This window comes from Streptomyces antimicrobicus (assembly GCF_020532625.1).
GTDB lineage: Bacteria > Actinomycetota > Actinomycetes > Streptomycetales > Streptomycetaceae > Streptomyces > Streptomyces antimicrobicus.
The window spans coordinates 1-56,590 of record NZ_JAJAUY010000026.1; the positions used below are offsets into that span (position 1 = coordinate 1).

The 56,590-nt window shown below is 73.8% G+C and carries 52 protein-coding genes and 1 tRNA gene; 25 read left to right on the forward strand and 28 right to left on the reverse strand.

The window, feature by feature from the left end:
* Positions 1–1,166 (forward strand): outer membrane protein assembly factor BamB family protein (locus tag LG632_RS09740; protein ID WP_226726503.1); only part of this gene is annotated, 1,166 nt, incomplete at its 5' end.
* Between the two features lie 92 nt (positions 1,167–1,258).
* Positions 1,259–1,759, forward strand: coding sequence for a peptidylprolyl isomerase (locus tag LG632_RS09745; protein ID WP_226726504.1), 501 nt, complete (start codon positions 1,259–1,261; stop codon positions 1,757–1,759).
* Positions 1,760–1,845: 86 nt separating this feature from the next.
* On the opposite strand, the gene LG632_RS09750 is transcribed toward LG632_RS09745, so the two are convergent.
* The 11 genes from LG632_RS09750 to LG632_RS09805 form a co-directional block, all read right to left on the reverse strand.
* Positions 1,846–2,319, reverse strand: a complete 474-nt coding sequence (locus LG632_RS09750) for an SUKH-3 domain-containing protein (RefSeq protein WP_226726505.1) — start codon at positions 2,317–2,319, stop codon at positions 1,846–1,848.
* The gene (locus LG632_RS09755) at positions 2,316–3,242 is read right to left on the reverse strand and encodes an SUKH-3 domain-containing protein (RefSeq protein WP_226726506.1); all 927 of its coding nucleotides are present in this window, start codon (positions 3,240–3,242) and stop codon (positions 2,316–2,318) included. Before LG632_RS09755 ends, LG632_RS09750 begins: the two co-directional genes overlap by 4 nt.
* Positions 3,232–3,624: a YwqJ-related putative deaminase gene (locus LG632_RS09760; protein WP_226726507.1), complete on the reverse strand. Its 393-nt coding sequence runs from the start codon at positions 3,622–3,624 to the stop codon at positions 3,232–3,234. The genes LG632_RS09755 and LG632_RS09760 overlap by 11 nt, the downstream gene beginning before the upstream one ends.
* Complete coding sequence (locus LG632_RS09765; RefSeq protein ID WP_226726508.1) at positions 3,617–4,090, reverse strand: SUKH-3 domain-containing protein; 474 nt, start codon at positions 4,088–4,090, stop codon at positions 3,617–3,619. The genes LG632_RS09760 and LG632_RS09765 overlap by 8 nt, the downstream gene beginning before the upstream one ends.
* 9 nt (positions 4,091–4,099) lie before the next feature.
* On the reverse strand, positions 4,100–5,014 hold the full coding sequence (locus LG632_RS09770) for an SUKH-3 domain-containing protein (RefSeq protein WP_226726509.1): 915 nt from the start codon (positions 5,012–5,014) through the stop codon (positions 4,100–4,102).
* The gene (locus LG632_RS09775) at positions 5,004–5,396 is read right to left on the reverse strand and encodes a YwqJ-related putative deaminase (protein ID WP_226726510.1); all 393 of its coding nucleotides are present in this window, start codon (positions 5,394–5,396) and stop codon (positions 5,004–5,006) included. Before LG632_RS09775 ends, LG632_RS09770 begins: the two co-directional genes overlap by 11 nt.
* Entirely contained in the window at positions 5,389–5,862 is a 474-nt protein-coding gene (locus tag LG632_RS09780) for an SUKH-3 domain-containing protein (RefSeq protein WP_226726511.1), read from the reverse strand. The genes LG632_RS09775 and LG632_RS09780 overlap by 8 nt, the downstream gene beginning before the upstream one ends.
* Positions 5,863–5,884: 22 nt before the next feature.
* Positions 5,885–7,630, reverse strand: a complete 1,746-nt coding sequence (locus LG632_RS30515; RefSeq protein WP_374203444.1) for a YwqJ-related putative deaminase — start codon at positions 7,628–7,630, stop codon at positions 5,885–5,887.
* A gap of 109 nt (positions 7,631–7,739) precedes the next feature.
* Positions 7,740–8,492: an enoyl-CoA hydratase/isomerase family protein gene (locus tag LG632_RS09795; protein WP_226726512.1), complete on the reverse strand. Its 753-nt coding sequence runs from the start codon at positions 8,490–8,492 to the stop codon at positions 7,740–7,742.
* A complete protein-coding gene (locus LG632_RS09800; protein ID WP_374203447.1) occupies positions 8,489–8,914 on the reverse strand; it encodes a Zn-ribbon domain-containing OB-fold protein in 426 nt (141 codons plus the stop codon). Before LG632_RS09800 ends, LG632_RS09795 begins: the two co-directional genes overlap by 4 nt.
* Before the next feature lie 110 nt (positions 8,915–9,024).
* A complete protein-coding gene (locus tag LG632_RS09805) occupies positions 9,025–10,176 on the reverse strand; it encodes a lipid-transfer protein (RefSeq protein WP_226726514.1) in 1,152 nt (383 codons plus the stop codon).
* 179 nt (positions 10,177–10,355) lie between these two features.
* Here LG632_RS09805 and LG632_RS09810 point away from each other — a divergent pair, with 179 nt between their 5' ends.
* A complete protein-coding gene (locus LG632_RS09810; RefSeq protein ID WP_226726552.1) occupies positions 10,356–11,972 on the forward strand; it encodes a FadD3 family acyl-CoA ligase in 1,617 nt (538 codons plus the stop codon).
* 41 nt (positions 11,973–12,013) lie between these two features.
* Positions 12,014–12,787: a maleylpyruvate isomerase N-terminal domain-containing protein gene (locus LG632_RS09815; RefSeq protein WP_226726515.1), complete on the forward strand. Its 774-nt coding sequence runs from the start codon at positions 12,014–12,016 to the stop codon at positions 12,785–12,787.
* Here the strand turns inward: LG632_RS09815 and LG632_RS09820 are convergent.
* Positions 12,727–13,635, reverse strand: a complete 909-nt coding sequence (locus LG632_RS09820; RefSeq protein ID WP_374203445.1) for a DUF2182 domain-containing protein — start codon at positions 13,633–13,635, stop codon at positions 12,727–12,729. The two genes, LG632_RS09815 and LG632_RS09820, sit on opposite strands and share 61 nt — an antisense overlap.
* Positions 13,636–13,760: 125 nt before the next feature.
* Here LG632_RS09820 and LG632_RS09825 point away from each other — a divergent pair, with 125 nt between their 5' ends.
* Positions 13,761–14,432, forward strand: coding sequence for a DUF1326 domain-containing protein (locus LG632_RS09825; RefSeq protein ID WP_226726516.1), 672 nt, complete (start codon positions 13,761–13,763; stop codon positions 14,430–14,432).
* Between the two features lie 3 nt (positions 14,433–14,435).
* Here the strand turns inward: LG632_RS09825 and LG632_RS09830 are convergent, their stop codons facing one another.
* The 3 genes from LG632_RS09830 to afsR all read right to left on the reverse strand — a co-directional run bounded on the left by LG632_RS09830 (position 14,436) and on the right by afsR (position 18,917).
* Positions 14,436–15,212 carry a class I SAM-dependent methyltransferase gene (locus LG632_RS09830; RefSeq protein WP_226726517.1) on the reverse strand — a complete coding sequence of 259 codons (777 nt, stop codon included), beginning with the start codon at positions 15,210–15,212 and terminating at the stop codon, positions 14,436–14,438.
* Positions 15,213–15,521: 309 nt separating this feature from the next.
* Positions 15,522–15,755 carry a hypothetical protein gene (locus LG632_RS09835; RefSeq protein WP_226726518.1) on the reverse strand — a complete coding sequence of 78 codons (234 nt, stop codon included), beginning with the start codon at positions 15,753–15,755 and terminating at the stop codon, positions 15,522–15,524.
* Between the two features lie 168 nt (positions 15,756–15,923).
* A complete protein-coding gene (gene afsR / locus LG632_RS09840) occupies positions 15,924–18,917 on the reverse strand; it encodes an SARP-family global regulator AfsR (protein ID WP_226726519.1) in 2,994 nt (997 codons plus the stop codon).
* A 132-nt stretch (positions 18,918–19,049) separates the two neighbouring features.
* On the opposite strand from afsR, the gene LG632_RS09845 reads away from it, so the two are divergent.
* Positions 19,050–20,273, forward strand: coding sequence for an amidohydrolase family protein (locus LG632_RS09845; protein ID WP_226726520.1), 1,224 nt, complete (start codon positions 19,050–19,052; stop codon positions 20,271–20,273).
* 203 nt (positions 20,274–20,476) lie between these two features.
* Positions 20,477–21,370 carry a trypsin-like serine peptidase gene (locus LG632_RS09850; RefSeq protein ID WP_226726521.1) on the forward strand — a complete coding sequence of 298 codons (894 nt, stop codon included), beginning with the start codon at positions 20,477–20,479 and terminating at the stop codon, positions 21,368–21,370.
* A gap of 27 nt (positions 21,371–21,397) precedes the next feature.
* Here LG632_RS09850 and LG632_RS09855 read toward each other — a convergent pair whose 3' ends face one another.
* Entirely contained in the window at positions 21,398–21,886 is a 489-nt protein-coding gene (locus LG632_RS09855; RefSeq protein ID WP_226726522.1) for an NUDIX hydrolase, read from the reverse strand.
* 152 nt (positions 21,887–22,038) lie between these two features.
* Here LG632_RS09855 and LG632_RS09860 point away from each other — a divergent pair, with 152 nt between their 5' ends.
* From LG632_RS09860 to LG632_RS09900, 9 genes are all read left to right on the forward strand, one after another.
* Positions 22,039–22,860: a hypothetical protein gene (locus LG632_RS09860; RefSeq protein ID WP_226726523.1), complete on the forward strand. Its 822-nt coding sequence runs from the start codon at positions 22,039–22,041 to the stop codon at positions 22,858–22,860.
* Between the two features lie 129 nt (positions 22,861–22,989).
* The gene (locus LG632_RS09865) at positions 22,990–23,943 is read left to right on the forward strand and encodes an LLM class F420-dependent oxidoreductase (protein ID WP_226726524.1); all 954 of its coding nucleotides are present in this window, start codon (positions 22,990–22,992) and stop codon (positions 23,941–23,943) included.
* Positions 23,944–23,961: 18 nt separating this feature from the next.
* Complete coding sequence (locus LG632_RS09870) at positions 23,962–24,744, forward strand: SDR family NAD(P)-dependent oxidoreductase (protein ID WP_226726525.1); 783 nt, start codon at positions 23,962–23,964, stop codon at positions 24,742–24,744.
* A 94-nt stretch (positions 24,745–24,838) separates the two neighbouring features.
* On the forward strand, positions 24,839–25,969 hold the full coding sequence (locus tag LG632_RS09875; RefSeq protein ID WP_226726526.1) for an LLM class flavin-dependent oxidoreductase: 1,131 nt from the start codon (positions 24,839–24,841) through the stop codon (positions 25,967–25,969).
* A gap of 127 nt (positions 25,970–26,096) precedes the next feature.
* Complete coding sequence (locus LG632_RS09880; RefSeq protein WP_226726527.1) at positions 26,097–27,839, forward strand: N-acyl-D-amino-acid deacylase family protein; 1,743 nt, start codon at positions 26,097–26,099, stop codon at positions 27,837–27,839.
* The gene (locus tag LG632_RS09885; protein ID WP_226726528.1) at positions 27,836–29,305 is read left to right on the forward strand and encodes an aldehyde dehydrogenase family protein; all 1,470 of its coding nucleotides are present in this window, start codon (positions 27,836–27,838) and stop codon (positions 29,303–29,305) included. Before LG632_RS09880 ends, LG632_RS09885 begins: the two co-directional genes overlap by 4 nt.
* 302 nt (positions 29,306–29,607) lie before the next feature.
* Positions 29,608–31,179 carry an APC family permease gene (locus tag LG632_RS09890; protein ID WP_226726529.1) on the forward strand — a complete coding sequence of 524 codons (1,572 nt, stop codon included), beginning with the start codon at positions 29,608–29,610 and terminating at the stop codon, positions 31,177–31,179.
* A gap of 54 nt (positions 31,180–31,233) precedes the next feature.
* Positions 31,234–31,533, forward strand: coding sequence for a hypothetical protein (locus tag LG632_RS09895; protein ID WP_226726530.1), 300 nt, complete (start codon positions 31,234–31,236; stop codon positions 31,531–31,533).
* A gap of 92 nt (positions 31,534–31,625) precedes the next feature.
* Positions 31,626–32,414, forward strand: a complete 789-nt coding sequence (locus tag LG632_RS09900; RefSeq protein ID WP_226726531.1) for a bestrophin-like domain — start codon at positions 31,626–31,628, stop codon at positions 32,412–32,414.
* On the opposite strand, the gene LG632_RS09905 is transcribed toward LG632_RS09900, so the two are convergent.
* The gene (locus tag LG632_RS09905) at positions 32,411–33,394 is read right to left on the reverse strand and encodes a winged helix-turn-helix domain-containing protein (RefSeq protein WP_226726532.1); all 984 of its coding nucleotides are present in this window, start codon (positions 33,392–33,394) and stop codon (positions 32,411–32,413) included. The genes LG632_RS09900 and LG632_RS09905 overlap by 4 nt on opposite strands.
* 59 nt (positions 33,395–33,453) lie before the next feature.
* On the opposite strand from LG632_RS09905, the gene LG632_RS09910 reads away from it, so the two are divergent.
* The gene (locus tag LG632_RS09910) at positions 33,454–34,692 is read left to right on the forward strand and encodes an alpha/beta hydrolase (protein ID WP_226726533.1); all 1,239 of its coding nucleotides are present in this window, start codon (positions 33,454–33,456) and stop codon (positions 34,690–34,692) included.
* An 80-nt stretch (positions 34,693–34,772) separates the two neighbouring features.
* Positions 34,773–35,282, forward strand: coding sequence for an ATP-binding protein (locus LG632_RS09915; RefSeq protein ID WP_226726534.1), 510 nt, complete (start codon positions 34,773–34,775; stop codon positions 35,280–35,282).
* Here the strand turns inward: LG632_RS09915 and LG632_RS09920 are convergent.
* From LG632_RS09920 to LG632_RS09940, 5 genes are all read right to left on the reverse strand, one after another.
* Entirely contained in the window at positions 35,183–36,043 is an 861-nt protein-coding gene (locus tag LG632_RS09920; RefSeq protein WP_226726535.1) for a TIGR03619 family F420-dependent LLM class oxidoreductase, read from the reverse strand. The genes LG632_RS09915 and LG632_RS09920 overlap by 100 nt on opposite strands.
* 196 nt (positions 36,044–36,239) lie before the next feature.
* Positions 36,240–37,400 (reverse strand): ADP-ribosylglycohydrolase family protein, encoded by a 1,161-nt coding sequence (locus LG632_RS09925; protein WP_226726536.1) that lies wholly within the window; start codon positions 37,398–37,400, stop codon positions 36,240–36,242.
* 261 nt (positions 37,401–37,661) lie between these two features.
* Complete coding sequence (locus LG632_RS09930; RefSeq protein WP_226726537.1) at positions 37,662–40,301, reverse strand: bifunctional FO biosynthesis protein CofGH; 2,640 nt, start codon at positions 40,299–40,301, stop codon at positions 37,662–37,664.
* Between the two features lie 40 nt (positions 40,302–40,341).
* The gene (locus LG632_RS09935; protein WP_226726538.1) at positions 40,342–41,124 is read right to left on the reverse strand and encodes an SDR family oxidoreductase; all 783 of its coding nucleotides are present in this window, start codon (positions 41,122–41,124) and stop codon (positions 40,342–40,344) included.
* A gap of 76 nt (positions 41,125–41,200) precedes the next feature.
* Positions 41,201–41,578, reverse strand: coding sequence for a hypothetical protein (locus LG632_RS09940; protein ID WP_226726539.1), 378 nt, complete (start codon positions 41,576–41,578; stop codon positions 41,201–41,203).
* A gap of 170 nt (positions 41,579–41,748) precedes the next feature.
* Between LG632_RS09940 and LG632_RS09945 the strand changes: the two genes are divergently transcribed.
* Entirely contained in the window at positions 41,749–42,645 is an 897-nt protein-coding gene (locus LG632_RS09945; protein WP_226726540.1) for a hypothetical protein, read from the forward strand.
* 117 nt (positions 42,646–42,762) lie between these two features.
* Here LG632_RS09945 and LG632_RS09950 read toward each other — a convergent pair whose 3' ends face one another.
* The 3 genes from LG632_RS09950 to LG632_RS09965 all read right to left on the reverse strand — a co-directional run bounded on the left by LG632_RS09950 (position 42,763) and on the right by LG632_RS09965 (position 45,071).
* The gene (locus LG632_RS09950; protein WP_226726541.1) at positions 42,763–42,975 is read right to left on the reverse strand and encodes a DUF397 domain-containing protein; all 213 of its coding nucleotides are present in this window, start codon (positions 42,973–42,975) and stop codon (positions 42,763–42,765) included.
* A gap of 214 nt (positions 42,976–43,189) precedes the next feature.
* A complete protein-coding gene (locus tag LG632_RS09955) occupies positions 43,190–44,074 on the reverse strand; it encodes a helix-turn-helix domain-containing protein (protein WP_226726542.1) in 885 nt (294 codons plus the stop codon).
* Between the two features lie 253 nt (positions 44,075–44,327).
* Positions 44,328–45,071 carry a GOLPH3/VPS74 family protein gene (locus LG632_RS09965; protein WP_226726543.1) on the reverse strand — a complete coding sequence of 248 codons (744 nt, stop codon included), beginning with the start codon at positions 45,069–45,071 and terminating at the stop codon, positions 44,328–44,330.
* A gap of 183 nt (positions 45,072–45,254) precedes the next feature.
* Here LG632_RS09965 and LG632_RS09970 point away from each other — a divergent pair, with 183 nt between their 5' ends.
* The 4 genes from LG632_RS09970 to LG632_RS09985 all read left to right on the forward strand — a co-directional run bounded on the left by LG632_RS09970 (position 45,255) and on the right by LG632_RS09985 (position 52,032).
* On the forward strand, positions 45,255–48,152 hold the full coding sequence (locus tag LG632_RS09970) for a D-alanyl-D-alanine carboxypeptidase (protein WP_226726544.1): 2,898 nt from the start codon (positions 45,255–45,257) through the stop codon (positions 48,150–48,152).
* A gap of 113 nt (positions 48,153–48,265) precedes the next feature.
* On the forward strand, positions 48,266–50,218 hold the full coding sequence (locus LG632_RS09975) for a DUF8823 domain-containing protein (protein ID WP_374203446.1): 1,953 nt from the start codon (positions 48,266–48,268) through the stop codon (positions 50,216–50,218).
* Positions 50,219–50,326: 108 nt separating this feature from the next.
* Positions 50,327–50,527: a hypothetical protein gene (locus LG632_RS09980; protein WP_226726545.1), complete on the forward strand. Its 201-nt coding sequence runs from the start codon at positions 50,327–50,329 to the stop codon at positions 50,525–50,527.
* A 197-nt stretch (positions 50,528–50,724) separates the two neighbouring features.
* Positions 50,725–52,032, forward strand: a complete 1,308-nt coding sequence (locus tag LG632_RS09985) for an ATP-binding protein (RefSeq protein ID WP_226726546.1) — start codon at positions 50,725–50,727, stop codon at positions 52,030–52,032.
* A 5-nt stretch (positions 52,033–52,037) separates the two neighbouring features.
* Here LG632_RS09985 and LG632_RS09990 read toward each other — a convergent pair.
* The 3 genes from LG632_RS09990 to LG632_RS10000 form a co-directional block, all read right to left on the reverse strand.
* Positions 52,038–52,110, reverse strand: a tRNA-Arg gene (locus LG632_RS09990).
* A 67-nt stretch (positions 52,111–52,177) separates the two neighbouring features.
* A complete protein-coding gene (locus tag LG632_RS09995) occupies positions 52,178–52,657 on the reverse strand; it encodes a RidA family protein (protein ID WP_226726547.1) in 480 nt (159 codons plus the stop codon).
* A 29-nt stretch (positions 52,658–52,686) separates the two neighbouring features.
* Positions 52,687–53,964: a M6 family metalloprotease domain-containing protein gene (locus LG632_RS10000; RefSeq protein WP_226726548.1), complete on the reverse strand. Its 1,278-nt coding sequence runs from the start codon at positions 53,962–53,964 to the stop codon at positions 52,687–52,689.
* A 243-nt stretch (positions 53,965–54,207) separates the two neighbouring features.
* On the opposite strand from LG632_RS10000, the gene LG632_RS10005 reads away from it, so the two are divergent.
* Positions 54,208–54,885 carry a TetR/AcrR family transcriptional regulator gene (locus LG632_RS10005; RefSeq protein WP_226726549.1) on the forward strand — a complete coding sequence of 226 codons (678 nt, stop codon included), beginning with the start codon at positions 54,208–54,210 and terminating at the stop codon, positions 54,883–54,885.
* Positions 54,886–55,000: 115 nt separating this feature from the next.
* On the forward strand, positions 55,001–56,551 hold the full coding sequence (locus tag LG632_RS10010; RefSeq protein WP_226726550.1) for an MFS transporter: 1,551 nt from the start codon (positions 55,001–55,003) through the stop codon (positions 56,549–56,551).
* The last annotated feature ends 39 nt before the right edge of the window (positions 56,552–56,590 follow it).

Genomic DNA, 56,590 nt, shown 5'->3' on the forward strand with positions numbered 1-56,590 from the left:
CGCTGACGGTGCCCCGGCCGGGGCCGGCGCCGGACAGCGGGCGGTGGCGGCCGTGGCGGTTCCGGATGTCCAACGAGGTCTGGGGCACCCCGACCGTCGCCGGCGACCTGCTCTACGTCACCTCCTTCGAGGTGCACGCCCTGGACGTCGGCAGTGGCCGGCGCCAGTTCAAGACCCGCGACGTGGCCTGGTCCATGGCGGTCGCGGACGGCCGTATCCACGCCTCCGACGGCCCGTCGCTGTACGCGCTGGACGCCGCGGACGGCACCGAGCGCTGGCGGCTGGCCACCGAGGCCTGGGTGTACGCGCTGCGGGCCGACCGCGGCACGGTCGTCACCGCGACGCGCGGCGGCGGGGTGCAGGGCTGGGAGGCGTCCAGCGGGCAGAAGCTGTGGGAGCTGACCGGGGCGCAGACCGACTTCGAGACGGTCGAGGCCGCGCCCGTGCTGGCCGACGGCTACGTCTACGTGTGGCAGGACGCCCGCCTCAAGGCCCTGGACGCCCGCAGCGGCCGGGAGGCCTGGTCGTACCCGGTCGGCGACGCCGCCTCCTGCGGGAACGTACCGGTGCGGGTCACCCCGGCCGCCGACGGCAACGTGTACGTGGCGGCCGGCACCCGGGTGCTGTCCGTCGACCGGGCCTCGGGCCGGGTGCGCTGGCACTTCGAGGCGCCGGCCGTCTTCATGGCCCCGCCCACGTTCGCCCCCGGGGCGGCCGTCACCGGCGGCGGGGTGTACCTGGCCGACTACCTGGGCACGGTCTACGCCCTGGACGCGGCCGCCGGCACCGACCGCTGGCGGATCGCGACCGAGCCGCGGCCCTCGGCCGAGCCGGTGATCGTCGCGGGCGGCAACGTGCACCTGGGCGCGGGCAGCGCCGTGTACACGCTGGACGCGGTGACGGGCACGCCGAAGTGGCGGTTCGCCGCGGGCGGGGAGATCACCGGCTCGCCGGCGGTGGCCGACGGCCGGGTGCACTTCGGCTCGGCCGACTCCTGCCTGTACACGCTGGACGCGGCGGGCGGGCAGCTGCGCTGGAAGCTGGCCACGGGCGGCGAGATCACCGGCTCCCCGGTGGCCGAGGCGGGCGTGGTCTACGCGTGCAGCAAGGACCGCTGCGTGTACGCCCTGGACGCGGCGAAGGGCACGGGCACGCGGACGGCGTGACCGGGCGCGCGGTCCCGGCGCGAGGGCGCCGGGCGGCACGCGGCGGGGGGCCTGGACCCCCGGCGCGTGCCGTGGGTGACAGGATGGTGCCCATGAGCGACAACAGCAACGTCTACTTCGACGTCACCATCGACGGCCAGCCGGCCGGCCGCATCGTCTTCCGCCTCTTCGACGACGTGGTCCCGAAGACGGCCCAGAACTTCCGCGAGCTGGCCACCGGCCAGCACGGCTACGGCTACGCCGACTCCCCGTTCCACCGGGTCATCCCGCAGTTCATGCTGCAGGGCGGCGACTTCACCAACGGCAACGGCACCGGCGGCAAGAGCATCTGGGGCGGCGAGTTCGACGACGAGAACTTCCAGCTCAAGCACGACCGCCCGTACCTGCTGTCGATGGCGAACGCGGGCCGGAACACCAACGGCTCGCAGTTCTTCATCACCACGGTCGTGACCCCGTGGCTGGACGGCAAGCACGTGGTCTTCGGCGAGGTCGTCGAGGGCACCGAGGTGGTCGACAAGATCGAGTCCCTGGGCACCCCGTCGGGCCGCACCAAGGCCGCCGTCAAGGTCTCCGCGTCGGGCGTCGTCGCGTAACACCCCGACACCCCTTCCTACGGCCCCGGCCGCGGCCCACGCCGCGGCGGGGGCCGGACCATGCCCCTGGCGGGCGGGGCCCCGGGTCACACGTAGAACTCGCCGATGTCGTCCTGGTCGCCCCGCATCAGGCTGGACAGCGCCTGTGCCTCGTCGTGGCCGAGGAAGGACGGCCCGGTGTGGTGCAGGTAGAAGAACCGCCCGAGATCGTCCAGCAGCACGATCCCCGCCTCACCGGTCTCGTACCCGACGGGAAACAGCCGCCGCCCGAGATCCCCGGCGAGCTCGGCGATGTCCTCGGCGTCGCCCTCGTAGCCGAGGGCGGGATGCGCGAGGAAGACGCGCTCGGGTGCCAGCGGCACCGGGAACCGCAGCCCGACGAACCGGGCGACAAAGCCGAGGACGGCCCCCCAGGGCTCCAACGGCACCCCCTGCCGCGCCGCGTCCGCCACCCGCACCGCGACCAACCGCTCGGCCTCCCCCCACTCCCCCCGCCCGGCAAACCACCCTGCACCCCGCAGCCACGCCTCGACCTCGGGCCAGGGGGCCGGGGGCCTCATCGCTGGGCCGCCCAGGCCGCGAAGGCGGCTTCGCAGGCGTCGAAGATCTTTGCGGTGGGGCCTACGGAGGCGCCCATGGGGGCCGACAGGGTCAGGGTCGGGCGGCCGGCCGGGCCGTTCAGGGTGATCGTGCAGTCCAGGGTCGCCAGAGGGCCGGTGGTGCCGGACGGGGCTGGAACCCCGACGGCGATCTCGCAGCCGTGCGGGGACAGGCCGGCGGCAGCGAGTTCGTCCGCCATCGCCCGGGCGAGGGGCTCCGCGCTCGCGTCGAGCCGGCCCGGCCGCAGGGCGTAGGTCTCGTCCAGGGCCAGGACGCCCACGCCGCGCAGGGTGGTGACCCGCAGGCGCAGGGCCCGGGCGCTGAAGACGCCCGTGTGGTGCAGGACGTACACGGCCACGAGCGCCGCGCGCACCCCGGCGGTGAGGTCGGCCGGCATGTCCGACAGCCGCCACAGCCGTTCGCGGGGCCGCAGGCGGACCGGCCGGGTGCCCTCGGCCAGGGCGATCAGTCCCTCGCGGGCGCTCCCGCCGAGCAGCCACGCCCCGCCCACGCCCAGGGTGAACAGCCGGCCTTCCTCATCGACGCCCAGGGGGGCCTCCTGGTCCGTGCGACCGAACGGGAACAGCCGGACGCCGAGGGCGTTGCCTAGCCGTTGCAGGGGCGGGCCGGCGTAGCGGGCCTCCTGGGGGTCCACCACGCAGCCGGTCGCGGCGACGTCGCGGCCCCCGTCGGGGCTGGGCGCTATCCGCAGCCCGTGGAACTCGCGTACGGCCTGCTCGGCGGCGGGGAAGAGGGTCCACTGCCCGAGCGCGGCCGTCTTGAGGATGGCCAGCATCGCGGCGTCACCGGCGTCCCGGCCGGGCCGCCAGCCGGCCCGGGCCAGGACGTCCGTGGGCTTGCGCAGGATGGTTTCAGCTGCCATGGACGACGGTGATGCCGAGCGCCTCGATCAGAGCGGTGCAGGAACGGCAGATCTCGGCCTCCGTGCCGTGCTCGGGGTCACCCTCGGGGCGGATCTTGCGGGCGACGATCGCGGCTCCCGCGAAGTGCGGCGCCGCCTCGTGCAGGGTGGTGGCGCCGCCGTCCCCGCGCTGCTCGTCCAGCGCGTACAGCTGGTCCGAGATCAGCGCGGACTCGGCGCAGTAGCCGAGGAACGGCTCCCGCAGGGCGGGCGGCAGCGCGTCGAAGAACTCCCGCACGGCGGGGTGCAGGTGCGGCTCGCCGTCGCCAGCCAGGTTGGTGTGGCTGATGATCGTGCCCTGGATCAGCAGGGAAGCGGCCGTGCCGGGGACCAGGTCAGACAAAGTAGTCCTCCGCGTCCTCCATGGGGGCGTGGAAGAGGCTGATGACGGCCTCGTACTTGTCGGCCCCCATGTAGTAGGCGCCGGTGTCGTGGATGTAGAAGAAGCGGCCCCGCTCGTCCATCAGGACCAGCGAGCCGTCCGAGGTGTCGACGCCGATGGGGAAGAGCCCGACCCCGAGGTGCCCGCCCAGCTCCGCCACGTCGCGCGGGGCGGCCGCGTACAGCAGGTACGGGCTGAGGTAGAGGTAGTCCTCGCGCTGGGCGTTGATGGCCAGGCGCAGCCCGGCGTGTTCGCCGAGGAACCGCAGGGCGGCGGGCGACGGCTCCGCGGGGAAGCCGGCCTGCGCGTACTGCTCGACGACCTCGCGGACCAGCTCCGGTACCTGGTCACTGACATCACGGCCGGGGAACCAGCCGTGCTCCCGGAACCAGGCGTCGACCTCGGCGGCGTTGCGTACGTACGGCACGGCTGCTCCTCAGTGGGGGGTCGCCCAGGCCGCGAAGGCGGCTTCGCAGGCGGCGAGTACCCGGGACGCCCGGCCGTAGGAGGCGCTCATGCCGGCCGACAGGCTGAGCGTGGGGCCGCCGGCGGGGCCTCCCACCGTCACGGTGCAGTCGAGTTCGGCCAGGGGGCCGGGCGTGCCGGACGGCGCCGGGACCGCCAGGGCCAGCTCGCAGTTCTGCGCCCGCAGTCCCGCGGCCGCGAGTGCCTCCTCCATGGACCGCGTCAGCGGCTCCGCACTGGCCTCCAGGGGCCCCGGCAGCAGCGGGAACGTCCGGTCCAGCGCGAGCACGCCGACGCCGCGCAACGTGGTGACCTGCAGGCGCAGCGCGCGGGCGCTGTACACCCCCGTGTGGTGCAGGACGTACACGGCGACGAGCGCCGCGCGCACCCCGGCGGCCAGGTCCGCCGGCATGCCGGACAGCGGCCAGTACCGCTCGCGTGAGCGCAGCCGTACGGGACGCCGTCCCACGGCGAGCGCGAGCAGGCCGTCGTGCGCGCTGTCGCCCAGCAGCCAGCCGCCTCCCACCCCCAGCGTGAACAGCCGGCCGTCCTCGTCCACGGCCATCGGCGCGTCGGAGTCCGTGCGGCCGAACGGGAACAGCCGGGTCCCCAGGGAGTGGCCGAGCTGGCGCAGCGGCGGTCCGGCGTACCGCGCCTCCTGCGGGTCCACGAGGCAGCCCGTGGCCGCGACGTCCAGGCCGTCCCCGACGGCGGGCACGCGCAGCCCGTGGAACTCGCGCAGGGCGCGTTCGGCAGCGGGGAAGACCTCCCACCGCCCCACGGTCACCGTGCGGAGTATCGCGTGCAGGGCGTCCTGCGCGGCGTCCCGCCCGGGTCGCCAGCCTGCCGCGGTCAGGGCGTCGGCCGTCGGGATCTCACCCGTCATGGACGACGTCGATGCCGAGCCGGTCCAGCAGGGCCGTGCAGGACCGGCAGACCTGGGCCTCCGTGCCGTGCTCGGGGTCGCCGTCGGGCCGGATCTTGCGGGCGACGAGCGCCGCGCCCGCGAAATGGGGCAGGGCCTCCTCCAGCGTGGTGGTCGCCCCGTCCGTACGCTGCTCGTCCAGCGCGTAGAACTGGTCGGAGACCAGCGCGGACTCGGCGCAGTATCCGAGGAACGGCTCACGCAGGGCCGGGGGGAGGGCGTCGAAGAACTCCTGCACCGCCGGGTGCAGCCGGGGCTCTCCGTCACCACTGAGGTTGGTGTGGCTGTAGATGGAGTTCTGCACGAGGAGTGACGCCGCCACCCCCGGAACGAGGTCAGACATAGTACGCGTCCACCTCGTCCTGGTCCCCGCGCATCAGGCTGGACAGTGCCTGGTGCTCGTCCTTGCCGAGGAAGTACGGGCCGGTGTGGTGCAGGTAGAAGAACCTGCCGAGGTCGTCCATCAGGACGATGCCCGCCTCGATGGTCTCGTAGCCGACGGGGAAGAGCTTGCGGCCGATGTCCGAGGCGAGTTCCACGATGTCCTCCGCGTCGTCCTCGTACCCGAGCGTCGGGTCCGGCATGAACCTGCGGTCCGGCGCCTGCGGCATGGGAAAGACGTGGCCGACGTAGCGGCTGACGAAATCGACGACCTCTTCCCAGGGCTCCAGCGGGAATCCCTGGCGGTCCGCGTCCGCGACCCGTTCCGCGATCAGCCGCTCGGCCGCCGCCCGGTCCCGGTGCTCCGGGGTCCAGCCGTGCTGACGAAGCCAGGCGTCGACTTCCTCCGGCGAAGCTGGTTCTCTCACTGTCGGTACTGCCTTTCGGGGATCAGGTGAGGAGTTCGATGCCGAGTGCGGGCATGGCACGGCGGCAGCTGTAGCACGGGCCTATGTATTCCTTGTGCGGAATCTTGTTGTTGTCGTCGTCGAACTGGTCGCCGATGGTCACCGTATGCATGACGCCGCCCTTGAGGGCTTCTCGGGCCTCGTCGAGCGTGGTGATGTTCTTGCCTTGGGCCTGCAATTCGAACAGGCGGTCGGAAACCAAGGATACCTCCGCGCATTTTCCGTGACCGCGGCCCTTGGGGAATTCCCCGGCGTTCGCACGCCTTTCGATGTCGTCGTACACCTGCTGCACCACGGGGTGCGCGGCGGGCTTGTCCGGCCCCTCCTTGAACTTCTGGGAGCTGGAGTGGCTGGTGATGGTGTCGCCGTGCAGGAACGAGCCCGAGCAGCCGGCCTTCATCCGGTCCTTGCCGGGGGGCGTGTGGCCTCGCGCGTCCCGGGCGTTGTCGGCCAGGTCCCGGGCCTCCTGCCGCATCAGTGCCCGCCGCTCGTCGTCGCTCAGGTGGCTGACGTCGAGGGCGTCGCGGCGGTGGTGGCGCATCTGCGCGGCCGTCTGACCGTGCGTCTTGGGCTGGGGGTTCAGCGGCTTGCCCTGGGGTCCGCCGTTGTTCGCGCCGTTGTTGCCTCCCCCGCCGGTCGGCGGCTTGCCGCCGCCGCCTCCGCCGCCGGAGCCGCCTCCGCCGTGGCCGTCCTTGACGTCCTTCGCCTTCGCCTTGGCCAGGCGGGCGGCCAGGTCGTCGTCGTTGTTCTTGTGGTCCGTCGAGATCTGCTTGACGGCCTTGGGGAGGGTCTTGCCGACGTGGTCGCCGACCTGCTTCGTGGCCTTCAGCAGCGCCGCCAGCGCCTTGTCCGCCACCGGGTCGATCGCCGAGGCGATCGAGTCGCGGCCCCGGGTGCGGCCGTGGTGGGACTTGGCCTTGGTCAGCTTCGACGTCGTACGGCCGTGGATGTTCACGCTGACGCCGGAGAGCTTGGTGTGGGCGCGGTCGTGCTCGTCGTGGTCGATGTGCAGGTCGACCAGGCCGGTGCCGCCGCCCGCGCCGGGCCCGTCGGCCGACGCCAGCTTCAAGGACTCCTTGCCGGACTGGACGCCGTCCTTGAAGCCGTCCTTGCCCGCCTGCCGGGTCTGGTCGAGGTCGACGCCCTCCTGCAGGCCCAGGGCCATCGCGCCGAGCTGGACCACGAGGTCCGCCGCCATCTCCTCCAGCGCCGCGACGGCGGGCTCGGTCAGGGCGGCGACGATGTAGCCGACGGCCTCCTCGACGCACTCCTTGATCAGCCGCTTGATCGCCTCCTGCGTGGCACGCATGGCGGCGGCGCCGAGCAGGGCCGACAGGCCGCCGGTGACGGGGATGAGGGACAGGGCGATGCCCGCCTCCGCGGCGAGGTAGCCGAGCTGGACCAGCGCGGCCAGCTTCATGGCCTCCACGGCGCCCGCCGCGGAGTCCATGGCGCCGGCGATGGTGCGCGCCGCCCCGGCGATGTCCTTGAAGTGCTTGCCCTTGACCTTGGTCCAGTGCTCGTTGAGGGCCTCGATGGACTCGCCCTTGCCGGACGACAGCAGGCGCTCGAAGTGGTTGTTGGCGAGCTGGCCGTCGTCCTCCAGGTCGTCGGCGAACTCGCGCAGCGCGTCCGCCATGTCCCGGTAGGCGTCCTCGTCGACGTTCGGCCAGGCGACGCCGATCACGTCGAGCAGCGTGTCCGCCCAGTCGGGCACCGTGACCGCCATGCCCCCCACTCCCCCCGTGCGCAAACTCGTTCGCAGGATGCTTGTGCGAAGAACAGTCTGCCAAACGGTGGTTCCGCCCCGCTGAGGGGGCGGTTCCGCGGGGGAGTCGTCAGGTGCGCCTGCCGAACAGCTCCTCCTGTTGCTCCGGGGGGAGGTTGCCCAGTCGGACCAGGTGCGGGGCGGCCGCCAACGCCTGGGTCAGGGCGGCCTGTTTGGCCGACCACAGGGCGCGGACCGTGCCCTCGACGGCCGTCGGCGGGTAGCCGGCCAGGGTGGTGGCCGCGCGGAGCGCCGCCGGGAGCAGGTCCTGCGGTTCGGTCAGTTCCGAGACCAGGCCGATCTCGTACGCCCGCCGGGCGGTGAGGCGTTCGGCGGTTCCCATCAGCGACATCCGGGCGACCTCGCCGAACGGCATCCGCTGCGCCATGTAGACGGCCTCGTACGCGCTGACCATCCCGTAGGTCGTGTGCGGGTCGAAGAACGTCGCCGTGGTCGAGGAGACGATGAACTCCGACTCGCCCAGCAGGTAGAAGGCGCCGCCGCACGCCATGCCGCCCACCGCCGCGACCACCGGCTTCCACAGGTCGTTCGCCTTCGGCCCGATCGTGGCCAGCGGATCGTCGAGCGCGTACGGCGAGGCCGGCTGCGGCACCACGGCCGTGCGGTCGATGCCGGTGCAGAACGCCGCCTCCCCGGCGCCCGTGACCACCACCGCCCGGACGGTGTCGTCGAAGCGCAGCTCCCGCCACACCCGCACCAGCTCGGCGGCCATGTCCAGGGTCAGCGCGTTGTGCTTGGCCGGGCGGTCCAGGGTGACCACCGCGACCCCGGACTCCCCGGCCCGGTCCAGGCGGACGCTCACGCCTTCTCCAGCAGCCAGCGCGGCACGCTGAACCCGCCGAGCCGCGCGAACGCCACCTGCACCCGGGCCCCGATGCGCAGCCGGTCGGGGCCCACCGAGTCCAGCGGGGCGTCGGGAGCGGTGACCAGGTTCCCGGCGAGCCGGATGCGCGGGTCCTCGGCGAGTTCCACGAGCACGACGTTGTACGGGGCCTGCTCGGCGTAGGCGGGCAGCAGCGGGGGGTGCGGCCGGACGAAGGACCAGATCCGGCCCCGGCCGCTCATCAGCCGCCACTGCGCGTCGAAGGACTGGCAGTGCGGGCAGCAGGGGCGCGGCGGGAAGCGCAGCCGGCCGCAGGAGGCGCAGGCCTGGACGCGCAGCTCGCCCCGGGCGGCGTACTCCCAGAAGGGGGCGCCGTCCTCGTCGGGCACGGGCAGCAGCAGCCCCTCGGCGGTCGTGGCGCCGGGCGTGCTCGGCGTGGTCGTGCTCGGCCCGGTCGCGGCGCCGGTGGCGCTCGGCCCGGTCGTGCTCGGCTCGGTCATGGCTCGGCTCCTCACGCGCGCAGCAGGATCGCGGACGTCGGCACGCCCTCGCCCGCCGTGACCAGGCAGGTCGCGGCGTCCGGTACCTGGGCGGTGCTGACCCCGCGCAGCTGCCGCACGCCCTCGTTGATCAGGTTGAAGCCGTGGACGTAGGCCTCGGACAGGCCGCCGCCGGCGGTGTTGAGCGGCAGCCGGCCGCCGATCTCCAGGGCGCCGCCCTCGGTGAACGCCCCGCCCTCGCCGCGCCCGCAGAAGCCGTAGCCCTCCAGGGACAGCGGGATCAGCGGGGTGAAGGCGTCGTAGATCTGGGCCACGTCCACGTCCTGCGGCCCGAAGTCGGCCTGCTTCCACAGGTGCCGGGCGGCGGTCCAGGCGGGGCCGGTCAGGGGGTCGTCGTTCCAGTAGTTGACCATCCCGTGGTGCTGGGCGGGCAGGCCCTGGGCGACGGAGTGGACGTAGACGGGCCTGTGCCGGCAGTCCCGGGCCCGTTCGGCGGAGACGACGACGCAGGCGAGCGCGCCGTCGGTCTCCAGGCAGTTGTCGTACAGGCACAGCGGTTCGCTGATCCAGCGGGCCGTCATGTACATCTCGCGGGTCAGCGGGCGCTCGTACATCATCGCGGCCGGGTTCTGGTTGGCCCGGTTGCGGCAGGCCAGGGCCACGTTGAACAGGTGGTCGCGGGTGGCGCCGTACTCGTGCATGTAGCGGCGGGCCAGCATGCCGATCTCGTCCGCGGGGCGCAGCAGCCCGAACGGCCGGGTCCACTGCCCGGGCGTCGGCAGCTGCACGGCGGTGTTCCTCCAAGGCCGCGGCCCCGAGCCGCGCTTGCGCGAGCGCCAGGCGACGCCGACCGAGGCCTGCCCGGTGGCGACGGCCGCGGCGAGGTGGCCGACGGTGGCGCAGGAACCGCCGCCGCCGTAGCCGACCTTGGAGAAGAAGGTGACGTCACCGGCGCCGATCGCCTTGGCCACCTCGACCTCGTCGGTCTCCTCCATCGTGTACGAGGCGAAGGCGTCGACCTCGGAGGGGGCGATGCCGGCGTCGTCGAGAGCCGCCAGGATCGCCCGGCAGGCCAGCTCCTTCTCGGTCTGCGGCAGCCGCTTGGCGAAGGGGGTCTGGCCTATTCCCACGATCGCCGTAGCGTCCTTGAGCGTTGCCGCCATCGCCACCTCCGGGGTGCGTGCGCCAGTGCTGACAGCCGCGAAGGCTACAGCTAATCTGACGGATAGTCAGCTATCGCGGCAGGGGAGGGCGCGTGAGCCACGAGCACCGGCGCGGGTACGGCGGCGAGGCGGGGTACGGCGGCGAGGCGGGGTACGACCACGAGGACGAGCGCGGCGATCTGCGCTGGGGCAGCATCGCGGGCCTGGTCCGGTCCGCGGCCCGGACGTACGCCGACCGGGAGGCCGTGGTCGACGGCCGCACCCGCATCAGCTACGCCCAGCTCGGCGAGCGCGTCGAACGGGCCGCGGCCGCCGCCCTGGCGGCCGGCGTCCGGCCGGGCGACCGGGTCGCGGTCTGGGCCCCCAACGGCCTGGACTGGATCGTCTGCGCGCTCGGCGCCGTCTCGGCCGGGGCGGTGCTCGTCCCGCTCAACACCCGCTTCAAGGGGGCGGAGGCGGCCTACGTGCTGCGCCGCAGCCGCGCCCGGCTGCTGTTCGTCACCGGCACCTTCCTCGGCACCTCCTACGTCGCCTCGCTGCGCCGCGCCGCGGCCGAGGGCACGGGGGCGGGGCCGCTGCCGGGGCTGCCGCACCTGGAGCAGGTGGTCGTGCTCGCCGAGGACGCCCCGGAGTCGTTCCGCACCTGGAAGGACTTCCTGGCGGGCGGTGACGCCGTACCAGCCGCGGTCGTGCGCGCCCGGGCCGACTCCATCCGCCCCGACGCCCCCTCGGACATCATCTTCACCTCCGGCACCACCGGCAGCCCCAAGGGCGCCGTCATCACCCACGCGCAGACCCTGCGCTGCTACGCGATCTGGAGCGAGCTGGCCGGGCTGCGCGAGGGCGACCGCTACCTGATCGTGAACCCGTTCTTCCACACCTTCGGCTACAAGGCCGGGGTCGTCGCCTGCCTGATGCGCGGCGCGACGATGGTCCCGCAGCCGGTGTTCGACGTGGACACCGTCCTCGCCAACATCGCCGCCGAACGGATCTCCGTCCTGCCCGGCCCGCCCACCTTGCACCAGTCCCTGCTGGACCACCCCGCCCGGTCCCAGCACGACCTGTCCGCGCTGCGGCTGGTGGTGACCGGGGCCGCGGTGGTGCCGCTGCGGCTGGTGGAGCGGCTGCGCGGCGAGCTGCGGATCGCGACCGTCCTGACCGCCTACGGGCTCTCCGAGGCCGGCGGCCTCGTCACCATGTGCCGCCGCGGCGACCCGCCCGAGGTCGTCTCGGCCACCTCCGGCCGGGCCGTCCCGGGCACCGAGGTCCGGGTGACCGGACCCGACGGGCGGCCGCTGGGGCCGGGGGAGGCCGGGGAGGTCCAGGTCCGGGGCCACAACGTGATGCTCGGCTACTTCGAGGACCCCGAGGAGACCGCCCGGGTGCTCGGCCCGGACGGCTGGCTGCGCACGGGCGACGTCGGCGTCCTGGACGAGGCCGGGAACCTGCGGATCACCGACCGGATCAAGGACATGTTCATCGTCGGCGGCTTCAACGCCTACCCGGCCGAGATCGAGCAACTGCTCGGCCTGCACCCCGACATCGCCGACGTGGCGGTGGTGGGCGTGCCGGACCCGCGCCTCGGCGAGGTCGGCAAGGCGTACGCGGTGCGCCGCCCGGACGCGACCGTGACCGCGGACGACCTGATCGCCTGGGCGCGCCGGGAGATGGCCAACTACAAGGTGCCCCGGGAGGTGGAGTTCGTCGCCGAACTCCCGCGCAACGCCAGCGGCAAGGTCCTCAAGCGCGCCCTGCGCTCGCGGCCCCGACCGGGGCGGGCGCCGGGGGCGGAGTAATTCGCTACCGGGCGGCCGGAGCGCCGTGGTAGAGAACCGAGGTGCCCAACACTGTGGAGTTCCCCGAGGTCCTGAGGCTGATCGAGGACCGCTCGGCCGCGTTCCGCGCCGCGCTCGCGTCCGCCCCCGACCTGGACGTCCAGGTCCCCACCTGCCCCGACTGGACGCTGCGCGACCTGGCGCAGCACCTCGGCGACGGCCGCCGCCGCCAGGCCGCCGTCGTCGCGGCCGGGCCGGGTGCCGAACCGCCGGCGAAGACGGACCCGAAGGGCGCCCCGACCGCGCCCCGCGACCGCGAAGCCCTGGACGCCTGGCTCGCCGAGTCGACCGCGCTCATGCTCGACGCGCTGCGCGAGGCCGGCCCCGACCGCGGCTGCTGGACCTGGTGGGGCCGCTCGCAGGCCCCGCAGACCAGTGGAGCGGTGGCCCGGCACCAGGTCCAGGAGATCGCCGTCCACACCTACGACGCCCAGCTCACCCAGGGGTCCGCGCAGCCGCTGCCGACGGACGTCGCGGTCGAGGGTGTCGACCAGTTCCTGACGACCGTCGCGGCGACGACCGTCCCCTGGCCGTTCAAGCCGGCGACCATCGACCTGCACGCGACCGAGGGCCGCTCCTGGCGCCTGACCCTCGACGCGGACGGCGTCCGCTGCGACGACCTCGCCGCCGACGCGGTGCCGGGCGACATGGCGGTGCGGGGCCCGGCGAGCGAACTGGTCCTCTACCTCTACGACCGCCTCCCGCTCGACGGCCTTCAGACCACCGGCGACACCGGGCCCATGGAGCAGCTCGCCGAGTGGGACCCCCACGCGTAGCCCTGGGGACCCGCGGACATCCGCATGTCCGGCATCGGCTGCTGCGGGGCCGTCAGGCCCGGCAGCAGCCAGCTCTGGGACGGGTCCACCGCGGCCAGCACGCCGAGGGCCACGAAGACGACCCCGACCACCAGCGAGAACGCCGGCCCCAGCCGCCACAGCTTCTCCACGAAGATCACCACGGCGACCGCCGCCATCGCCGCCACGTTCATCACGCCCAGCGGGACCAGCACGAGCATCAGGCCCCAGCAGCAGCCGACGCAGTACAGCCCGTGGTGCAGCCCGACCCGCAGGTCGCGGGCCCGCGGGCGGAAGCCGGCGTAGCGCACCAGCTGGCCCATCGGGCTGCGGCAGTGCCGCAGGCACACGTCCTTCAGCGGACCCAGCTGCTGCAACCCGGCGAGCAGGAACGCACCCGCCCCGAGCCATCGCCCGAGCTCCGGACGCCCGGCCACCAGGTCGCCGGTCGCGGCCAGGATCCCGTACGTGACCAGCCCGAACGCCGTCCAGGCCAGCAGGTAGCCGCTGGTGAACGCGGTCAGCCGGGCCGCCCGGGCCGCGCCCGTCGAGCGGCGGCCGATGCCGCGGGCCCAGGTGATCGCCACCGGGGCCACCGACGGGAACATCATCGCCGCCATCATGACCACCCACAGCACCAGGAACAGCGGCAGGGCCAGGCCCATCGTGCCGGGCTCCACGCCCATGCCCCGGGCCTGGCCCAGCACCAGGACCCAGGCGAGCAGCGCGAGGGCGGCCATCAGCGACCAGGCGAGGGCGAGCTCCCGCGCCGACAGCAGGTTCGCGGGCCGCAGGGGCGGTGCCGAGGACCGGGGGTCGAGACGTCGCACGTCTTCAGCACAGCACGGCCGGACCGACCCCGCGAGGCCGGCCGGCGCCCCTGGCGGGCAGGGAAGGGGCGGCGGACAATGGTGGGGGGAGAGGTGCGCGCACTTCTTCACGAGGAGGCGGCGAGATGTCCGCGAGCGAGACGACGTCCCCGGCGACCATCCCGAGATGGCACGTGGAGGGGGACTGGTTCGACACCTGCCGGTGCGACGTGCCCTGCCCCTGCACGTTCGCGCAGCCGCCCACGTACGGCGCGTGCGACGGCGTGCTCGCCTGGCACATCGACCGGGGCAGCTACGGCGACGTACCGCTGGACGGCCTCAACGTCCTGATGGTCGCCTCCTTCACCGGCAACGTCTGGGGCGAGCACTCCGACGCCTACGCGGGCGTCTTCCTCGACGAGCGGGCCGACGAGGCCCAGCGCGAGGCGCTGCTGATGATCTTCGGCGGGCAGGCCGGCAGCTGGCCCGCGGAGCTGAACAGCATGTTCGGCGCCGAGATGCGGGGCATGGACACGGCAGCCATCGAGATGTCCGTGGACGAGGACCTGGGCAGCTGGCGGGTCTCGGTCCCCGGCCGGGTCGACGCGGCGGGCGAGGCGCTGACCGGCCCGACCACGCCGGAGGGCCGGCGCGTGCAGTCGACGAACATGCCCGGCTCGGAGACGGGGCCCGGGCAGGTCGTCACCTGGGGCCGCGCGACCCGCAACCGGGTGGACGCCTTCGGCTTCGAGTGGAGCCGGGACGGTCAGTCCAGCAAGCACATCCCGTTCGACTGGACCGGCCCGGACGGCGCGTGAGCCTCAGGCCGGGCGCCGGGCGAGCAGCAGGCGCCAGTTCGGGCTGCCGTCCGGCCGGCGGCCGAAGCACTCCAGGGCCTGGGTCGTGACCTCGAACCCGGCCGCCTCCAGGTCCGCGCGTACGCCGCCGAGCGGGAAGGTCCGGTAGTACATGACGAACGGCGGCCGCCACAGGGCGTTGCGCACCCGCATGACCGCGTCGAAGCCGGCCGCCGCCCACCACCCGGGGGAGGAGAGCCGGGGCGGGGCCCCGATCGGGAAGGCGAACACCCCGCCGGGCCGCAGGGCCCGGTGCACCTCGGCGAAGAAGCCGGGCCGCTCGGCGGGCAGGAAGTGCCCGAAGGCCCCGAAGCTGACGACCAGGTCGTACGACCCGTGCAGGGCCGGGGGCAGGGCCCGGACGTCGGCGTGCACGAAGTCCACGGCGGGGCCCACGGCGGGGTCCGCGGCGGGGTCCGCGGCCGGGTCCGCGGCGGTGCGGAAGCGCTCCGCCGCCCGCGCCAGCATGCCCGCGCTGAAGTCGACCCCGGTCACCCGCTCGCGGCACAGCCGCCGCAGCAGGGGGACGGCGGCGCCGGTGCCGCAGCACAGGTCCAGGCCGGCGGCGGGCGGGGTGGGGAGGGTCTGGGCGAGGGCCTCCTCGCAGGCGTCCAGCATCCGGTCCGGGGTCCGGAACGGGGTGTGGTCGAAGGTCGGCGCCAGCAGGTCGTAGCCGCGCTCGGTCGAGGACAGCGCCTGCACGGCCAGCTCACGGACGGTGGGTCCCTCTGCGGTGAACACGCCGTCAGCCTAGTCCCCGGCCGGGCCGGGGGCGGGACGCGACCACCGCTGATCGGTGCGGGCATGACAAAAAGACGGTCGCGGTGGCTCCCCCTCCGGGCCACCGCGACCGTCTTCCCCCCTGCCGCCGACGGGTCCCCCGACCCCTCCCGCGGCTTCTCCCCCGTGGTCCTCCCCCGTGTCCCCCGTGGGCTTCCCCCCTGGGCTCGCGCCCGTGTTCCCCCGTGTTCCCCCGTGGTCGTGCTTCCCCCGTGCCCCCCGCGGGTTTCCCCCGATCCCCCCGGCGGGCCCGCGGATCCGGTCCGGTCGTTACGGACGCGGACCCGTCGCGTGGTTGTCCATCGAGGTGATCTCCTCGCCCGCCGGAGCGGCCGGAGCGGCGGGAGCGGCGGGAGCGGTCGGAGCGGCGTCCGGCGCGGACAGCGGCTCGCTACCCGTCGCGTGGTTGTCCATGGGCTTGATCTCGATGCCCGTCGCGTGGTTGTCGTACGGCTTGATGTCCCCGTCGCCGGGAAGCTGGGCAGCGCTGTCGGTCGTCGTCATCGTCCACTCCTGAAGGATGTTCGGGCCCGTTCGGCGATTCCCCCGCGGACCGCCGAACGGGTCGATGAGTACATGGTGGCGCGGGGCGATAAACGAACGATGAACGCCCCGTTCAGCAGCGCACGGCGTGCGGATCGTGCAGATCGGGCCACTGTCGCAGAGAATAGGTCAGGCCACGGTCCCCGACGCCAGCAGGGCGCGTACTTCGGTGAGTTCCGGCGAACCCAGCTGCTCGAAGACGGCCTCGGCGTCCCGCCAGCAGGCCCGGGCCCGGTCGGTCTGGCCCAGCCGCTGCAGGGCCCGGCCGAGCACCATCACCACGCACGCCCGCCGCCACTCGCCGCCCATCACCCGCAGGGCGATGGCCTGCTCGGCGTGGGAGGCGGCCAGCGCCGCCCGCCCGGCCGCCAGTTGGGCCTCGGCCAGCCGGAAGTGGGTGATGCCCTCCCACAGCGGCTGGCGGTTGTCGCGGAACAGCGACAGCGCCTCGGTCAGCTGGGCCTGCGCCTCCGCCGTCCGGCCCGCCTGGGTGAGCACGATGCCGAGGGCGTACCGGCCGTTGGCCGAGCGCAGGGCCAGCCCCATCCGGTCGTAGATCGCGATGCCCTGCTCCGCCAGCTCTATGGCGGAGCTCAGCCGGCCGAGCTCCGCCTCGATGCGGGACAGGTTGCACAGCGCGCTGGCCTCACCGACGTTGTTGCCGTCGGCCCGGAAGCACTCGATGGCCTCGCGCAGGTGCCGCTCGCCGTCGGCGTAGCGGGCCTCGTACAGCGCGATGATCCCGCGGTCGTTGGGTGCCCAGCAGCTCGGCAGCGGGTCCCCGGCGGCCCGGGCGAGCACCATCGCCTGCCGCGCCTCGTCGTCGGCCTCGGCGAACCGGCCGGCCACCAGGTGGACGTTGGTCAGCGTGGTACGGGCCCGGCCCTCGGCGCGCGGGTCGCCCGAGGCCTGCGCCGCGTCGCGCAGGGCGACCGCCGCGGACTCGTACTGCCGGGAGTTGGCCCCCGACTCCAGCAGGTCCTTGGCCGCCCACAGCAGGTCGACGGCCCGGCGCAGCACGTCCACCGGCGCGTCCTTGCGGGCCGCGGCCTGGCGTACGCAGGCCAGCAGCGGGTCGGCCTCGGCGTAGATCCAGTCCAGCGCGGCGTGCCGGTCGGCGAAGACCAGCCCCGGGTAGGCGGTCGCGGCCAGGTGCGCGGGCAGCCGGTCGCCGGGCCGCTCCAGCGCGTACACCTGGGCGGCCGTGGCCAGGTAGAAGTCCAGCAGCCGGGAGAGCGCGGCGTCGCGCCCTGCGGCGGGCTGCTCGTCGCGCTCGGCGCAGGCACGCGCGTAGAGCCGTACGAGGTCGTGGAAGCGGTAGCGGCCGGGCGCGGCCGACTCCAGCAGGGAGCAGTCGACGAGGGCCTCCAGGAGGTCCTCGGCATCGTGCTCGGGCAGGTCCAGCACGGCGGCGGCCGCGGCCAGCGAGATGTCGGGGCCGTCGGCGAGCCCGAGCAGCCGGAAGGCGCGCTGCTGGGCCGGCTCCAGCTGGCCGTACCCCAGCTCGAAGGTGGCCTTGACGGCGAGGTCGCCGGCCTGGAGCTCGTCCAGCCGGCGGCGCTCGTCGGCCAGCTTGGCCGCCAGCACCGAGACGGTCCAGGTGCGGCGGGCCGCCAGCCGGGAGGCGGCGATCCGGATGGCCAGCGGCAGGAAGCCGCAGGCCCCCACGACGTCGAGGGCGGCCTGCCGCTCGGCGCCGACCCGCTCCTCGCCGACGATCCGGGTGAAGAGCAGCAGCGCCTCCTCCGGGCTCATCACGTCCAGGTCGACCAGGTGCGCCCCGGCCAGCCCGGCCATCCGCACGCGGCTGGTGACCAGGGCCGCGCAGCCGGCCGTGCCGGGCAGCAGCGGGCGCACCTGGGCGGCGTCGCGGGCGTTGTCGAGCAGCACCAGGACGCGGCGGCCGTCGAGGGTGGAGCGGTAGAGCGCGGCGCGTTCGGCGGCGGAGTCGGGGATGGCGGTGTCGGGGTGGCCGAGAGCCCGCAGGAACGAGCCGAGGGCGGCCTCCGGTTCCACCGGGCGGGCCTCGGTGCCGCGCAGGTCGACGTAGAGCTGGCCGTCGGGGAAGTGCGGCCGGGCCGCGTGCGCGACGTGCACGGCGAGGGTGGTCTTGCCGACGCCGCCGATCCCGGCGAGCGCGGAGACCGCCATGATCTGGCCCTCGGCCTCGGCGAGCACCTCGCCGAGCTCGGCGACCTGGGTGGCCCGGCCGGTGAAGTCCGGCACGGTGGCGGGCAATTGCGCGGGGCGCACCGGCAGGGCGGTGGCGGCGGACGGCTGGTCGGCGGCCACGGCGAGTTCGGCGTCGGCGCGCAGGATCCGCTGCTGGAGCGCGGCCAGTTCGGGGCGCGGGTCGACGCCGAGCTCGTCGGCGAGCAGCCGCCGGGTGTCGGCGTACACCGCGAGGGCCTCGGCCTGCCGGCCGCTGCGGTACAGGGCCAGCATCAGCAGCTCGCGCAGCCGCTCGCGCAGGGGGTGGGCGGCGGTCAGCGCGGTCAGCTCGGAGACGGCGTCGGCGTGGTTGCCGAGCTCCAGGTCGAGGTCGAGCCGGGACTCCAGCAGCTGGAAGCGCCACTCGCTGAGCCGGGAGCGCTCGTTCTCGGCGTACGGGCCGGGCACGCCGGCCAGCGGCTCGCCCTCCCACAGGTCCAGGGCGCGGCCGAGCAGGGTGCGGGCCAGGGAGCGGTCCCCGGCGGCCCGGGCCTTGTCGGCGTCGGCGGCCAGGGCCCGGGCCACGCCGAGGTCGAGGGCGCAGGGCCGGGTCCGGATCGCGTAGCCGCCGGACTCGCTGACCAGCTGGCCGGGGTCGAGGATCTTGCGCAGCCGGGAGGCGTACGTACGGATGGTGGCGAGCGCCTGCGGCGGCGGGTCCTCGCCCCAGATGGCGTCGATGAGTTCGGACGCGGTGGCGGTGTGGCCGCCGCGCAGCAGGAGGGCGGCGAGCAGGGCGCGCTGCTGGGGGCTGCCGGAGGCGAGGGGCTCGCTGCCCCGCCAGGCCCGGATGGGTCCGAGCACGGCGAAGCGCGAGCCGGCGGCACCGGTCTGCGTCGGAGCCGTCGACGAACCGGTGCGTGCCGCCTCGGGGTGGTTCCGCTGGTGCGGGATGGCCGGTATGCCGTCCATCTGTCGTCCCCCCTGCCTTCGGTCGGTGTCGTGGCCAGTCTGCCCTGTCTTGCGCACAGACGTCAGCCCGCGGCCGGTTCCACGCCCCCCAACTAGCTGACGGTTCGTCAGATCGGCGCTACCGTGGAGGCCATGGAGACCTTCCCGAAGATCATCTCGGTGGACGACCACACGGTGGAGCCCCCGCACGTCTGGCGGGACCGGCTCCCGTCGAAGTACCGCGACACCGGACCGCGGATCGTGCGCGCCCCCTTGAAGGAAATGACCTTCCTGGGCGGCAGGTTCGCGCCCGTCATGGGCGCGCCCGGCGACGACGGCCCGATCGGCGACTGGTGGGTCTACGAGGACCTGCACCGCCCGCTGACCCGGCTGGACACCGCCGTCGGCTACGACCGCGACGAGATCCGGCTGGAGGTCATCACCTACGAGCAGATGCGGCCCGGGTCCTTCTCGGTGCGCGACCGGCTGGCCGACATGGACGTCAACCACGTCCAGTCCGCCCTGTGCTTCCCCACCTTCCCGCGCTTTTGCGGGCAGACCTTCACCGAGGCCAAGGACCGCGAGCTCGCCCTGCTCGGCGTGCGGGCGTACAACGACTGGATGGTGGAGGAGTGGTGCGGCCCCGACGCCGCGGGCCGGCTGATACCGCTCACCCTGATCCCGCTGTGGGACGCCGAACTGGCCGCCGCCGAGGTGCGCCGCAACGCCGCCCGCGGGGTGCGCGCCGTCGCCTTCTCGGAGATCCCGCCGCACCTGGGGCTGCCCTCGATCCACACCGACGACTGGGACCCGTTCCTGGCGGCCTGCGACGAGACCGGCACGGTCGTCGCCATGCACATCGGCTCGTCCTCGAAGATGCCGTCCACCTCGGCGGACGCCCCTCCCGCGGTCGGCTCCACCATCACCTTCGCCAACTGCTGCTTCTCCATGGTCGACTGGCTGATGAGCGGCAAGTTCGAGCGCTTCCCGCGCCTGAAGGTCATGTACGCCGAGGGCCAGATCGGCTGGATCCCGTACATCCTGGAGCGCGCGGACGTGGTCTGGGAGGAGAACCGGGCCTGGGGCGGGGTCGCGGGGAAGGTCACCCGGCCGCCGTCGGAGCTGTTCGCCGAGCACGTCCACGGGTGCTTCTTCGACGACGCCTTCGGGCTGCGCAACCTCGACGCGATCGGGGCCGGCAACGTCCTGTACGAGACGGACTACCCGCACTCGGACTCCACCTGGCCGCGGTCCAAGGAGGTCGGCCAGGCCCAGATGGGCCACCTGGCGCCGGACCTGGTCGAGCGGATCGTGCGCGGCAACGCCATCGACCTGCTCGGGCTGACGCCGGAGGGGCTCTGGCCGGGGGCGGCCTGACCCGGCGGCCCGACCCCGCGGCCCGACCGGCGGGCCGGCGGCCGGCCCTCGGTCCGAGCCCGTCCCGCGCCCGGGGGAGCCCGCGCCCGCTGGAGCCCGCGCCGGGGGGGGGTCCCGCGGCCGAGAACGGCCGGGGACCCCACCGGGCGTCTTGCGTGCGGCGCGCAGCTCAAGGCATGCTTCGCCGCAGCAAAGTGAGAGGGGTGGGGCTTGTGGTGGACCGGCAGCAGGCGCTGACGGGTGTGCTGTGCGCCGTGGCGGCGGTAGCCGCGTCCGCCGTCGTGGCCGTGTTGGTGCCGCCGCCCGAGGCGCAGCCCGGCGCGCGCCCCGCCGCCGCGCACGGCTCGCCCTCCCCGAAGGCCGCTCAGGACGGCTCCGCTTCGCGACCGCAACTGAACGGCTCGCCTTCCGCCGCGGCTCCCGGTGCCTCGCCGGCGCCTGCCCCGACTCCTTCCGGTCCCCCCTCGACCACCACCGGCCCGGCCTTCACGGGCGTGCTGTTCGAGGGGAAGGCGGAGGGTGGGCACTTCTGCACGGCCACGGTCGTCCACAGCCCCGGACGCAACCTGCTGGTCACCGCGGGCCACTGCCTGGCCAAGGGTCCCTCCGGCCTCCAGGGCGCCCTGTTCGCACCCGCGTACGCGGCGGGCGCCGCCCCGTACGGCACCTGGCGGATCGAGGAGGTCTACGAGGACGACCGCTGGGCCGACGGCGCGGACGACGACTACGACCTGGCCTTCGCCCGGGTCGCGCCGAACGCCGCGGGGATCGACGTCGAGGCGGCCGTCGGCGCCGCCGAACTCGACACCCGCGGCCGCTCCGACGAGGAGGTCACCGTCACCGGCTACCCCACGGGCCGCGAGACCCCGCGCACGTGCACGACCCGGGCGGTGCGCACCAGCGCGACGGAACAGCGCATCGACTGCGCCGACTTCCCCGACGGCACCAGCGGCAGCGCCTGGCTGGCCCGCGACGGCCGGATCATCGGGGTGCTGACCGGTGGGGACACCGACGACGTCTCCACCAGCACGGTCCTCGACGGGTACGCCGCCGAGCTCTACCGGCGCGCCCAGCAGGACGCGGCCGCCCGGCAGTAGCCGCGGCCCGGCCCGCGGCCCGCGCCCCTACAGGTGCGGGTTCACCAGCCCCAGGTGGACCGGCTCCGCCGGGCCGGCCGCCAGCAGGTCGGGTATGCGCGGCGGCCACATCGGCTCGTCCAGCGCGCCGAGGGCGGTCGGGGAGAGCCAGCGCCAGTGGATGCCCGGTGACTCCAGCACCGGTTCGCGCTCCGGCCCGGTGGTGACGTAGACGTGCTCGTGCTGACGGACGGGGGTGCCCGTGTGGGTGAAGTCGTGCTCCCACGTGCACAGCAGCCGCTGCGGGGTGAGGTCGCTCCAGCCGGTCTCCTCGCGCAGTTCGCGCAGCGCGCACTGCTCGGGCGTCTCACCGGGGTCGATGCCGCCGCCGGGCGGCACCCAGTGGATGCCGACCTCGACGTTGTTCTCCCGGAAGAGGAAGACCGCGCCGGTGGGTGAGACGACGAGGATCCGGGCGGCCCGGCGCGGCGTCCGGGCCCGGGTACGACTGCTTCTGCTGCCTCCGAAGATTCTCATCGGCCCAGGTTAGGAGGTCGAACTCGGCTCGGCACCGGGGAATTTCGCGCTCCGGAACCCGCCGCAAGCGTGTCCGATTCACCCGACACACCAGCCCTGGTGAAGTTCATGCCTGAACGACCCGAAACATCGCCTGTTGTACGGTCGGGCCGATGAGCACGCACGCCCGGAGCAAGCACGCCCGCCCCCGGTCCGGTATGCCCAGGCTCCTCGCCCTGACCGCGGGCGTGGGCCTGCTGACGTTCGGCGCCGGATGGATCCACGCCGTCCAGGACCGCGCGGACGGCCCGCCCCTGCGGGTGGCCCTGGACGACCGCCCGCCCGTGCAGCCCTCCCCGCCGTCCCGCACCACGCGCGGCGAGCAGCGGCCCGCCCCGGCCGACCAGGGCCTGCCGGGCGTCAGCGAGCGCACCCGCGCCCGGATCCCGGCCGACTCCCGGCAGCTGGTGCTGGTGGCGGGCAAGGGGCCCGCGGCCTCCGAGGGCACCGCCACCCTCTACACCCGCCCCGACGCCGCCACGCCGTGGCGGGCGCTCGCCAGCTGGCCGGCCCGCAACGGCGCCCGGGGCTGGTCGCCCGAAGGCAGCCGCACGGTCGGGGACCTGACCTCGCCCGAGGGGGTGTTCTCCCTCACCGACGCCGGCGGACTGCTGCCGAAGCCGCCCGGGACCCGGCTCCCGTACGACCGGGACGACCTGTTCGTGCCCTCGGGGCGCGGGGTGAACGGCGAGTCCCTGGCGGGGTCCTTCGACTACGTCGTCGCCATCGACTTCAACCGCCGCCCCGGCCGCTCCCCGCTGGACCCGGTCAAGCCGCAGGGCGCGGCCCGGGGCGGGAACATCTGGCTGCACGTCGACCACGACGGCCCCTCCCAGGGGTGCGTCGGCATCCCGAAGGAGGGGATGCGCACGATCCTGCAGACCCTGGACCCGGCCGCGCGTCCGGTGATCGTGATGGGCCCGGCCGGGTTCTGAGCCGACCGCGCCGGCCGGCTCCCGGACCGGTGGGTGCGTCACCCCTCTTGCCTGACGGAGCGTCAGCTACGACGATGGCCCCCGCAGCATCCATATGACGATTCGTCAGATGAAGGCGGTGGGGGCGGCATGGCGGCGGCGCGACGCGTTTTCCCGGAGGGGCGGCTGGTCTACGGGATGCAGCTCCCGATCCAGTCCCAGAGCACCTTGTACGCCGAACCCTGGGAGGCCTCGGCGACCGTGGCCGACCTCGCCGAGGTGGCGCGCGCCGCCGACCGGTCCGGGTTCGGCTACCTGGCCACCTGCGACCACGTGGGCATCCCGCGCCGGCTCGCCGGGCCCATGGGCACCGTCTGGTACGACCCGGTGGCCACCTTGGCGTTCCTGGCCGGGATCACCGAGCGGGTCCGGCTGCTCAGCCATGTCGCGATCGTGGCGCTGCGCCACCCGCTGCTCAGCGCCAAGAGCTACGCCACCTTGGACCACCTCTCGGGCGGCCGGCTGATCCTCGGGGTCGGCGCCGGGCACGTGCGGGAGGAGTTCGAGGCGCTCGGGGTGGACTTCGACCGCCGCGGCCCGGTCCTGGACGAGACCCTGGACGCCCTGCGGGCGGCGCTCGGGCCGCAGGAGTTCCCCGCCTTCGAGGGGCGCCACCTCGCCTTCCGCGACCTGGGCCAGCTGCCGCGGCCCGCCCAGGAGCGGATCCCCGTGTGGGTCGGCGGCTCCTCGCCCGCCGCCGTGCGCCGGGCGGCCGTCCGGGGGGACGGCTGGCTGCCGCAGGGCGATCCGATCGAGCGGCTGCCGGAGCAGATCGCCCGGATCCGGGAGCTGCGCGCGGCGGCCGGGATCACCGATCCGATCGAGATCGGGGCCATCACCCCGGCGCTGTACGTCGGCGAGCCCGGCTGGGACACCGGGCGGCGCACCCTCACCGGCAAGCCCGAGGTGCTCGCCGAGCGCCTGCGGGAGTACGCCCGGCTGGGCGTGGACCAGATCCAGGTGCGCCTGCGCAGCCGCGACGCCGCCGAGCTCGTGGACCAGATCTCCGCCTTCGGGGCCGACGTGGCGCCCCACCTCGACTGAACCGACCAAGGAGTGCGCATGGGCAAGCTGGACGGCCGCGTGGTGATCGTCACCGGTGCGGCCCGGGGTCAGGGCGAGCAGGAGGCCCGGCTGTTCGCGGCCGAGGGCGCCGCGGTGCTGCTCGGCGACGTGCTGGACGGCCAGGGCGAGGCCGTTGCGAAGGACCTGGGCGGGGCGGCCCGGTACGTCCGGCTGGACGTGGGCCGGCAGGAGGACTGGGTCGCGGCCGTCGCCGCCGCCAAGGAGTCCTTCGGCCGGGTCGACGGCCTGGTCAACAACGCCGGCATCCTGCGCTTCAACGAGCTGACCGCGACCCCGCTGGAGGAGTTCGAGCAGGTGGTCCGCGTCAACCAGGTCGGCGCCTTCCTGGGCATCAAGCACGTGGCGCCCGAGCTGGCCGCCGCGGGCGGCGGCACCATCGTCAACACCTCCTCGTACACGGGCCTGACCGGCATGGCGTACGTGGGCGCGTACGCCGCCACCAAGGCCGCGATCGTGGGCCTGACCCGGGTCGCGGCGCTGGAGCTGGCCGCGAGCGGGATCCGCGTCAACGCGATGTGCCCGGGAGCCGTGGACACCCCCATGGCCAGTCCCGGGCAGGTGGACCCGGCGAGCCTGGACGACGAGGCCCGCGAAGCCATGGCGGAGCTCTACCGGAAGGTGGTGCCGCTGGGGCGGGTGGGGCGCCCGGAGGAGATCGCCCGGCTCGCCCTCTTCCTGACCAGCGAGGACTCCTCGTACATCACCGGTCAGCCGTTCGTGATCGACGGCGGTTGGACGGCCGGGGTCAGCCTTCTCTGACGAAGCGTCAGCTATTGACGCGCACGGTGCGCGGTGGAACAGTCGGACCCATCAATCTGACGATCCGTCAGAAATCAGAAGGACGGTGAACCCCTTGGAATTCGGGCTCTTTGTGCAGGGACACGTGCCTGAGGCGCGCTCCAAGGTCGACCCCGAGGCAGAGCACAAGGCACTGATCGAGGAGACCGAATACGTCATCCAGGCCGACAAGTCCGGCTTCAAGTACGCCTGGGCCTCCGAGCACCACTTCCTGGAGGAGTACTCGCACCTGTCGGCGAACGAGGTCTTCCTCGGGTACCTCGCCCACGCCACCGAGCGCATCCACCTGGGCTCGGGCATCTTCAACCCGCTCGCCCAGGTCAACCACCCGGTCAAGGTCGCGGAGAAGGTCGCGATGCTCGACCACCTCTCCAAGGGCCGCTTCGAGTTCGGCACCGGCCGCGGCGCCGGCAGCCACGAGATCCTGGGCTTCCTGCCCGGCATCACGGACATGAACCACACCAAGGAGATCTGGGAGGAGACCATCGCGGAGTTCCCCAAGATGTTCCTCCAGGAGGAGTACGAGGGGTTCCAGGGCAAGCACTGGTCGCTGCCGCCGCGCAAGGTCTTCCCCAAGCCGTACGGCAAGGCCCACCCCGCCATGTGGTACGCCGCCGGCTCCCCGTCCTCGTACGCGATGGCGGCCAGGAAGGGCCTCGGCGTCCTCGGCTTCAGCGTCCAGAAGGTCTCCGACATGGAATGGGTGCTGGAGCAGTACAAGACGGCGATCCAGGAGGCCGAGCCGGTCGGCGCGTTCGTCAACGACAACGTGATGGTGACCTCGACCGCCATCGTCGCCGAGACCCACGACAAGGCCGTCGAGATCGCGGTGAACGCGGGCATGAACCGCTTCCAGTCGCTGGTCTTCCGCTACCACGACACCTTCCCGCGGCCCGAGGCCATCCCGCAGTGGCCGGAGATCCTCCCGGAGTACGACGCCGAGATCATCGAGCTGCTGATCGCCGAGGAGCTGATGATCTGCGGCGACCCGCAGGAGGTGCTCGCCCAGTGCAAGCGCTGGGAGCAGGCCGGCGCGGACCAGCTGTCCTTCGGCCTGCCGACCGGGATCTCGTACGAGGACACCATGACCACGATCAAGCTCCTCGGCGAGCACGTGATCCCCGAGATCGACACCGACCCGGTCCACCGCACCACCCGCTTCCGGGACGCCGCCCAGGCCGGGTGAGGCACCCCGTGAACGGGGACGGCGTCATCCCGGACCGCCGTCCCGCACCGGCCCCGGCCGGAGGCGACACCGGGCCGCGGCCGGCCCGTCGCCCCCCGGCCGGGGCACACGCACGAGGAAGGACGCCATGCTCGACCACCTGATCAAGGGCGCCACCGTCGTGGACGGCACCGGCGCCCCCGCCCGCACCGCGGACGTCGGCATCGCCGGCGGCCGCATCACCGTCGTCGCCGAGCCCGGCACCGTCACCGGGCCGGCCCGCAGCAGCGAGGACGCCACCGGACTCGTCCTCGCCCCCGGCTTCGTCGACCCGCACACCCACTACGACGCCCAGCTGTTCTGGGACCCGTACGCCACACCCTCCATGAACCACGGCGTGACCACCGTCGCCGGCGGCAACTGCGGCTTCACCCTCGCCCCGCTCAACCCGGCCCGCCCCGAGGACGCCGACTACACGCGCCGCATGATGAGCAAGGTGGAGGGCATGGCCCTCACGGCACTCGAAGAGGGCGTCGAGTGGTCCTGGCACACCTTCGGCGAGTACCTCGACGCCCTGGAGGGCCGCATCGCCGTCAACGCCGGCTTCATGGTCGGGCACTGCGCCCTGCGCCGGCACGTCATGGGCGAGGACGCCACCGGCCCGCGCCGGCCCACCCCGGACGAGATGCGGGAGATGCTGCGGCTGCTCCACGAGGCGATGGACGCCGGCGCCTGGGGCCTGTCCACCACCCAGTCGGCCACCCACTCCGACGGCGACGGCCGGCCCGTCGCGTCCCGGCACGCCGGCCCCGAGGAACTCCTCGCCCTCGCCCGCGCCGTCGGCGAGCACGAGGGCACGCAGCTCGAAGCGATCGTCGCCGGCTGCCTCGACCAGTTCTCCGACGCCGAGATCGACCTCCTCGTGGAGATGAGCGCCGCCGCCGGGCGCCCCCTGAACTGGAACGTGCTCACGATCGACTCCGCCGTCCCCGAACGCGTCCCCCGCCAACTGCTCCCCAGCGAACGCGCCCGCAAGGCGGGCGGCCGCGTCGTGGCGCTGACCATGCCCATCCTCACCCCCATGAACATGTCGCTGGGCACCTTCTGCGCCCTCAACCTCATCCCCGGCTGGGGCGAGGTCCTGGGCCTGCCGGTGCCCGAGCGGATCGCGCGGCTGCGCGACCCCGCCGTGCGCGCGCAGATGCTGCGCCGGGCCGACAGCAAGGAGGCCGGGGTGTTCCGGCGGCTGGCCGACTTCGGCCGCTACGTCGTCGGGGACACCTGGAGCAAGGAGAACGAGGGCCTGACCGGGCGGGTCGTCGGCGACGTCGCGGCCGAGCGAGGCCAGGACCCCTTCCAGTGCCTGGTGGAGATCTGCGCCAACGACGGGCTGCGCACGGTGCTGTGGCCGATGCCGACCGACAACGACCCGGACAGCTGGGCGCTGCGCGCCGAGACCTGGAACCACGAGGACGTCATGCTCGGCGGCTCCGACGCCGGCGCGCACCTGGACCGGATGTGCGGGGCGCCGTACACGACCCGGTTCCTCGGCGACTGCCTGCGCGGGCGCAAGCTGGTGCCGCTGGAGCGGGCGGTGCAGATGCTGAGCGACGACCCGGCGCGGCTGTTCGGGCTGCGCGAGCGCGGCCGGATCGCCGAGGGCTTCCACGCCGACCTGGTGCTCTTCGACCCGGAGCGGATCGAGGCGGGCCCGGCCACGCTCGTGCACGACCTGCCGGGGGCCGGCCCGCGGCTGGACTCGCGGGCCGCCGGCATCGTCTCCGTACGCGTGAACGGGGTGGAGACCGTCCGCGACGACCGGGTCACGGGCGCGGTGCCGGGCACCGTGCTGCGCTCGGGCCGCGACACCAGGACGGTGGGCACCCGATGACGGCGGCGGCGCAGCGGCTGTTCATCGGCGGGGAGTGGGTGGAGCCGGCCGGCGGTCACTACGAGGTGGTGAACCCGGCCGACGAATCGGTGGTGGGGCTCGCCCCCGAAGCCTCGCCGGAGCAGGTCCGCGAGGCGGCGCGGGCCGCGCGGGAGGCGTTCGCCGCCTGGTCGCGGACCCGCCCGCAGGAGCGGGCGGCGATCCTGGACCGGGCCGCCGACATCGTCCAGCGGGAGTTCGAGCCCTGGGCCGCGCTCGCCCGGGCCGAGACCGGCGCCCCGACCGGCATCGCCCGCGGCATGCAGGTCGCGGTCGGGGCGGCCCGCTTCCGCCGGTACGCGGCAGGCGCCCTGGAGCCGGTCGAACGCGGTCTGCCGCCGCAGGTCACCGAGGCGGGGCCGATGGGCGCGGCGAGCGTGCTGGGCGCGCTGGAGGTGCGCCAGCCGGTGGGCGTGGTCAGCTGCATCACCTCGTACAACAACCCGTGGGCCAATCCGGCGGGCAAGGTCGCCCCGGCCCTGGCCATGGGCAACACGGTGGTGGTCAAGCCGGCGCCGCAGGATCCGCTGTCGGTGTTCAAGATGGCCGAGGCGCTGGCGGAGGCGGGCGCGCCGCCCGGGGTGGTCAACGTGGTCGGCGGGCGGTCGGTCGCGGTGGGCGAGGCGGCGGTGGACTCCCCGGACGTGGACATGGTGTCGTTCACCGGGTCCACGGGGGTCGGCCGGCGGATCGCCGAGGTGTGCGGGCGGTCGATGAAGCGGCAGCTGATGGAGCTCGGCGGCAAGGGCGCCGCGATCGTCTTCGACGACGCCGACCTCGACGCGGCCGTGCGCGGCATCGGGACCACCTTCTCCTTCTACAGCGGGCAGATCTGCACCGCCCCGACCCGGGTCCTGGTCCACCGGTCGGTGCACGACGCCCTGCTGGCGAAGCTGGCCGGCTACGCGTCGTACCTGAAGGTCGGCGACCCGGCGGAGCACGGCACGGTGGTCGGGCCGGTGATCTCCGCCGCGCACCGCGACCGCGTGGAGGCGTACGTCGAGCTGGGCCGCAAGGAGGGGGCGCGGGTCGTCGTCGGGGGCGAGCGCCCGGTGGTGGGGCCGGCGGGCAAGGGCTTCTACGTGGCGCCCACGCTGCTGGCCGACTGCACCAACGACATGCGGGTGGTGCGCGAGGAGATCTTCGGGCCGGTGGTCGTGGTCGTCCCCTTCGACACGGAGGAGGAGGCCGTGGCCCTGGCCGACGACAGCGACTACGGCCTGCTCAGCTACGTCTGGTCCGGTGACGTGGCCCGGGCCTTCCGGGTGGCGCGGCAGCTGCGGGCCGGCGGGGTCGGGGTCAACACGATCGGCCGCAACATGGAGGCGCCCTTCGGCGGCTTCAAGCGCTCGGGCGTGGGCCGGGACGTGGGCTCGTACGCGCTGCACGCCTACAGCGAGATCCAGTCGATCGTCTGGACGACGTAATCCGGGGCGGACGCGTACGGGGGCCCGGGCGGGGCGCGGCCGGAGGGCCGCAGCCCCGTCCTGGCCGTGGCAAAAAAAGACACGGGAAAGTTTGGAAACGGACAAAGCGGGCAGTGATGCGATTTCCGCATTCCGAAACCTCCCCGGCGGCTCCCGCGAAACGAGGAGCAGGGTGGCGGGTGAACCTTTCATTTCGCGTGGATGAACGGCGCCACTCTCCCGAATCAAAGGAATTTCGGCCCGTCACTATCCGGAGTTGATCCCTCCGGATATGGAAACCGCAGGCTCTACCGTCCTGTCCCATGACACAGCTGGACGTGCGGCCCGGGGCCGGAGACACGGTGAGCGGGGTCGCCGCGGGCAGCGGCGACGTCCGCGGCAAGGGCCTGGGCAAGGGTTCCGTCGGCCTGGTCGGAAGCGCCGTCATCGGCATCTCGACCGTCGCCCCCGTCTACTGCCTGACGTCCACGCTCGGCTCCACCGCCGGCGAGGTCGGCCTGCAGATGCCCGCCGTCTTCCTCGCGGGCTTCCTGCCGATGCTCCTGGTCGCCTTCGCCTACCGCGAGCTCAACAAGGCCGTGCCCGACTGCGGCACCTCGTTCACCTGGACGGTGAAGGCCTTCGGCCCGCGCGTCGGCTGGATGTGCGGCTGGGGCCTGGTGATCGCCACCATCATCGTCCTGTCGAACCTGGCGGGCGTGGCCACCTCGTACTTCTGGCTGCTGGCCGGCGAGATCACGAACAACCCCTCGATCGCCGCCCTGGACGACAACAAGCCCGTCCACATCCTGACCTGCCTCACCCTGATCGCCGTCGCCACCGCGATCAGCTACCGCGGCATGACGGCCACCAAGGGCGTCCAGTACGCGCTCGTCGGCCTCCAGCTCGTCGTCCTCGCCGCCTTCGTGGTCATGGCCTTCTCCAAGGCCGGCGCCGGCGCCTTCGACACCGGCGTGGACTTCTCCTGGGAGTGGATGAACCCCTTCGAGGTCGGCTCCATGGCCTCCTTCACCGCGGGCCTGTCCCTCTCGATCTTCATGTACTGGGGCTGGGACGCGTGCCTGGCCACCAACGAGGAGACCACCGGCTCCACCAAGACCCCCGGCCGCGCCGCGCTGCTGGCCATGGTCGTGCTGGTCGGCTCGTACCTGGCCACCGGCATCGCCGCCCAGATGGCCGTCGGCTCCGGCGACAGCGGCCTGGGCCTGGCCAACGAGGAGACCTCCGGCAACGTCTTCGCCGCCCTGGCCGGGCCGGTCATGGGCCCGGCGCTCGGGATCCTGCTCTTCGTCGCCGTCCTGGCGTCCGCCGCGGCCTCCCTGCAGACCACGTTCATCCCGGTGGCCCGCACCGTCCTGGCCATGTCCGCCTACGAGGCGCTGCCGCCCGCGTACGCCAAGGTCCACCCGCGGTTCAAGACCCCCGGCCGGGCCACGGTCATGGCGGGCCTGGCGACCGGCGCCTTCTACACGGTCATGACCCTGGTCAGCGAGAACGTCCTCACCGACACGATCTTCGCGCTCGGCCTCATGATCTGCTTCTACTACTCGCTGACGGCCTTCGCCTGCGCCTGGTTCTTCCGCAAGGAGCTGCGCCGCTCGGCCCGCGACCTGTTCTTCAAGGGCGTCTTCCCGGTCCTGGGCGGGCTGCTGCTGGCCGCCGTCTTCCTCAAGACCCTCTACGACGCCTGGGACCCCGCGTACGGCTCCGGCTCGACCCTGCCCGGCGTGGGCATCGGCAACGTCTTCCTGATCGGCGTCGGCCTGCTGGTCCTCGGCCTGGTCATCATGCTCGTCACCGAGCGCCGCAGCCCGGCCTTCTTCCGCGGCGAGGTCCTCACCCGGTCCACGCCCGCCCTGGTCGTCGAGGACTGACGCCCGCGGCGTGTCGGGGGTGACCGGCGGCCCGGCGGGTTCGTTGGTCAGGCCATGAACGCCAAGAGCAGCATGAAGCGCACCCTCGCCGCCCTCGTCCTCGGGGGCGGCGCCGCCCTCGCCCTGACCCCGGCCGCCGCCCAGGCCGACGGGCTGCCCAAGGGGCAGCCGCTGACCGAGCGGCTCGGCACCATGGTCGACCACCCCGACCAGGCCGTGAAGGACACCGGGACCGCCGTCGGCGTCGCCACCGCCGTCACCTCCACCGCCGCGCAGTCCTCCCTGGGCGGCGCCGGCACCGCCCTCGGCGGCGGACTCCCGGACGCACCGTCCCTCGGCGGCCACGGGCACTGAACGCACCGGCCGCCGACGCGGCGGCGGCACCCTCTGTCCGGCGGGCCGCGGCGCGGGCGGGTCCGTAGCGCCCGTGGCTCGTTGGGCAGGGCATGTCCCTGTGGTTACTGAACACCTTCAGCACCTTCGCCCTGGCCGTGCTCCTCGTCGGCGGCCTGGTCCTCCTCGCCGTGGCGGGCAGCGTCACCGTCCGCCGCCGCCACCCCAGGCTGGCCGACGGCGAGCACAACGAGATGGTCGGCGTCGCCCTCGGCATGTTCGGCGCGATCTACGGCATCATCCTGGCCTTCGTCGTCGTCACCCTGTGGACGCAGATGGAGAACACCCAGAACGTCGTCGCCAGCGAGGCCACCGACCTCGCCCTGGTCGTCCGCAGCGCCGAGGCCTTCCCGCCCGCCGACCGCTCCCGCGTCGAGCGGGCCGTCGGGGACTACGTGCACGCCGTGGTCGAGGTCCAGTGGCCCCGCATGCGGGACGGCCGGCCCAGCTTCGACGCCACCGCCGAACAGACCCACGCCATGTACACGGCGCTGCAGGGCTACGAACCGGCGTCCGCCCGCACGCAGGCCTTCTACGAGGAGGCGGTGGCCCGCCTCAACGACGCCGCCGGGCAGCGGCGGGCCCGGATCACCGCCGCCGAGCAGTCGCTGCCCACCCTGCTGCAGATCCTGGTCTACGGCGGCGCGCTGGTGATCCTCCCGCTGACCTTCCTGTTCGGGCTGCGCAGCCTGAAGATGCAGCTGCTGTTCGTCGGGGCGGTGGCCGCGCTGATCGGCTTCAGCCTGCTGCTCGTCCTGGTCCTGGACCGGCCGTTCTCGGGCGAGCTGAGCGTGAGCGCCGAACCGTACAAGCAGGCGGCACTGGCCCGGTTCTGGCGCTAGCCGGACTCCGGGCGGACCTCGGGGCCCTGCCCCAGCAGCAGGCTGCCCAGCGCGGTGCGGCGGTGCAGGACCGCCTTGCCGGCCCGTTCGGTGGACAGGAGCCCGGCGCCGCGCAGGGCCGCCGCGTGCGCCGAGACCGTCGGGGCGCTGACGCGGAGCCGACGGGCCAGCTCGGTCGTCGTGCGGGCCTCGGTCAGCAGCCGCAGGAGCTCCGCCCGGGTGCCCCCCACCACCTTGGCCAGCGCCTGCGGGCCGGTGGCGCCGTCGGGCCGCGGCGGCAGACCGGGCCCGGCCGGGTACGTGACCACGACCGGGCGGCCCGGGAGATCGGACAGCAGCGGCCCGCCGGACCAGTGGAAGGTGGGCAGCAGGAGCAGCCCCCGCCCGCCCGGCCGCACCTCCCGCGGCGGGCCCGGGAGCTCCCAGACCCCGCCGTGCAGCCGGGCGCCGGGCAGCAGCCCGGACAGCAGCGCACCGACCCCGCCCTCGGCGAGCTCCACCGCCCGGCGCACGAACTCCCCGCGGTGCAGGTCCTGCACCTGCCCCCACACCGGAGCGAGCAGCGCCTCGAACGCCGCCAGCTGCGCCCGGTGCACCACCTGCCAGGCCCGCGCATCACCCCGGCGCAGGCCCTGGACCCACGCCGGCACGGGGGTCCGCGCGGGTGCGTGGACCCGCTCCAGCTCCGCGGCGACCACCTCGGCCGGGGTCGCGCGGACCTGCTCCAGGGCGGCGGGGACGGAGTCCGCCGTCACGTCCAGGAAGCCCGGTGCCCGCCCGGCGGGGACGAGGTCCGCCAGCGGGTGCGCCGCCCCCGGCAGGGCCCGCAGCGCCCTGCGCCGCCACGGCCCGTGCAGGAGGTCGCCGTCCCGGCGGCACATCATGGCCAGCGCCACGTTGAGCTCCTGCAGCGGGGCGGGCCGGGGCGCGACGCCGACCCGGGCCACGTCCTGCGGGGTCAGGTGGATCCGGATCGCCATCCTTGAGCCTCCTTCCTCAACGATCGTCCGCGGTGGTCCGCGCGCGCAGCATGAGCCGCATGACACGCGACTTCCACGTCAGCCGACGCTCCGTCACCAGGTCCGCCCTGCTCGGCTCCGCCGCCCTGCTGCTCGGCGGGGGCGGCGGCGCCGCCCGTGCGGCCACCTCCCCGCCACCGGTCCGGGGCGATGCCGTCCTCACCCTCCCCGCGCCCACGGGCCCGCACCCCGTGGGGCGCCGGTCGGTGCACCTCGTCGACACCTCCCGCCCCGACCCCCTGTCGCCCGGCTGCCCGGTGCGGGAACTGATGCTGACCCTCTACTATCCGGCCCGGGACGTCACCGGCCTCGCCCGGGCCCCGCAGCTCCCGGCGCGCGCGGCGGCCGCGTTCGGGCAGATCGCCCCGTTCGGCCCGCTCCACCTGCCCGCGGCGGGCGTGGACTGGAGCGCCACCGCGTCCCACTCGTACGAGGACGCCCCGGCGCTGCCCGGCCGGCGGCCGGTGCTGGTGCACAGCCCGGGCGGCGGGGACCCGCGCGGGTGGGGGACCTGCCTGGCCGAGGACCTCGCCGCCCACGGCGCCGTCGTCGTCTCGGTCGACCATCCCGGGGACGCGGCCGCGGTCGAGTTCCCGGACGTCACCCCGTACCGGCCCGAGCCGGTGCGCGAGACGGTCCTGCGCGGCGAGCCGCGGGACGAGCCGGCGCTGTGGCGCACGCTGATCGACGTACGGATCGCCGACCTGCACTTCGTCCTCGGCCGGCTCCGCGACCCGGCCGGCCTGCCGCTGCCCGACGGGCTCGCCGGCGCGCTCGACGCGCGGCGCGTCGGCGTGTACGGGCACTCGGCCGGCGGGAGCGCCGTCACCGAGGTGCTCTTCGAGGACCGGCGGATCCGCGCCGGGATCAACCTGGAGGGCTACCTGGACCACCCGCCCACCGAGCCCGGCGGCCCGGCCGTCCCCTTCCCGGTCGTCGCGCACGGGCTGGACCGCCCGCTGCTCCTGCTGGGCAGCGACGGTTTCGACCACCGACGCGAACTGGCCCGTTCCTGGCAGCCCTTGGCCGCCCGCTCGCCGGGCCGGGTGCGCAGCGCGCGCGTGGCGGGCGCCGGGCACTGGACCTTCACCGACTTCGCCGCGGTCCTTCCGCAGCTGCGGGCGGCGGGGCTGACGACGGCGGACCGGTGCCGCGCCCTGATCGGCACGGCCGGCCCCGAGGTCTCGGTCCCGTACGTCCGCCGTACGGTCCGCGCGTTCTTCGCCCGCCACCTGAGCACCCGGCAGGGGGCGCCGTGAGACGCGCCGGAGCCGTACACCACGCCCGGTACGGGTAGGTGACCTGCCGAAACCGCCGCCCAGCACGGGACATTGAAGACATGACCACTCCGTCGTCGTCCGGCCCGGACGCCCTCGCCTGCGTGTTCACCCAGCGCCTCAGCTCCACCCCGCGCGGCGCCCGCCTGGCCCGCCACCTCACCCTGCTCCAGCTGGAGGACTGGGGCATCCCCTACCGCACCGACCTCTCCGACCGCGCCGCCCAGCTCGTGGCCGAACTCGCCGCCAACGCCGTCACCCACGGCCGCGTCCCCGGCCGCGACCTGGAACTGCGCGTGTCCCTCCTCTCCGGCGTCGTCCGCATCGAACTCGCCGACGCCCGCCGGGACCGCCGCCCCCACCCCACCCCCGACGGCCACGGCCTCCCCCTGATCGAGGCCCTCGCGGACGCCTGGGGCGTCACGGACCGGGCGATGGGCAAGACGGTGTGGGTGGAGGCGACGGCCTGGGATCAGAGGAACTGGGCCAGTTCGTCCAAGGCGCGCAGCACCTCCGGTTCGGAGGCGGAGGGGAGTTGGGCGACGACCTCCTCGATTCCGAGGTCGGCGTAGTGGCCGAGTTTGCCGGGGGTGGGGTGGATCGCGTACGGGACGACCTGGAGGGCCTTGGGGTCGCGGCCGGCCCGCTCCCAGACGGAGCGGAGCACCGGCAGCGTCTCGGTCAGCCCGCGTCCGCCGATCGGCATCCAGCCGTCGGCGTGGTCGGCGATCGCGGCGAACAGCTTGGGGCCGGCGGCGCCGCCGAGCAGGGTGCGGGGACCGTACAGCGGGATGCCGGCGGCGAGTTCGCGGGGCGCCTGGACCGGCTTGGGGTGGGCGGAGCTGGCCCGGACCGAGGAGAACTGCCCGACGTACGCCGTCGGTTCGGGCGCCCACAGCGCCCGCATGAGGGCCATCCGGTCCCGGACCAGCTCGCGCCGCTGCCCCCACTCGACACCGTGGTCGGCGGCCTCCTCGGTGTTCCACCCGTACCCGACGCCCAGGGTGAACCGCCCGCCGGACAGGTGGTCCAGTGTGGCCACCTGCTTGGCCAGCCCGATCGGGTCGTGCTGCGCGACCAGCGTGATCCCGGTGCCCAGGTGCAGCCGCTCGGTGACGGCGGCCGCCTGGCCCAGCGCGACGAACGGGTCGAGCGTCCGGCCGTACATCTCGGGCAGCTCACCGCCCATCGGCGCGGCGGTGTCCCGGCTGACCGGGATGTGCGTGTGCTCGGGCAGATAGAGCCCGCTGAACCCGCGCTCCTCCAGCGCCCGGGCGATCCGGACGGGCGTGACCGTCAGATCGGTCAGAAAGATGGTCGTGGCGATCCGCATACGTGCTGACACCTCCGTCACAGGTTCGGGCCCCGCCACGGTAGGACGTATCCCCCGAAGACGGCAGGGGGCGCGTCGCGCCGCGCCGCTGGCGTCCGGTGGGTCGGGGCCACCGGTTCGGCCTCCGGGCCGTGCCCGCCTTCCGGGAGGCGACCGGGGAGATCCGGGCGTTCTCCCCGGAAGGACGGGCCGGGCGTCAGCCGCGCGGGTAGCGGGCCAGCCAGCCGGGGGAGGAGGTGTCGGGGGTGTGCAGGGTGGGGCCCTGGGTCAGCTCCAGGGCGAGGTCGTCGGCCAGTTCGAGGACGGTGGCGCGGCCCTCCAGCTCGGCCAGCCAGGGCGCCGGCAGGGCCGTCTCACCGTGCAGGGCGCCCAGCAGCGCGCCGCACAGCGCACCGGTCGTGGCGGAGTCGCCGCCGTGGTCGACGGCCAGCCGCAGCCCGTGGCGCACGTCCTCGGCGACCAGGGCGCAGTAGACGGCCGCGGCCAGGCAGTGGGCGGCGTGGGGGTCGTCGTCGGGGAAGAGGGACTCGACGAGCTTCGGCGAGGGCACGCCCTCGGTGACGGCGGCCAGCGCCCGGCGCAGCGCGTCCGCCACCGGCTGGTGCCCGGGCCGGGCATCGAGCAGGGCCAGGGCGCGCCCGGTGGCCGGGGCGAGGGCCTCGCCGCGGGCGAGGCCGTGGACGATGACGGCGACGGCGGCGGCGGACAGGTACGCGGTGGGGTGGCCGTGGCTCTGTACGGCGCACTCGACGGCGAGTTGCAGCACCAGCGCCGGGTCCCAGCCGACCAGCAGGCCGAACGGCACCGACCGCACGGTGGCCCCGGCGTCCCGGGCGGTGGGGTTCTTGGGCCGGTCCAAGGTGCCGAGGACGTCGTCGCCGAAGCCGGTCAGGCAGGCCGGAGCCGGGTCGCGGCGGGCGTAGAGCCACTCCTGCCGGGCCAGCCAGCCGTTGTCGGCGCGGCGCTCGTCCGGGCCCCAGTCGTGCTGGGTGGCCGCCCAGCGCCGGTACGCGCGGTGGAGGCCGGTGGGCGGGTGCCAGGCGCCGGTGTCGCGGCGGACGTGGGCGCGTATGAGGCCGTCGACGGTGAAGAGGGTGAGCTGGGTCGCGGCGGTGACGGCGCCGCGCCGTCCGGGCGAGCCCCCGGCCCCGGGACCGGCCACCGGTTCGGTGAGTCCCTCCGGCCCGTGGGCCGCGCGGATGCCGTCCAGGGACAGCCCCGCCACCGGGGCGCCGAGGGCGTCGCCGAGGGCGGCCCCCAGCAGCGTGCCCCGGACCCGGCTACGGAAGTCCTGCTGCTCGGCCCGCCCCCAGAGCCCCGTCCACGCCACGGCTCGCCCGCCGGTCTGGTCGTCCATGTGTCCCCCGCTCCACTCTGGCGCGCACTGTAGTGGACAGCATCGACCGAAGGACGCCCCGAGCCCAACCCCGCCCAGAACGACCGAAACACGCGGGGCCCGACCCACGACCCTGCCTGAGCCCCCGGCCCCCGAAGCCGCCCCGCGCCGGAACCCCGCGGCCGCCCCGCGCCGGAACCCCGAAGCCGCCCCGCGCCGGAACCCCGCGGCCGCCCCGCGCCGGAACCGGGCGCCGGAACCCCGCGGCCGCCCGGCGGCCCCTCAGCGCCCGCCCTCGTCCTCCAACACCGGCAGCAGCTCGGGCAGATGGCCGTCCGAGGCGCGGGCGGCCGCCTGGCGTTCCGCCGGGACCTCCCCGTACAGCGTCGTGCGCGGCCGCGCCGGCCGCCCCGCCGCCTCGGCGATGGCGACCAGGTCCCGCACCGACCGGTACGAGCCGTAACTCGACCCGGCCATCCGCGAGATGGTCTCCTCCATCAGCGTGCCGCCCAGGTCGTTCGCCCCGGACCGCAGCATCTCGGCCGCGCCCTCCGCGCCCAGCTTCACCCAGCTGGTCTGGATGTTGGTGATGTGCGGGTGGAGCAGCAGCCGCGCCATCGCGGTGACGGCCCGGTTGTCGCGCGCGGTGGGGCCGGGCCGGGCGATGCCGGCCAGGTACACCGGGGCGTTGGTGTGGATGAACGGCAGCGTCACGAACTCGGTGAAGCCCTCCACGCCCTTCTCCCGCGCGGCCCGCTGCATCCGCGCCAGCGTGCGCAAGTGCCCCAGCCAGTGCCGCGGCTGGTCCACATGGCCGTACATCATCGTGGACGAGGACCGGATGCCCAGCTCGTGGGCGGTCGAGACGACGTCGATCCAGTCGGCCGCCGGCAGCTTGCCCTTGGTGAGCACCCAGCGCACCTCGTCGTCGAGGATCTCCGCCGCCGTCCCCGGGACGGAGTCCAGTCCGGCCTCCTTGGCGGCCGTCAGCCAGTCCCGTACCGACATCCCGGTACGGGTGGCGCCGTTGACGACCTCCATCGGCGAGAAGGCGTGCACGTGCAGGCCCGGCACCCGCTCCTTGACCGCCCGCGCGATCTCGAAGTACGCCGTCCCCGGCAGGTCCGGGTGGATGCCGCCCTGCATGCACACCTCGACGGCGCCCACGTCCCACGCCTGCTGGGCGCGGTCGGCGACCTGCTGCAGCGACAGGGTGTAGGCGTCGGCGTCCGTACGGCGCTGCGCGAACGCGCAGAAGCGGCAGCCGGTGTAGCAGACGTTGGTGAAGTTGATGTTCCGCGTGACGATGTACGTGACGTCGTCGCCGACCACCGACCGGCGCAGGTCGTCCGCGATCCGGCAGAGCGCGTCCAGCGCCGGCCCGTCCGCGTGCAGCAGGGACAGCGCCTGATCGTCGGTGAGCCGCTCCGGGTCCGCGGCGGCCTGCCGCAGCGCGGCCCGTACGTCGGTGTCGAGGCGCTCCGGTGCCGATCGCGGGTCGGGGGCCATGCCGGGCGCGGCCGCCTCCCGCAGCGCCTCCCAGTCGCCGTAGACCTCGTCGAAGTCCTCGCGGCGGTCGGAGCTGCGGCCCTCGGAGTCGATGGTGCGGTGCAGGTCGGTCCGGCCGGAGGACCCGAAGGCGGCGAAGCCCTCGTCGGGCTCCTGCCACGGCAGCCCCTTGACCTCGGCGTGCTCGTCGGCGAGGCCGGTGGCGGGGTCGGCGAGCGCGCGCACGTGCGGCAGCAGCCGGGGGTCGAGCCAGGGCTCGCCGCGCCGGACGAACTCGGGGTAGACGCACAGGCGCTCGCGCAGCGCGAAGCCGGCCTCGGCGGACCGCTGCGCCAGCAGCTCGATCCGGGGCCACGGGCGCTCGGGGTTGACGTGGTCGACGGTCAGCGGGGAGACCCCGCCCCAGTCGTCGATGCCGGCCGCGATCAGCCGGCCGTACTCCTCGTCCACGAGGTTCGGCGGCGCCTGCAGGCAGGCGGCGGGTCCCATGATGTGCCGGGCGACGGCGACGGTGGCGACCAGGTCGTCCAGTTCGGCGTCCGGCATCCCGCGCATCGCCGTGTCCGGCTTGGCGCGGAAGTTCTGGATGATCAGCTCCTGGATGCCGTGGTACGCGCGGCTGACGCGGCGCAGCGCGAACAGCGACTCGGCGCGCTCCTCGTACGTCTCCCCGATGCCGATCAGCAGGCCGGAGGTGAACGGCACGGACGAGCGCCCCGCGTCCTCCAGGACCCGCAGCCGCACGGCCGGCTCCTTGTCGGGCGAGCCGTGGTGGGGCCCGCCCGGCTCCGACCACAGCCGGGTGGCGGTGGTCTCCAGCATCATCCCCATGCTGGGGGCGACCGGCTTGAGCCGCTGGAAGTCGGTCCAGGACATGACGCCGGGGTTGAGGTGGGGGAGCAGCCCCGTCTCCTCCAGGATCCGGATCGACATGGCCCGCACGTAGGCGATGGTGTCGTCGTAGCCGTGCGCGTCGAGCCACTCGCGGGCCTCGGGCCAGCGGTCCTCGGGCTTGTCCCCGAGGGTGATCAGGGCCTCCTTGCAGCCCTGCTCGGCGCCGCGCCGGGCGATGTCCAGCACCTCGTCCGGCGACATGAACATCCCGTGGCCGGCCCGCCGGAGCTTGCCGGGGACGGTCGCGAACGTGCAGTAGTGGCACTTGTCCCGGCACAGCCTGGTCAGCGGGATGAACACGCTCTTGGAGTACGTGATCACTCCGGCCCGGCCCGCCGCCGCCAGTCCCGCGTCGCGGACCCGGGCGGCGGAGGCGGTCAGGTCGTCGAGGTCCGCCCCGCGCGCCTGGAGCAGCACGGCCGCCTCGGTCACGTCCAGCGCCACGCCGTCCCGGGCCCGGCGCAGCGCGCGGCGCATGGCGTTGGGGGTCGGGGCGGAGGCGTTGCCAGGAGACGTCATACCGCGAGCATACGATCCGCTGATCGGGGCACGGGGCGGGTCATCGCATCAGCTCACCCGCGTTGACCAGCAGCGACTGGCCGGTTATCGCCCGGGCCCGGTCGCTGGCGAGGAACGCCACGGCGTCGGCCACGTCCCCGTCCGTGGCGAGTTCGGGCAGCGCCGTGCGCCTGGTGAGCCGGCCGAGCACCTCCTCCTCGCCGACCTGCTCGCTGTGCGCGGTGAAGGTGACGAAGGCCTGGACGGGCGGGCCCCACATCCAGCCGGGCAGCACGGTGTTGACCCGGATCCGGTACGGGCCGAGTTCCCGGGCCATGGAGTACATGGCCGAGGTCAGCGCCCCCTTGGAGGCGGCGTACGCGGCCTGCTGGACCTCGCTCGGCGCGGCCACCGACGACTGCGTGCCGACGATCACGACGGACCCGCCGCGCTCCTTGAGCGCGGGCAGGCAGGCCCGGGTCATCCGCAGGGTGCCGAGCAGGTTGACGTCGAGGACCTGCTGCCAGGTGCCGAAGTCGGCGTCCTGGAGGCCGCCGAAGTACGAGTCCCAGGCGGCGACGTGCACGACGGCGTCGATCCGGCCGAACCGCTCCACGGCGAGCGCGGCCAGGGCCTCGCACCGGGCCTCGTCGGTGATGTCGGTGGTCCGGTAGGCGGTGTGCCGCCCGTCGGGGTCGATCTCGGCGGCGGACTTGGCGAGGTTCGCCTCCGTGCGCGCCCCGAGCACGGCGTTCCCGCCGTCCCGTACGACGGCGGCGGCGACCTGGTGCCCGAGCCCGGCCCCGACCCCGGAGACGACGACGGTCTTCCCTTGCAGCAGCATGTGCGCTCGCCTCCTGGCACCGGAACCCGGATGTGACGGTGCGTCAGACTACGGGTGCGGCGCCGAGGAGGGAAGGTCACGGGGACGGGGGCTTGCGGGGGGTCAGGGCGGCCAGGGCGGCGGTCGCGAGGAGGGTCCCCACCGCGACCATGGCCACGCCGATCACGAACAGGCCGCTGGCGTCGTCCGACCAGTCGTAGAAGGCGGCGGCGGTGGTCCCGGCCGTGGTGGCGAACACGGCGGCGTGGGCGTGGCGCCGGTACGCGGCCCAGCACACCGCCGCGCCCACGGTCAGGGCGAGCCCCAGGACCTGCCACGTCTCGTACGGGCCGGTCGTCGAGCCGTCGGGCTGCTGGTCGCGGTGCTGGTCCCAACCCAGCCAGGCGGCCCATGCCGCGGTCGCGAGGAGGAACAGCAGCAGGGCGGGGGCGAGGACCGTGAGCTTCTGGCGCATGGCTCCAGCATCCGGCCGGGCCGCGCGGCGGGCGAGTGCGCGCGTACTCACCCGCTTCTGAGTAGCCGGACGGCCGGACAGCAGGGCGGCCGGACGGTCGGACGGCCGGACGGCGGACGTGGTGCGGCAGGTCTCGCTATCTGACGGCAAGTCAGGTAGACGGATAGGGCATGGAGAGCCAAGAGCAGACCGAGCCCGCCCCCGACACCCGCGCCGACGCCTACGCCGAGCTGGCCTCGGTGGGCCCGTACGGCGTCCGCCCCGGCCACGCCCTGATCACGATGGTGGAGCCGCATCCCGGCCACGAGTACGCCTACAACCGCTGGTACGAGGACGACCACTACTACGCGGGCGCCATGGCCATGCCCTGGATGTTCGCCGGCCGCCGCTGGGTGGCCACCCGCGACCTCCAGGAGCTGCGCTACCCCGAGAAGTCGGCGGTCGCCCGGCCCGTCACCGCCGGCTGCTACCTCTCCACCTACTGGATCACCGAGGGCCGCTACGACGAGCACATGAAGTGGACCGTGGGCATCAACAAGCGGCTGAACCGCGACGCCCGCGTCTACCACGACCGGACGCACGTCTTCACGTCCTTCCAGGACCACGAGGTGACCGTCTACCGCGACGGCGCCGCCGGCCCGCGCGACTTCCACGCCCTCGACCACCCCTACGCCGGGCTGGTCCTGCAGGTCGTCGACGCCGACGGGCCCGCGCAGCGGACCGAGCTGCTGGAGTGGCTGCGCTCGCGCGCCCTGCCGCGCCGGCTGCACGGCTCCCCGGCCGCGATGGTGACCGTCTTCCGGCCGACGCCGCTGCCCGGCGACCGGATGACGTACGTCAAGCAGGTCGAGGGCGTGGACACCCGGCTGACGCTGCTGTGGTTCCTGGAGGCCGACCCGCGGCAGTGCTGGGACCGGTTCCGGGACCTGGACACCGAGGTCGCCGAGGCGGGGGCGGGGCGCGTGGAACTCGTCGCGCCGTTCGTCCCGACCGTGCCGGGGACCGACCGGTACGTCGACCAGCTCCGTCAGCGGGGCGTCGAGACATGGCCGAGCCCCCTCGGCTGAGGCGGCGATCAGTCGAGAGGGCTTCAGTCACTCAGCCATGGCAGGGTGAGCAAGAATCGGTGATGTCGTGGATTGTGGTGAGTTCGGGGACTTCGGTGAGTGAGTCCGGCGGGAAATTCAGATGCGGTGGCCCAGCCGGCCCTCGGTCACCTCGGTGACGAAGGAGCTCCACGCGCCGGCGGCGAAGGCGAGGGACGGACCCGCCTGCACCTTCGAGTCGCGGACCGCGATGGCCTCGGCGACGGTGGACTTGACCTCGACGCACGCGCCGTTTCCGCCGGAGTAGGAGGACTTGGTCCAGTTTTCCGTGGCGCCCAGTCGAATAGCCATGTTTTTCTCCGGTTCAGCGAGTTGTTTCGATGGGGGTGGCCGACGGAGGATTTCCGGTTTTCCGGAACGCTTCCCGGTCGACGTGATCGACGCTACCGGCAGCACTCCGGGCCTGAAGAGGTCATTCACCCATCCGGATGGCATATTTCAGCCAGGCCTTCCCTGGTCGGGCAGTGGCGGTGTACCGTACCGGGTCCGCCGCCGACTGCCCGTTTTACTTGGCCTTGCCCGCATAGGTTCCGATGATGTCGGAGATGAACTCGCGGGTCTGGTCGACATTGAGGGCCTGGGCGCGCAGGTGCTCGTACATCACGCTGTACTGCTGCACGTCGTTCGCCTTCTCCAGGTACAAATCGCTCGTCACGCCCTCGATGTACACGACGGTCGAGTCCGAAGCGTCCGGGAATTCCAAAATGGCGTACTGGCCGTTCACGCCGGGGTGCGCGCCCATCGCGAAAGGCATCACCTGCACCGTGATGTGCGGCTGTTCGGACTGCTCTATCAGGTGCTCCAGCTGCCGCACCATCAGCTGGGCGTCGCCCACGCGCCGGCGCAGCGCCGCCTCGTCGATCACCGCCCACAGCCGCAGCGGGCCGATCTCGGGGTTGTTGTTCTCGGTCTCGGACAGCCGCAACTGCCGGCGCATGCGCACCTGCACCCGCTTGTCGATGTCGGCGGGTGCCGTCTCGGGCAGCGCGCCGCGGATCAGCGCGCTCGCGTACTCGGGCGTCTGCAGCAGACCCGGCACGACCTGCGGCTCGTAGGTGCGCAGGCTCGCGGCGTCGGTCTCCAGTCCGATGTAGACGCTGTACGGGATGTCGCCGAAGGCGTGCCACCAGCCCTGCTGCCGGGAATCCTTGGCCATCTGCATCAGGGAGTCCACGAGCCGGCGGTCCTCCACCTCGTACACGTCGCACAGGTCCCGGACGTCGCGCTGGCTGATGGAACGGCGCCCGTTCTCCAACCGGCTGATCTTGGACTGGGAGACCAGCAGCCGCTCCGCGACCTGCTCGGCGGTCATGCCCTTGTCCTCGCGGAGCTTGCGCAACTCCATGCCCAGTCGGCGGCGTCGGACGGTGGGATTGACATTGGACGCCACGGGAACGGCACCTCCGCTTGCTCAGGTCTGTCATGTCTGTTGCGTATGTGATGGTCAGCAGACTGCCACCGAAGTCCGCTCCTGCGCTGGCGAACTGCGTATATGCAGACGCGCGGGGTGGCGTGACCGAACAAACGGCCACGCCACCCCGCGCGTGAGTCGAGCTGGCGGATCGGGTGGAGCAGATGGATCAAATGGAACGGATGGATCGGTTGGAACAGGTGGAACGGGCGGATCAGATGGAGCGGATGGATCAGTGCGCGGCGACGCGCGCCATCGCACCGGTGCGGCGCGGCTGCAACGGCACCGAACCGGCCGGGGCGGCCGGCGCGTGCGCGGCGTGAGCCGTGGCCCGTTCGCGCCGCGGCTGCGCGGCCACACCGTTCTGGACGTCCATCACGGCGTGCGCGACGAGACCGCCCATGGGGTCGTGCCGGATCAGGTCCCGCAGCCGGGACCTGGACGAACGCCCCTCGTTACCGGGGTACAGGTGCTTGCCGAGGCCGACCGCGTGGGCCAGCGCGGCGAGCGCCGCGGTCCGCGGGTCCGGCGGTACGCCGGTACGGATCGCACTGTCGAGCCGGGCACGGATCTCCCGGCTGATCGCCGTGTCGGTCGCCTGGTAGCGAGTCGTCGGCAGCACCCCGCACATCTGGCCGGCCACGGCATGGACCATGCCGCACCGCTCCAGGTGCGAGAGGTACGTCTGGCGGAGCCCCAGCCGGGGCCCGCCGATCCAGTGGACGGCCCGTACCGGACTGCCGCGACGGCGCAGCAGTTCCAGTGCGGAGTCCAAGGTCGGATCTCCTGTCGGCCGTGGCATCACCACGGCGATACGATCCCCGTCTGGGGCTATCCGTCCTGCCAGGGCCAGCTCCACTAGCTGTGCCCCGGCAAGGCCGAGGTCGAGCGACTGCGGCTGCGCCGTGGTTCCCGTGGCCGGGTCCAAGGCGAGCAGCAGAAGCTCCTCCGGAATTGTTCTGCGGCTCCTGCCCATCCATGCCTCCCCGCGTGGATGAATGACAGGGTGACGCCTCTCACATTCATCTGTCGAGAGCGCCTGGACGCTTTGTGGGGGAACCGGCAGCTATGTCGTTCTCGTCTAGCACGAGGGCGATGCCCCCGAGACGGGACACTGTGAGACGGTTCGGACAGCCGGACGGCGAGCGAGGAGGAACTGGTGGCGGGCGAGTCCCCCGACAAGTCGGTTGAGCAAGGTGCATCGTCTGGGGAGCCCAGGGAGGAGCGCGACCCGCGCCTGTCGGTGCTCCGTCCGCGCGACCCGGAACCGGACGCGAAGGCTCCGAAGCCGGGGTCCGGCGAGACCTCCGACACCGCCGAGGCCGAAGCCGGGGCGGAGGTCGAAGCCGGGGCCGGATCCAGGGCCGAAGCCGAAGCCGAAGCCGACGTCGAAGCAGACGTCGAAGCCGGGTCTGCGGCCGGGGCCGAGTCTGCGGCCGAAGCGCGGGGCGAGGTCGCCGAGGGCGCGACCGACCCGGCCGACGGCTCTGCTTCCCCCTCCACCTCCGCCTCTGGTTCTGATTCCGTTTCTGATTCCGCTCCCACGTCCGGTTCCGACTCCGCCGCCGAGCGGGACGGGGCTGCCGCGAAGCCGGCCGGCGGCTCCCTGTTCGAGCCGCGCAACCGCGCCAAGGGTGCCGAGGACGCTGCCCAGGGGGACAGCGAGCGGACCGCTGTCTTCCGTGCGTTCGAGCCGCGCCGGGGATCGGCCGCGGAGTCCGCCGAGCCTGCCGACAGCGAGCGCACGGCCGTGTTCCGGGCCCCGCGTGTGGGTTCCGCTTCTGCGCGGTCCGCCGAGGCCGCCGAGCCCGCCGGGTCCGCGCAGGCCACGGAGTCCGCGGAGTCCGCGGAGTCCCCGCGCAAGGACGGTTCCGAGGAGAGCCGTTCCCTCTTCGAGCCCCGCCGCCCGGCCGCGGCCGCCAAGACCCCGGCGAAGCCCGCTCCTTCGGACGCGAAGCCCGGCAAGGCGGCGCAGCCCGAGCCCGCCGAGGCCGCCGTCGAGCCCGACACCGAGCCCCGCACCGAGGCGGACACCAAGCCCGCCGCCGAGGACGCGGCCGAGGCCGAGGAACCGGCCGACAGCGAGCGGACGGCGGTCTTCCGCGCCCCGCGCGTCGGGACCGACGAGGCGAAGCCGAAGGCCGAGGGCAAGCCCGCCGCCGAGACCGGCGCCAAGGCCGACGCGAAGCCCGCCGCGAAGCCCGCCGCGAAGCCCGCCGCCGAGACCGGCGCCAAGGCCGACGCGAAGCCCGCCGCGAAGCCCGCCGCCGAGGACAAGGCCGACGACGCGGCCGAGGCGGAGGAGCCGGAGGCGGGCACCGGGGAGGCGCCGAAGGCCGCCTCCGGGAAGACCATGACGCTCGGGGCGGTCCGGCCCGCTCCGCGGGACAAGGCCGAGGACGGCGAGTCGGCGGACGCCGAGAAGACCGCGGTGTTCCGGGCGGTCCGCCCGGCGCCCGGCGAGACCAAGGCCGCGCCGAAGCCGGCGCGCAAGCCGGAGCCCGGCCCCGAGAGCGACAACGAGCGGACGAGCACCTTCGTACCGCTGCGCTCCGACGACACCCCGCGCCCCGACGCCAAGCCGGCCGGGACGAAGCCGACCGGAACGAAGCCGACCGAAGCGAAGCCGGCCGGGGCCAAGCCGGCCGACGCCAAGGCGAAGTCCCCGGCCGGACCGGCCGGAACCGCCGGACCGGCCGCGCCGGCCGCCGCCGCCCCCGCCGTGGAGCACCTCGGTACGGAGCGGACCACCCAGCAGCCGCTGCCCCCGCGTCCGCCGTTGGACATGCTCGCCGAGCTGACCAACAACCCGCCCCCGCCGCCCAGCCCCCTGCGCACCACCGTGCGCCGGCTCAAGATCTACACGCCGCTGGTCGTCCTGCTCGTCGTCGTCCTCGGCATCGTCCAGCTGGTGCGCCCGCTGCCGGAGCCGCGGCTGGTGATGACGGCCAAGAAGTCGCACAGCTTCCCCGGCGACAAGCCGAACCTGGTGTGGCCCGCCGAGGGCCAGGCCTCGGTGGCGGCGGCCGGGCTCGGCACCCTGGGCACGTACGGGGAGCAGAAGCCCGTGCCCATCGCCAGCGTGACCAAGTCCATGACGGCGTACATCATCCTGCGCGACCACCCCATCAAGAAGGGTGAGAAGGGCGCGATGATCGACGTCGACAAGACGGCCGAGACCGAGGGCAAGAAGAACAACTCGACGGACAACGAGTCCACCCTCGACACGGTGAAGGAGGGCGACAAGATCTCCGAGTACGACGCGATCGCCGCCCTCATGATCCCCTCGGCCAACAACATCGCGCGGCTGCTCGCCCGCTGGGACTCCGGCGGCGACCAGGAGGCGTTCGTCAAGAAGATGAACGACACCGCCAAGGAACTCGGCATGACCAACACCACGTACACGGACCCCTCGGGCCTGGACGCGACCACGGTCAGCACCGCCGAGGACCAGGTGAAGCTGGGCCTGAAGCTGGTCGAGATGGAGACGCTCCTCGACATCACCAAGAAGCCGAAGTGGACCGACCCCTCCGGCAAGACCTGGGACAACTGGAACCGTCTCGTCCCCTACAACGACTCGCTCGGCATCAAGACCGGCACCACCAGCAAGGCCGGCGGCAACCTCCTGTGGGCCGCCAAGAAGAAGATCGGCAACACCGAGCAGCTGATCGTCGGTGCCACCCTCGCCCAGCACAAGCCGGCCATCATCGACACCGTCATCGCGGCGAGCAAGCAGCTGATGATCTCCTCCCAGAAGGCCCTGACCGGCGAGGTCGTGGTCAAGAAGGGTGAGGTCGTCGGGCATGTGGACGACGGTCTGGGCGGCACGACGCCGGTGGTCGCCACCGCCGACGTGCAGGCGATCGGGTGGCCGTCGCTGACGGTTGCCATCAAGCTGGGCGACGGCGGGAACAAGATTCCGGAATCCGCCAAGGCGGGCACCGAGGTCGGAGTGCTGACCGTCGGCGAAGGTGCCAGCCAGGTCAAGGTTCCCGTGGCCCTCCAGCGCGACCTCGTCGCGCCGGGCATCGGCAGCAAGCTCACCCGCGTGGCCTGACCGCGCGGCTGACCGGCACACGGGCCGACGCGCGCTCCGGCACCCCCGGCGATCCGGGGGTGCCGGAGCGCGTCTAGGCTGCGGGACCGGTACGAAGGTTGGGGAGTACGTCAGTGACCACCGCGGAGCAGACCGCCGACGGCGCCGCCACCGCCGCACCCGCCCCGGGCCGGCCGCCCGGCACCGTCAGCAGCACGGGCACCGCCGACAGCACGGGCACCGTCAGCAGCACGGAGACCGGCAGCGGCACCGGCACCGGCAGCGGCACACGGCCGTCGGCCGGGCGCGCCCTGCTGGCGCGGGCCGAGCGGCACCCGGCGGTGACGGCCATGCTCGTCGCCGCCGTGCTGCACGTGCTGTGGTTCTACTGCTTCGCCAACAGCGGGGGCGACCTCGCCGCACAGGACGCCTGGGCCGAGTTCGTCGGCCGGCACCCGGACTCCGCGTACAACCTGGCCTGGTACGGCGGCATGCACCCGGTGTCGTACTCGGTCGTCTCGCCGTACCTGATGCACGTCCTCGGCGTGCGGACCACGATGATGATCGCCGGGACGGTCTCGGCGGGACTGACCGCGCTGATCCTCTCGCGCTGCCGCGGAGCCGTGCGCCAGCCGCTGTGGCCCGCGCTGGCCGGCGTGTACGGCCTGTTCTGCAACGCCCTGTCGGGACGGGTGACCTTCGGCCTCGGCGCGATGTTCGCGCTCGGCGCGGTCGCCGCGGCCTTCTGCTGGCCGCGCGTCTGGGCGGAGCGGCGGTGGGCCAAGGCCGCCGTGGCGGCGGTGCTCGCGGGGACCGCGACCGCCTCCAGTCCGGTGGCCGGGCTGTTCCTGGGCGTGGTGGCCGCCGCGCTGTTCCTGTCCGGGCGGCGCCCGGGGGCGTACGCCCTGGGCCTGGCGCCGGTGGCGGTGGTCGGGCTGTCGTCGTGGCTGTTCCCGTTCTCCGGCACCCAGCCGATGAAGATCGGCTCCGCCTGGGTGCCGTTCGTCTTCGCGCTGGCGATCGTGGCCCTCGTCCCGCGCGCCTGGCGGACCGTGCGGATCGCCTCCGCGGTCTACGCGCTCGGTGTCTTCCTGACCTGGGTGATCGACTCCCAGATCGGCTCCAACGTCACCCGCATGGTCATGCTCTTCGGCGGGGCCGTGCTGCTGGCCGCCCTGCCGTACTGCGTGCCGCGGACCCGGCGCTGGTACGCGCTGCTGCTCGCGATCGTCGGCATCCACGTCTGGATCACCACCAACAGCATCACGGACATCGTCCGCACCACCCCCAAGGCGGCGTGGGCCCACGAGCTGGCCCCGCTGGTCAACCAGCTGCAGCGGGTCGGCGCCGACCGCGGCCGGGTCGAGGTGGTCCCGGCCAGCAGCCACCGCGAGTCCTCGGCCTTCCCCGCGTACGTCAACCTCGCCCGCGGCTGGAACCGGCAGGCGGACCTGGAGCGCAACCCGCTCTTCTACGACGACACGCTCACCGAGGAGAGCTACCGCTCCTGGCTGGAGCGCTGGGGCGTGCACTACGTCGTCCTGCCCGCCGACAAACCCGACTCGGGCGGCGAGGACGAGGCGAAGCTGGTGCGCCAGGGGCTGCCGTACCTCCAGCAGATCTGGGGCGACGCGAACTGGCAGCTGTTCAAGGTGCACGAGCCGACCCAGCTCGTGTCCGGCCCCGCGACCCTCGTGCGGGCCGGCGCGGACCGCTGGGTGATCGACGTCCGGCAGCCCGGCCGGGTCCTGCTGCGCATCCCGCACTCGCCCTGGCTGGGCCTGGTGGACGCGAGCGGCAAGCGGGTCGAGGCGCCGCAGGAGACGGCCGAGTCGAAGGAGCAGGGGCTGGTGCCCCGGCAGTACGAGAACACCAGCGGGTGCCTGTTCAAGGCGGCCCCCGACACGGCGGGCGACGTCTGGACCGAGCTGCTCGCGCCGGCGCCGGGGGAGTACCGGATCGCGGCGCCCTACCAGCTGCCGCGGGGCACGGGCTGTCCGCAGGAGCTGGTGATCGAGGCGGTGGGGCCCGGGCACCGGCCGGTCCAGCGGCGCGCCGAGCCGCGGCAGCAGGGGCCGCGCTCGTAGCGGTGCGCCCGCCTCGGCGGAACGCCGCCCCAGCGGGTGCGTTCGTCCCGTTGTCTGCATACGATCCCAATAGTCCGATTGGGTGCTTCCTGAGGGAGTGACGACGGGATGAGCAAGGACCAGAAGCGGGAGTTCCGGCAGACGGTCAGGGATCAGGACCCGGTACGGGCGCCGCGGGCGCCGGGCCACGGCTTCGACGCCCCGGTGCGGAGCAAGGTCAAGGGCGGGGTCCACACCAAGGCCGACCTGAAGCGCGCGGGCGCGCCCCAGGGCGACCGCATCGGCGAACGCGCCAAGGGCCTCAGCTAGGCCCCGCCTCTTCGGACCGCGCGCGAGCGCACCGGACCGCGCGCGACCGCACCGGACCGGTGCGACTGCACCGGACCACGGCGGGTCCCGGCCCCGGCCGGGCGGCTGCGGGCCGACCTCGTGGCGGGTCCGTCCGGCGGGCCGGTTACCGTGACCTGGCGGGCGACGGCCCGGGGGCATGGGGGGCCCGTCACACCATGGACACGACACAGCACGCACCACCGCGCGGGCGCGGGCTCCGCCTGCCCGCCTGGACCGCGACGCTGACCTGGAAGGCGGCGCTGTTCATCACCTTCATGTGCTGCGCCCTGGCCGCCCTGCTCGGCGGCCTCGTGCACAGCGCCATGGCCGCCCAGACCGCCGCCGTGGCCCGCGAGAAGGCGCTCGCCCGGCTCGAACGGATCACCCTCGCCTACGAGACCGGCAGCCGGCCCTGGCGCGGCGAGGGCCTCAACCCGCCCGGCCTGCCGGAGGAGCTGCGCGCCCTGGCGGCGAGCGGTCGGCGCGGCACCCTCGTCGGGGAGCACCGCGGCCGGCCCGCGATGTGGGCGGCCGGTCCCGCCGACCACGGGGTCCTCGCCGCGGCCGTGGACTACAGCGGCAGCGTACGGACCCTGGCCGAGCTGGACCGGGCCATCCTCGGCTCGTCCGCGCTGGCCATCGGCGGCACGCTGGTCATGGGCGCCCTCGGCGTCACCCGGATCACCCGCCGGCTGCACCAGACCGCCCAGGTCGCCCGGCGGATCAGCGCGGGCGACCTCGACGCCCGGGTCGCCGACTCGCCGCGCCGCAAGGACGAGGTCGCGGCCGTCTCCGAGGCGCTGGACGGCATGGCCGCCACCCTCCAGCGCAAGCTGGAGGCCGAGCAGCGCTTCACGGCCGACGTCGCCCACGAGCTGCGCACCCCGCTGACCGGCCTGAACGCGGCCGCCGAGCTCCTCCCGGCGGGCCGCCCCGCCGAGCTGGTCCGGGACCGGGTGCGCGCCATGCGCGCGCTGACCGAGGACCTGCTGGAGATCTCGCGCCTGGACACCGGCGGCGAACGCATCGACTCCGCCCCGCACGACCTGGCGGACCTGGCCGCCCGTACGATCCGCGCCTCCGGCACGGACACCGCCCTGCGCCTGCTCTCCCCGGCCCGGGTGGAGACCGACCGGCGGCGCCTGGAGAGGATCCTGGGCAACCTGATCGCCAACGCCCACAAGCACGGGGCGGCCCCCGTGACGGTCACCGTCGAGCACGCCACGATCACCGTCACCGACGCGGGCCCGGGCTACCCGACGTACCTGCTGGCGGCCGGCCCGCAGCGGTTCCGCACGGAGGGCACCAACAAGGGCCACGGCCTGGGCCTGACGATCGCGGTGGGCCAGGCCGGCACGATCGGCGCCACCTTGACCTTCACCAACCCCCCGCGGGGCGGCGCCGAAGCCCGCCTCGCCCTGCCCCCGGTACCCCCGCCGCGAACGCCGAGGGACCACCCGCCGCAACCGGCGGATGGCCCCTGACTGTGTGCCCCCGGCAGGATTCGAACCTGCGACACCGGCTTTAGGAGAGCCGTGCTCTATCCCCTGAGCTACGAAGGCAAGACGCGCTGACAGCCTAGCGGATCGGGCTGGGCGGTCGCGCCCCCATCAGGGTGGGAGGGGTCGGCTACACCGCCAGGGGCGCGTGCAGTTCCACGAGGAGTTCGACCTCCACCGGTGCGTCCAGCGGCAGGGCGGCCACGCCGACCGCGCTGCGCGCGTGGCGGCCGGGGTCGCCGAAGGCCGTGACCAGGAGTTCGCTCGCGCCGTTGACGACGGCCGGCTGGCCGGTGAAGTCCGGGGCGCTCGCCACGAAACCGACGATCTTGACCACCCGCTTGACCTGCGAGAGGTCCCCGGCGACCGGGATCAGCGCCGCCAGGGCGTTGAGCGCGCACTGCCGCGCGAGCTCCGTCGCCTGCTCGGCGGTGACCTCCGCGCCCACCTTGCCGGTCCGCGGCAGGGCGCCGTCGACGAGGGGCAGCTGGCCCGACGTGTGGACGTACGGGCCGCTGCGGACGGCGGGGACGTAGACGCCGACCGGTTCGGGGGCGGGCGGCAGCTTCAGCCCGGCCGCGGCGAGGCGTTCCTCGGGGGTCGTGGTCATGTCGTAGGTCCCTTTCTGCTGCTGATCCGTCAGGGGCGGGTGATGCGGACCTGGTAACTGCCGTTCGCCAGCCGGGCGATCACCTTGACGGTGACGCCGGCCTGCTCGTCGGTGAAGGTCTCGCCCGGTTGGAACGGGGCGTCGGAGAGCTCGGCGTGGACGTTCGAGCGGCGGGTGCAGCCGCCGCTGGCGCTGGTGCTGTCCGCGACGATGACCGGCCCCTGCCCGGTGTCCACCGCGGAGTCGACCTTGTAGACGAGCACCCCGGGCTTGCACACGGCCTCGTCGTTGCCGGTCTGGGTCCGCACCTCGACCGCGTAGCCGGTGTTCGCCGACAGGGGGACGAAGGCCAGTTTGACGCCGCCCTCGGTGCCCAGCGGGGACAGCACGTGGGTGCTGGTCCCGCTCTTGGAGGCGCAGCTGATCTGGGTGCTGTCGAGCCAGCCCAGCTTCCACTTGTGCCAGCCGAGGAGGTCGTTGTTGGCGCCCCAGTCCTCGCTCATGATGTCCCAGTGGCCGACCGTGGCGCCGCCGTCGGCGGTGTAGAGGTCGGGCAGGCCGAAGACGTGGCCGTTCTCGTGGGGGAGCACCCGGTAGCCGGTCTCCCGGTAGGTGCCCGAGCCGTCGTCCTGGCGGCTGTAGACGAAGGACGTGTTGGCCAGCGGCACCCCGTCGGCGACCGGTGCCTCGGCGTTGCCGGAGAAGGTCACCGACAGGACGGTGTCCAGGGCGGACGGGCCGGCGTTCGGGGTGACCAGGATGTTGACCAGGTCGTAGCGGGAGAAGTCGACCTCGGCGTCGGCGGCCTTGACGATGTGCTCGACGAGCTGTCGGTAGCCCGGCTCGTACGGCGAGCCGCGCTCGATGCCGTACGCCGCGAACGGCATCGGCATCCGCAGCCAGGTCCGCACCGGGGCCTCGGGGTGGTAGGTCAGGCGTCCGTAGGAGCTGGTGCGGAACCAGTCGGAGGTCTGCGGGAAGAACTCCGCCAACCGGTCGAGCGCGGTGCCCTCGCCCTTGGCGTCGGGGAAGTCGATCATCAGGTTGAGCGCGCGGACCTCGCCGGTGCTGCGGGAGTAGCCGGGCGGGGTGGGCATCCCCTCGGACATCTGGACGCCCATGGTCCCGGAGATCCGGCACGGCGCGAGCGCGGACTCGGTGGTCGAGGCGACCGGTCCGGCGGCGGTGGGCGTCCGGCTGCCCATCCCGGCGCTGGCGGTCGCGGTGATGCCGAGGGCGAGCGCGGTGATACCGACGAATGCGCCGGTGCGGCGGGGTCTGCGTATCCGGTGGCGGGTCTGCGGCATGAGAGACGCCTTCGGGTCCGCGGCAGCCGGCCGGGCCCGGTCTGCTCTCTGTGCGTTCACCCTCCGACGCGCCGGGCGCGCCCGCGCGCCGGGAGCGTCCGAACGTGGATCCGGATGTGTCCCGGGTCACACGGGAGGGTGAAATAACCGGGGAGCGGTTCCCCGTTTGCATGGGTGTCCCGCACAAGCGGGGACCGTCTCCCCGGTTCGGGGCGGCGGGGTCACCGGACGAGGAGGAGCACCGTGCAGGCAGGAACGGCTGTCGACACCAGGCCGACGGGTCGCGCTCCGCGTCCGCGGGCCGACGCCGTGCGCAACCGGGAGCGGATCCTCGCCGCCGCCCGCGAGATGCTGGTCGAGCAGGGCGCGGGCGCGCCCCTCGACGAGATCGCGCGGCGGGCCGGGGTCGGCAACGCCACGCTCTACCGGCACTTCCCGGACCGCGCGGCGCTCGTCCACCACGTCGTCCTCTACGTCATGGACCGGGTGACCGCCCATGCGGAGGACTCCCTCGCGCAGGAGCCCGACGCGTTCGCCGCGCTGTGCCGTTTCACGCACGCCGCCGCCGACGAGCGCGTGGGGGCCCTGTGCCCGATGCTCGCCGACGACTTCGACCGGGACCACCCCGAACTCCTCGCGGCCCGCACCACGTTGGAGGAAGCCGTCGAAACCCTGGTCCGGGCCGGCCAGGACGCCGGACTGCTGCGCGCCGACATCGCCGTCGGCGATCTGCTGGTCGCGCTGTCGCAGCTGAGCCGGCCGCTGCCCGGCTTCGGCTGCCCGGACCTGGACTCCTTCGTGCACCGTCACCTCCAGCTGTTCCTCGACGGGCTGCGGGCGGTCCCGGGGCGCTCGCAACTGCCGGGCGCTCCCGTCACGTTGGAGGACCTGCGGCAGCACCAGGCCGCGAAAACCATGTGACACAACCGCTTTGTCCCGCTTAGCGTCGATACGACTTCTTTCGACGGCTTCAAGAGTCTTCTTTCCGTGATCTGGGCCCGTTCGGGCCGCTCCGCACCGTGAAGTGGGTACCCCCATGCCGAAAACAGCCGCGTCCGCACCGCCGGCTGCCGCCCCGACCGCCGACCCCAGCCGCTGGAAGGCCCTGGTCTTCATCGCGCTGGCCCAGCTGATGGTCGTGCTCGACGCGACCATCGTGAACATCGCGCTGCCCTCCGCCCAGCAGGACCTGGGCATCTCGGACGGCAACCGCCAGTGGGTCATCACCGCCTACGCGCTCGCCTTCGGCGGCCTGCTGCTGTTCGGCGGCCGGATCGCCGACCTGTGGGGCCGCCGCAACACCTTCGTCGTCGGGCTCGTCGGCTTCGCCGCGGCCTCCGCCCTCGGCGGCGCCGCGACCGGTGAGGCCATGATGCTCGGGGCCCGCGCGCTCCAGGGCGCCTTCGGCGCGCTGCTGGCACCGGCCGCGCTCTCGCTGCTCGCCGTGATGTTCACCGACGCCAAGGAGCGCGCCAAGGCGTTCGGCATCTACGGCGCCATCGCCGGTGGCGGCGGTGCGGTGGGCCTGATCCTCGGCGGCTTCCTCACCGAGTACCTCGACTGGCGCTGGACGTTCTACGTCAACATCCCGTTCGCCGTGGTCGCCGCCGTCGGCGCCCTGCTGGTCATCCGGGAGCCCGCCGGCGCCCGCAACCGCTCCTCGCTGGACGTCCCCGGCGTGGTCCTGTCGACCCTCGGCCTGGTGGCGCTGGTCTACGGCTTCACCCGCGCCGAGTCCGACGGCTGGTCCGACGGCACCACCGTCGGCCTGTTCGTCGCCTCGGCCGTGCTGCTCGCGGCGTTCGTGGCCACCGAGGCCAAGGTGCGCTCCCCGCTGCTGCCGCTGCGGGTCCTGACCGACCGCAACCGCGGTGGCGTGTACCTCTCGCTGGGCCTGGCCGTCATCGCCATGTTCGGCCTGTTCCTCTTCCTGACGTACTACCTCCAGGTGGTCAAGGGCTTCTCGCCGGTCAAGACCGGCTTCGCCTTCCTGCCGATGATCGCGGGCATGATCACGGGCTCGACCCAGATCGGCGCCCGCCTGATGACCCGCGTCCCGCCGCGGCTGCTGATGGGCCCCGGCTTCCTGGTCGCGGCGACCGGCATGCTGCTGCTGACGCAGCTGGAGGTCGGCTCCTCGTACCCGGCGCTGATCCTGCCCGCCCAGATCCTGCTGGGCCTCGGCATGGGCACGGCCTTCATGCCCGCCATGTCGCTGTCCACGCACGGGGTGGACCCGGTCGACGCGGGCGTGGCCTCCGCGATGGTCAACACCTCGCAGCAGGTCGGCGGCGCCATCGGCACGGCCCTGCTGAACACCATCGCCGCCTCCGCGACCACCGCGTACCTGACGGACCACGCCGGCGAGGCGGCCGGCGGACCGGCCGCCGCCCGGGCCCTGCAGGCCCAGGCGATGGTGCACGGCTACTCCTCGGCCATCTGGTGGGCCGTCGGCATCCTCGTCGCCAGCGCCGCCATCGCCCTGGCCCTGATCAACACCGGCCGCCCGTCGGCGGGCGCGGCGGTGGCCTCGGGTGAGGGCAAGGGCGCGGACGCCGAGCTCAAGGTGCCGGTCGTCGCGCACTGACGGCCCGCCGGCCGGCGCGGCCCGCCGCCCGGCGACCGG

Coding starts and splice junctions, on each gene's coding strand:
- LG632_RS09940 (WP_226726539.1), bottom strand. CDS start 41,578: ATGCGCCAGAAGCTCACGGTCCTCGCCCCCGCCCTGCTGCTGTTCCTC.
- LG632_RS09860 (WP_226726523.1), top strand. CDS start 22,039: ATGAGCACGCACGCCCGGAGCAAGCACGCCCGCCCCCGGTCCGGTATG.
- LG632_RS09930 (WP_226726537.1), bottom strand. CDS start 40,301: ATGACGTCTCCTGGCAACGCCTCCGCCCCGACCCCCAACGCCATGCGC.
- LG632_RS09985 (WP_226726546.1), top strand. CDS start 50,725: ATGGACACGACACAGCACGCACCACCGCGCGGGCGCGGGCTCCGCCTG.
- LG632_RS09905 (WP_226726532.1), bottom strand. CDS start 33,394: ATGGCGATCCGGATCCACCTGACCCCGCAGGACGTGGCCCGGGTCGGC.
- LG632_RS09915 (WP_226726534.1), top strand. CDS start 34,773: ATGACCACTCCGTCGTCGTCCGGCCCGGACGCCCTCGCCTGCGTGTTC.
- LG632_RS09935 (WP_226726538.1), bottom strand. CDS start 41,124: ATGCTGCTGCAAGGGAAGACCGTCGTCGTCTCCGGGGTCGGGGCCGGG.
- LG632_RS09920 (WP_226726535.1), bottom strand. CDS start 36,043: ATGCGGATCGCCACGACCATCTTTCTGACCGATCTGACGGTCACGCCC.
- LG632_RS09890 (WP_226726529.1), top strand. CDS start 29,608: ATGACACAGCTGGACGTGCGGCCCGGGGCCGGAGACACGGTGAGCGGG.
- LG632_RS09885 (WP_226726528.1), top strand. CDS start 27,836: ATGACGGCGGCGGCGCAGCGGCTGTTCATCGGCGGGGAGTGGGTGGAG.
- LG632_RS09900 (WP_226726531.1), top strand. CDS start 31,626: ATGTCCCTGTGGTTACTGAACACCTTCAGCACCTTCGCCCTGGCCGTG.
- LG632_RS09995 (WP_226726547.1), bottom strand. CDS start 52,657: ATGACCACGACCCCCGAGGAACGCCTCGCCGCGGCCGGGCTGAAGCTG.
- LG632_RS09870 (WP_226726525.1), top strand. CDS start 23,962: ATGGGCAAGCTGGACGGCCGCGTGGTGATCGTCACCGGTGCGGCCCGG.
- LG632_RS09895 (WP_226726530.1), top strand. CDS start 31,234: ATGAACGCCAAGAGCAGCATGAAGCGCACCCTCGCCGCCCTCGTCCTC.
- LG632_RS09880 (WP_226726527.1), top strand. CDS start 26,097: ATGCTCGACCACCTGATCAAGGGCGCCACCGTCGTGGACGGCACCGGC.
- LG632_RS09865 (WP_226726524.1), top strand. CDS start 22,990: ATGGCGGCGGCGCGACGCGTTTTCCCGGAGGGGCGGCTGGTCTACGGG.
- LG632_RS09755 (WP_226726506.1), bottom strand. CDS start 3,242: ATGGCAGCTGAAACCATCCTGCGCAAGCCCACGGACGTCCTGGCCCGG.
- LG632_RS09805 (WP_226726514.1), bottom strand. CDS start 10,176: ATGGCGGCAACGCTCAAGGACGCTACGGCGATCGTGGGAATAGGCCAG.
- LG632_RS09950 (WP_226726541.1), bottom strand. CDS start 42,975: ATGGCTATTCGACTGGGCGCCACGGAAAACTGGACCAAGTCCTCCTAC.
- LG632_RS09775 (WP_226726510.1), bottom strand. CDS start 5,396: ATGTCTGACCTCGTTCCGGGGGTGGCGGCGTCACTCCTCGTGCAGAAC.
- LG632_RS09825 (WP_226726516.1), top strand. CDS start 13,761: ATGTCCGCGAGCGAGACGACGTCCCCGGCGACCATCCCGAGATGGCAC.
- LG632_RS09750 (WP_226726505.1), bottom strand. CDS start 2,319: ATGAGGCCCCCGGCCCCCTGGCCCGAGGTCGAGGCGTGGCTGCGGGGT.
- LG632_RS09845 (WP_226726520.1), top strand. CDS start 19,050: ATGGAGACCTTCCCGAAGATCATCTCGGTGGACGACCACACGGTGGAG.
- LG632_RS09945 (WP_226726540.1), top strand. CDS start 41,749: ATGGAGAGCCAAGAGCAGACCGAGCCCGCCCCCGACACCCGCGCCGAC.
- LG632_RS09770 (WP_226726509.1), bottom strand. CDS start 5,014: ATGACGGGTGAGATCCCGACGGCCGACGCCCTGACCGCGGCAGGCTGG.
- LG632_RS30515 (WP_374203444.1), bottom strand. CDS start 7,630: ATGGCGGTCACGGTGCCCGACTGGGCGGACACGCTGCTCGACGTGATC.
- LG632_RS09910 (WP_226726533.1), top strand. CDS start 33,454: ATGACACGCGACTTCCACGTCAGCCGACGCTCCGTCACCAGGTCCGCC.
- LG632_RS09965 (WP_226726543.1), bottom strand. CDS start 45,071: ATGGGCAGGAGCCGCAGAACAATTCCGGAGGAGCTTCTGCTGCTCGCC.
- LG632_RS09745 (WP_226726504.1), top strand. CDS start 1,259: ATGAGCGACAACAGCAACGTCTACTTCGACGTCACCATCGACGGCCAG.
- LG632_RS10000 (WP_226726548.1), bottom strand. CDS start 53,964: ATGCCGCAGACCCGCCACCGGATACGCAGACCCCGCCGCACCGGCGCA.
- LG632_RS10010 (WP_226726550.1), top strand. CDS start 55,001: ATGCCGAAAACAGCCGCGTCCGCACCGCCGGCTGCCGCCCCGACCGCC.
- LG632_RS09925 (WP_226726536.1), bottom strand. CDS start 37,400: ATGGACGACCAGACCGGCGGGCGAGCCGTGGCGTGGACGGGGCTCTGG.
- afsR (WP_226726519.1), bottom strand. CDS start 18,917: ATGGACGGCATACCGGCCATCCCGCACCAGCGGAACCACCCCGAGGCG.
- LG632_RS09835 (WP_226726518.1), bottom strand. CDS start 15,755: ATGACGACGACCGACAGCGCTGCCCAGCTTCCCGGCGACGGGGACATC.
- LG632_RS09980 (WP_226726545.1), top strand. CDS start 50,327: ATGAGCAAGGACCAGAAGCGGGAGTTCCGGCAGACGGTCAGGGATCAG.
- LG632_RS09855 (WP_226726522.1), bottom strand. CDS start 21,886: ATGAGAATCTTCGGAGGCAGCAGAAGCAGTCGTACCCGGGCCCGGACG.